General features: G+C 71.6%; 51 protein-coding genes and 1 riboswitch (2 of these 52 only partly in view). Of the genes, 15 read left to right on the top strand and 36 right to left on the bottom strand.

Annotated features, from left to right (window positions below; genetic code table 11):
- Positions 1 to 165 carry the final stretch of a MerR family transcriptional regulator gene (locus ABFJ78_RS27440; RefSeq protein WP_436389487.1) on the top strand. 633 nt of this gene lie to the left of the window's left edge, so the window shows 165 of its 798 coding nt (coding positions 634-798); its start codon lies beyond the left edge, outside the window; the stop codon is at positions 163 to 165.
- On the opposite strand, the gene ABFJ78_RS27435 is transcribed toward ABFJ78_RS27440, so the two are convergent.
- Positions 134 to 1,357 carry an NAD(P)/FAD-dependent oxidoreductase gene (locus ABFJ78_RS27435; RefSeq protein WP_436389486.1) on the bottom strand — a complete coding sequence of 408 codons (1,224 nt, stop codon included), beginning with the start codon at positions 1,355 to 1,357 and terminating at the stop codon, positions 134 to 136. The two genes, ABFJ78_RS27440 and ABFJ78_RS27435, sit on opposite strands and share 32 nt — an antisense overlap.
- Before the next feature lie 206 nt (positions 1,358 to 1,563).
- Here ABFJ78_RS27435 and ABFJ78_RS27430 point away from each other — a divergent pair, with 206 nt between their 5' ends.
- From ABFJ78_RS27430 to ABFJ78_RS27420, 3 genes are all read left to right on the top strand, one after another.
- On the top strand, positions 1,564 to 1,767 hold the full coding sequence (locus tag ABFJ78_RS27430) for a hypothetical protein (protein WP_372670508.1): 204 nt from the start codon (positions 1,564 to 1,566) through the stop codon (positions 1,765 to 1,767).
- A gap of 59 nt (positions 1,768 to 1,826) precedes the next feature.
- The gene (locus tag ABFJ78_RS27425) at positions 1,827 to 3,794 is read left to right on the top strand and encodes an SDR family oxidoreductase (RefSeq protein ID WP_436389485.1); all 1,968 of its coding nucleotides are present in this window, start codon (positions 1,827 to 1,829) and stop codon (positions 3,792 to 3,794) included.
- Positions 3,795 to 4,153: 359 nt separating this feature from the next.
- Positions 4,154 to 5,935, top strand: coding sequence for a hypothetical protein (locus tag ABFJ78_RS27420; protein ID WP_436389484.1), 1,782 nt, complete (start codon positions 4,154 to 4,156; stop codon positions 5,933 to 5,935).
- Here the strand turns inward: ABFJ78_RS27420 and ABFJ78_RS27415 are convergent.
- The gene (locus ABFJ78_RS27415) at positions 5,932 to 7,056 is read right to left on the bottom strand and encodes an FAD-dependent oxidoreductase (protein ID WP_436389483.1); all 1,125 of its coding nucleotides are present in this window, start codon (positions 7,054 to 7,056) and stop codon (positions 5,932 to 5,934) included. The two genes, ABFJ78_RS27420 and ABFJ78_RS27415, sit on opposite strands and share 4 nt — an antisense overlap.
- Positions 7,057 to 7,151: 95 nt before the next feature.
- Entirely contained in the window at positions 7,152 to 8,474 is a 1,323-nt protein-coding gene (locus ABFJ78_RS27410) for a PLP-dependent aminotransferase family protein (protein ID WP_436389482.1), read from the bottom strand.
- A 68-nt stretch (positions 8,475 to 8,542) separates the two neighbouring features.
- On the opposite strand from ABFJ78_RS27410, the gene ABFJ78_RS27405 reads away from it, so the two are divergent.
- Positions 8,543 to 9,199: an O-methyltransferase gene (locus ABFJ78_RS27405; RefSeq protein WP_436389481.1), complete on the top strand. Its 657-nt coding sequence runs from the start codon at positions 8,543 to 8,545 to the stop codon at positions 9,197 to 9,199.
- Position 9,200: 1 nt separating this feature from the next.
- Here ABFJ78_RS27405 and ABFJ78_RS27400 read toward each other — a convergent pair whose 3' ends face one another.
- The 9 genes from ABFJ78_RS27400 to ABFJ78_RS27360 form a co-directional block, all read right to left on the bottom strand.
- A complete protein-coding gene (locus ABFJ78_RS27400; RefSeq protein ID WP_436389704.1) occupies positions 9,201 to 11,108 on the bottom strand; it encodes a transglycosylase domain-containing protein in 1,908 nt (635 codons plus the stop codon).
- A gap of 83 nt (positions 11,109 to 11,191) precedes the next feature.
- Complete coding sequence (locus ABFJ78_RS27395; protein ID WP_436389480.1) at positions 11,192 to 11,911, bottom strand: FadR/GntR family transcriptional regulator; 720 nt, start codon at positions 11,909 to 11,911, stop codon at positions 11,192 to 11,194.
- A gap of 462 nt (positions 11,912 to 12,373) precedes the next feature.
- Entirely contained in the window at positions 12,374 to 13,741 is a 1,368-nt protein-coding gene (locus ABFJ78_RS27390) for an L-serine ammonia-lyase (RefSeq protein ID WP_436389479.1), read from the bottom strand.
- A gap of 14 nt (positions 13,742 to 13,755) precedes the next feature.
- Positions 13,756 to 14,757 (bottom strand): lipoyl synthase, encoded by a 1,002-nt coding sequence (gene lipA, locus ABFJ78_RS27385; protein ID WP_436389478.1) that lies wholly within the window; start codon positions 14,755 to 14,757, stop codon positions 13,756 to 13,758.
- On the bottom strand, positions 14,754 to 16,028 hold the full coding sequence (glyA, locus tag ABFJ78_RS27380; protein ID WP_436389477.1) for a serine hydroxymethyltransferase: 1,275 nt from the start codon (positions 16,026 to 16,028) through the stop codon (positions 14,754 to 14,756). Before glyA ends, lipA begins: the two co-directional genes overlap by 4 nt.
- Entirely contained in the window at positions 16,028 to 16,405 is a 378-nt protein-coding gene (gene gcvH / locus ABFJ78_RS27375; RefSeq protein WP_436389476.1) for a glycine cleavage system protein GcvH, read from the bottom strand. Before gcvH ends, glyA begins: the two co-directional genes overlap by 1 nt.
- A 13-nt stretch (positions 16,406 to 16,418) precedes the next feature.
- Positions 16,419 to 17,510, bottom strand: coding sequence for a glycine cleavage system aminomethyltransferase GcvT (gene gcvT, locus ABFJ78_RS27370; RefSeq protein ID WP_436389475.1), 1,092 nt, complete (start codon positions 17,508 to 17,510; stop codon positions 16,419 to 16,421).
- A 7-nt stretch (positions 17,511 to 17,517) separates the two neighbouring features.
- Positions 17,518 to 20,349 carry an aminomethyl-transferring glycine dehydrogenase gene (gene gcvP, locus ABFJ78_RS27365; RefSeq protein WP_436389703.1) on the bottom strand — a complete coding sequence of 944 codons (2,832 nt, stop codon included), beginning with the start codon at positions 20,347 to 20,349 and terminating at the stop codon, positions 17,518 to 17,520.
- A 136-nt stretch (positions 20,350 to 20,485) separates the two neighbouring features.
- A riboswitch (glycine riboswitch) is annotated at positions 20,486 to 20,579 on the bottom strand.
- Positions 20,580 to 20,726: 147 nt separating this feature from the next.
- Entirely contained in the window at positions 20,727 to 22,019 is a 1,293-nt protein-coding gene (locus tag ABFJ78_RS27360) for a helix-turn-helix domain-containing protein (protein ID WP_436389474.1), read from the bottom strand.
- 71 nt (positions 22,020 to 22,090) lie between these two features.
- Here ABFJ78_RS27360 and ABFJ78_RS27355 point away from each other — a divergent pair, with 71 nt between their 5' ends.
- Positions 22,091 to 22,288, top strand: a complete 198-nt coding sequence (locus tag ABFJ78_RS27355) for a hypothetical protein (RefSeq protein ID WP_372670492.1) — start codon at positions 22,091 to 22,093, stop codon at positions 22,286 to 22,288.
- Here ABFJ78_RS27355 and ABFJ78_RS27350 read toward each other — a convergent pair.
- Genes ABFJ78_RS27350 through ABFJ78_RS27335 form a run of 4 tightly spaced genes read right to left on the bottom strand, consistent with a single transcriptional unit; the run spans position 22,285 to position 26,471 of the window.
- Entirely contained in the window at positions 22,285 to 23,052 is a 768-nt protein-coding gene (locus tag ABFJ78_RS27350) for a 3-oxoacyl-ACP reductase (protein ID WP_436389473.1), read from the bottom strand. The two genes, ABFJ78_RS27355 and ABFJ78_RS27350, sit on opposite strands and share 4 nt — an antisense overlap.
- A complete protein-coding gene (locus ABFJ78_RS27345; RefSeq protein WP_436389472.1) occupies positions 23,052 to 24,419 on the bottom strand; it encodes an aldehyde dehydrogenase family protein in 1,368 nt (455 codons plus the stop codon). The genes ABFJ78_RS27350 and ABFJ78_RS27345 overlap by 1 nt, the downstream gene beginning before the upstream one ends.
- Positions 24,416 to 25,126, bottom strand: a complete 711-nt coding sequence (locus ABFJ78_RS27340; RefSeq protein ID WP_436389471.1) for a gamma-glutamyl-gamma-aminobutyrate hydrolase family protein — start codon at positions 25,124 to 25,126, stop codon at positions 24,416 to 24,418. Before ABFJ78_RS27340 ends, ABFJ78_RS27345 begins: the two co-directional genes overlap by 4 nt.
- A complete protein-coding gene (locus tag ABFJ78_RS27335; RefSeq protein ID WP_436389470.1) occupies positions 25,107 to 26,471 on the bottom strand; it encodes a glutamine synthetase family protein in 1,365 nt (454 codons plus the stop codon). Before ABFJ78_RS27335 ends, ABFJ78_RS27340 begins: the two co-directional genes overlap by 20 nt.
- 211 nt (positions 26,472 to 26,682) lie before the next feature.
- On the opposite strand from ABFJ78_RS27335, the gene ABFJ78_RS27330 reads away from it, so the two are divergent.
- The gene (locus ABFJ78_RS27330) at positions 26,683 to 27,207 is read left to right on the top strand and encodes a general stress protein (protein WP_400883761.1); all 525 of its coding nucleotides are present in this window, start codon (positions 26,683 to 26,685) and stop codon (positions 27,205 to 27,207) included.
- A gap of 395 nt (positions 27,208 to 27,602) precedes the next feature.
- On the opposite strand, the gene ABFJ78_RS27325 is transcribed toward ABFJ78_RS27330, so the two are convergent.
- From ABFJ78_RS27325 to ABFJ78_RS27310, 4 genes are all read right to left on the bottom strand, one after another.
- Positions 27,603 to 28,508 carry an alpha/beta fold hydrolase gene (locus ABFJ78_RS27325; RefSeq protein ID WP_436389702.1) on the bottom strand — a complete coding sequence of 302 codons (906 nt, stop codon included), beginning with the start codon at positions 28,506 to 28,508 and terminating at the stop codon, positions 27,603 to 27,605.
- A 219-nt stretch (positions 28,509 to 28,727) separates the two neighbouring features.
- Positions 28,728 to 29,960: a DUF1700 domain-containing protein gene (locus tag ABFJ78_RS27320; protein WP_436389469.1), complete on the bottom strand. Its 1,233-nt coding sequence runs from the start codon at positions 29,958 to 29,960 to the stop codon at positions 28,728 to 28,730.
- Positions 29,957 to 30,280, bottom strand: coding sequence for a PadR family transcriptional regulator (locus ABFJ78_RS27315; RefSeq protein WP_372670486.1), 324 nt, complete (start codon positions 30,278 to 30,280; stop codon positions 29,957 to 29,959). The genes ABFJ78_RS27320 and ABFJ78_RS27315 overlap by 4 nt, the downstream gene beginning before the upstream one ends.
- Positions 30,281 to 30,368: 88 nt before the next feature.
- Positions 30,369 to 30,815, bottom strand: coding sequence for an Lrp/AsnC family transcriptional regulator (locus tag ABFJ78_RS27310; protein ID WP_436389468.1), 447 nt, complete (start codon positions 30,813 to 30,815; stop codon positions 30,369 to 30,371).
- A 62-nt stretch (positions 30,816 to 30,877) separates the two neighbouring features.
- Between ABFJ78_RS27310 and ABFJ78_RS27305 the strand changes: the two genes are divergently transcribed.
- On the top strand, positions 30,878 to 31,780 hold the full coding sequence (locus tag ABFJ78_RS27305) for an SMP-30/gluconolactonase/LRE family protein (protein WP_436389467.1): 903 nt from the start codon (positions 30,878 to 30,880) through the stop codon (positions 31,778 to 31,780).
- On the opposite strand, the gene ABFJ78_RS27300 is transcribed toward ABFJ78_RS27305, so the two are convergent.
- From ABFJ78_RS27300 to rsmD, 14 genes are all read right to left on the bottom strand, one after another.
- A complete protein-coding gene (locus tag ABFJ78_RS27300) occupies positions 31,755 to 32,942 on the bottom strand; it encodes an MAB_1171c family putative transporter (protein ID WP_436389466.1) in 1,188 nt (395 codons plus the stop codon). The two genes, ABFJ78_RS27305 and ABFJ78_RS27300, sit on opposite strands and share 26 nt — an antisense overlap.
- Positions 32,939 to 33,502: a hypothetical protein gene (locus ABFJ78_RS27295; RefSeq protein WP_436389465.1), complete on the bottom strand. Its 564-nt coding sequence runs from the start codon at positions 33,500 to 33,502 to the stop codon at positions 32,939 to 32,941. Before ABFJ78_RS27295 ends, ABFJ78_RS27300 begins: the two co-directional genes overlap by 4 nt.
- A 560-nt stretch (positions 33,503 to 34,062) precedes the next feature.
- The gene (locus tag ABFJ78_RS27290; protein ID WP_400883778.1) at positions 34,063 to 34,497 is read right to left on the bottom strand and encodes a helix-turn-helix domain-containing protein; all 435 of its coding nucleotides are present in this window, start codon (positions 34,495 to 34,497) and stop codon (positions 34,063 to 34,065) included.
- 58 nt (positions 34,498 to 34,555) lie between these two features.
- A complete protein-coding gene (gene mutM / locus ABFJ78_RS27285; protein ID WP_436389464.1) occupies positions 34,556 to 35,425 on the bottom strand; it encodes a bifunctional DNA-formamidopyrimidine glycosylase/DNA-(apurinic or apyrimidinic site) lyase in 870 nt (289 codons plus the stop codon).
- Between the two features lie 30 nt (positions 35,426 to 35,455).
- Positions 35,456 to 36,811, bottom strand: coding sequence for a chondroitinase-B domain-containing protein (locus ABFJ78_RS27280; protein WP_436389463.1), 1,356 nt, complete (start codon positions 36,809 to 36,811; stop codon positions 35,456 to 35,458).
- Positions 36,812 to 36,901: 90 nt separating this feature from the next.
- Entirely contained in the window at positions 36,902 to 37,660 is a 759-nt protein-coding gene (gene rnc / locus ABFJ78_RS27275; RefSeq protein WP_436389462.1) for a ribonuclease III, read from the bottom strand.
- Between the two features lie 13 nt (positions 37,661 to 37,673).
- Positions 37,674 to 37,856: a 50S ribosomal protein L32 gene (rpmF, locus tag ABFJ78_RS27270; protein WP_003090635.1), complete on the bottom strand. Its 183-nt coding sequence runs from the start codon at positions 37,854 to 37,856 to the stop codon at positions 37,674 to 37,676.
- An 89-nt stretch (positions 37,857 to 37,945) separates the two neighbouring features.
- Positions 37,946 to 38,533 carry a YceD family protein gene (locus tag ABFJ78_RS27265; RefSeq protein WP_436389461.1) on the bottom strand — a complete coding sequence of 196 codons (588 nt, stop codon included), beginning with the start codon at positions 38,531 to 38,533 and terminating at the stop codon, positions 37,946 to 37,948.
- A 512-nt stretch (positions 38,534 to 39,045) separates the two neighbouring features.
- Positions 39,046 to 39,774, bottom strand: a complete 729-nt coding sequence (locus ABFJ78_RS27260; RefSeq protein WP_436389460.1) for a DivIVA domain-containing protein — start codon at positions 39,772 to 39,774, stop codon at positions 39,046 to 39,048.
- A gap of 114 nt (positions 39,775 to 39,888) precedes the next feature.
- Positions 39,889 to 40,689 carry a hypothetical protein gene (locus ABFJ78_RS27255; protein ID WP_436389459.1) on the bottom strand — a complete coding sequence of 267 codons (801 nt, stop codon included), beginning with the start codon at positions 40,687 to 40,689 and terminating at the stop codon, positions 39,889 to 39,891.
- Positions 40,689 to 41,198 (bottom strand): RNA polymerase sigma factor, encoded by a 510-nt coding sequence (locus ABFJ78_RS27250; protein WP_436389458.1) that lies wholly within the window; start codon positions 41,196 to 41,198, stop codon positions 40,689 to 40,691. The genes ABFJ78_RS27255 and ABFJ78_RS27250 overlap by 1 nt, the downstream gene beginning before the upstream one ends.
- A gap of 67 nt (positions 41,199 to 41,265) precedes the next feature.
- A complete protein-coding gene (locus ABFJ78_RS27245; protein ID WP_436389457.1) occupies positions 41,266 to 41,967 on the bottom strand; it encodes a ribonuclease domain-containing protein in 702 nt (233 codons plus the stop codon).
- A 94-nt stretch (positions 41,968 to 42,061) separates the two neighbouring features.
- Positions 42,062 to 42,547, bottom strand: a complete 486-nt coding sequence (coaD, locus tag ABFJ78_RS27240) for a pantetheine-phosphate adenylyltransferase (protein ID WP_436389456.1) — start codon at positions 42,545 to 42,547, stop codon at positions 42,062 to 42,064.
- A gap of 43 nt (positions 42,548 to 42,590) precedes the next feature.
- Entirely contained in the window at positions 42,591 to 43,151 is a 561-nt protein-coding gene (gene rsmD, locus ABFJ78_RS27235) for a 16S rRNA (guanine(966)-N(2))-methyltransferase RsmD (protein WP_436389455.1), read from the bottom strand.
- Positions 43,152 to 43,274: 123 nt separating this feature from the next.
- On the opposite strand from rsmD, the gene ABFJ78_RS27230 reads away from it, so the two are divergent.
- Positions 43,275 to 45,389: a HelD family protein gene (locus ABFJ78_RS27230; RefSeq protein ID WP_436389454.1), complete on the top strand. Its 2,115-nt coding sequence runs from the start codon at positions 43,275 to 43,277 to the stop codon at positions 45,387 to 45,389.
- A 520-nt stretch (positions 45,390 to 45,909) separates the two neighbouring features.
- On the opposite strand, the gene ABFJ78_RS27225 is transcribed toward ABFJ78_RS27230, so the two are convergent.
- On the bottom strand, positions 45,910 to 49,731 hold the full coding sequence (locus ABFJ78_RS27225; protein WP_436389453.1) for an nSTAND1 domain-containing NTPase: 3,822 nt from the start codon (positions 49,729 to 49,731) through the stop codon (positions 45,910 to 45,912).
- 116 nt (positions 49,732 to 49,847) lie between these two features.
- On the bottom strand, positions 49,848 to 50,327 hold the full coding sequence (locus ABFJ78_RS27220; protein ID WP_436389452.1) for an NUDIX hydrolase: 480 nt from the start codon (positions 50,325 to 50,327) through the stop codon (positions 49,848 to 49,850).
- A gap of 78 nt (positions 50,328 to 50,405) precedes the next feature.
- Between ABFJ78_RS27220 and ABFJ78_RS27215 the strand changes: the two genes are divergently transcribed.
- The 6 genes from ABFJ78_RS27215 to ABFJ78_RS27190 form a co-directional block, all read left to right on the top strand.
- The gene (locus ABFJ78_RS27215; protein ID WP_436389451.1) at positions 50,406 to 51,398 is read left to right on the top strand and encodes an LLM class flavin-dependent oxidoreductase; all 993 of its coding nucleotides are present in this window, start codon (positions 50,406 to 50,408) and stop codon (positions 51,396 to 51,398) included.
- Positions 51,399 to 51,772: 374 nt separating this feature from the next.
- Positions 51,773 to 52,567, top strand: coding sequence for an MlaE family ABC transporter permease (locus ABFJ78_RS27210; RefSeq protein WP_436389449.1), 795 nt, complete (start codon positions 51,773 to 51,775; stop codon positions 52,565 to 52,567).
- A 2-nt stretch (positions 52,568 to 52,569) separates the two neighbouring features.
- Positions 52,570 to 53,421, top strand: coding sequence for an MlaE family ABC transporter permease (locus tag ABFJ78_RS27205; RefSeq protein WP_372670467.1), 852 nt, complete (start codon positions 52,570 to 52,572; stop codon positions 53,419 to 53,421).
- Positions 53,418 to 54,695: an MCE family protein gene (locus ABFJ78_RS27200; protein ID WP_436389446.1), complete on the top strand. Its 1,278-nt coding sequence runs from the start codon at positions 53,418 to 53,420 to the stop codon at positions 54,693 to 54,695. The genes ABFJ78_RS27205 and ABFJ78_RS27200 overlap by 4 nt, the downstream gene beginning before the upstream one ends.
- Positions 54,692 to 55,699, top strand: coding sequence for an MCE family protein (locus tag ABFJ78_RS27195; protein ID WP_436389444.1), 1,008 nt, complete (start codon positions 54,692 to 54,694; stop codon positions 55,697 to 55,699). The genes ABFJ78_RS27200 and ABFJ78_RS27195 overlap by 4 nt, the downstream gene beginning before the upstream one ends.
- Positions 55,696 to 55,936, top strand: the beginning of a protein-coding gene (locus ABFJ78_RS27190) for an MCE family protein (RefSeq protein WP_436389441.1). Its footprint extends 752 nt past the window's final position; only the first 241 of its 993 coding nucleotides appear in the window; it begins with the start codon at positions 55,696 to 55,698; its stop codon lies off the right edge, out of view. Before ABFJ78_RS27195 ends, ABFJ78_RS27190 begins: the two co-directional genes overlap by 4 nt.

Genomic DNA, 55,936 nt, shown 5'->3' with positions numbered 1-55,936 from the left:
GCGACCCGGGCGCGCTACGGCGCCGAACTGCCTTCGTACGAACGAGGTTCCGCGATCCCGGCACTGGTGCAGGGCGCGGTCAACGCGTCGTCGCCCGCGTGGCGACGGCTCGACGCGCTGATGCGCGAACGCCTCAGCCGAGCGACGCCAGATCGGCCGTCTTGAGCTGTTCCGCCGTCACCTTCGCGCGGCCGTCGACCAAGGCGCCCAAGGCATCCCCGTCGTCCCACATGTTCACGTTCATCGCCGCCGCGACTTCGCCGTCGCGCAGCCAGAACGCCGTGAACTCGCGGGACGCCAGGTCGCCGCGGACGACCAGCTCGTCCGACGCCGGGTCCGCGAGACCGCGGTACTCGCACCCCAGGTCGTACTGGTCGGTGAAGAAGTACGGCGACCCGAGGAACGGCTCGTTCTCCCCCAGCAGGTTCTGCGCCACGTGCGTCCCCTGGTCCTTCGCGTTCGCCCAGTGCTCGACGCGGATGCGGCGCCCGTAGCGCGGGTGGAAGTGCGCCGCGATGTCGCCCACCGCGTACACGTCCGGGGCCGCCGTGCGCAGGCCCGCGTCCACGCACACCCCGCCGTCGTCGGACAGTTCCAGGCCCGCCGCGTGGGCCAGCTCGACCCGGGGTGCCGCGCCGACCGCGATCAGGACCACGTCCGCCGTGAGCTCCTCGCCGCTGCCGAGCCGGACCCCGCGGACGCCGTCCGGGCCGCCGGTGATCTCCGCGACCTGCTCACCGAGCCGGTAGTGCACGCCCTTCTCCAGGTGCAGGTCGCGGAACACCCCGCCGACCGTCTCGCCGACGACGTTCGCCAGCGGGACCGGTACCGGGTCCACGACCGTCACGTCCGCGTTGTGCGTCCGGGCCGCCGCCGCGGCCTCCGAGCCGATCCAGCCGGCGCCGACGATCACCACGCGCTCCGCTTCGGCGAACGCCGAACGCAGCTTGAGCGAGTCGTCGAGGCTGCGCAGCGTGTACAGCCCCGGCAGGTCGCCGCCCGGGACCGGGAGCGAACGCGGCCGCGAGCCGGTCGCCAGGACCAGGCGGTCGTAGCGGTGCTCGCCGCCCGCGTCGTCCAGCACCAGGCGGGCGCCCAGCTCGATCCGGGTCGCCGTGACGCCGGGGGTGAACCGGATGTCCTTCTCCGCGTAGAACTTCTCTTCGTGCACCCAGTCGGGTTCGTCGCCGTTGCCGAGCAGGACGCCCTTCGACAGCGCCGGCAGCTCGTACGGCCGATGCGGGTCCGACCCCATCAGCAGGACTTCGCCGGAGTAACCGCGTTCGCGCAACGCGGCCGCGGCGGACGCCCCGCCCAGGCCCGCACCGACGATGACGATCTTCCGCGGCTCCGACATCAGTGACCTCCCACGTCGACGAGACGGTGCGGACGGTACTCCCGAACGGGCGTCGCCACGACCGGGGGATACGCCGGAAATCCGCGAAGCGCAAGAGAAAACCCGCGAGTAGGCAGATCGGGTGAACCGGCGTCATAGCGCCTCCGCGCCGCGCTCCCCTCTTCGCACGGAGCACGACCACCAGGAGAAAACGGAGGGCGGCGACCATGAGTCGGGGCGAATGGTCGGTCGGCTGCCGGGATCTGGCCGGCAGGCGCAGGGACGTGACGGTGTTCGTCAGCAACGACAAGGTGGTGCTGGTCGCGCCGCCGGGTGAAGCGGCCGTTCTGGGCCCGCTCGACGTCGGACGGCTGCGCGCCGCCCTGCGTGACGCCGTCGTGGCGACTGCCGACGACCAGCTGGAAACCTGACAACTACCGTTCCTACTTTCCAGTAGGTTAGAGTCGGCTCCCTACCGAAGGGACCGGCCATGACGACCTACTTCGTGACGGGCGCGACGGGCTTCATCGGGAAACGCCTGGTGGCCCGCCTGCTGCGGCGGCCGGAGACGTCCGCCGTGTACGCCTTGGTCCGCGAGACCTCCCGCGAGCGCCTGACCGCCTTGGCCGCGGCCTGGCCCGGCGCGGAGAAGCTGCACCCGGTGGTCGGCGACCTCGCCGAACCGCGGCTCGGCACCGATGCCGCGGAGCTGCCGCACCTCGACCACGTCGTCCACCTCGGCGCGATCTACGACCTGACCGCGGACGAGGAGGCCAACCGGCGCGCCAACGTCGACGGCACCCGGCACCTGCTCGCCTTCGCCGCCGCGGCCGGGGCGGGTCTGGTGCACCACGTGTCCTCGATCGCCGTCGCGGGCGACCACGCCGGGCGGTTCACCGAGGACGACTTCGACCTCGGGCAGCACTTCCCTTCGCCATACCACGCGACGAAGTTCCAGGCCGAGAAGCTCGTCCGCGAGCAGTCGCTGCCGTTCCGCGTCTACCGGCCCTCGGCCGTCGTCGGCGACTCGCGCACCGGCGAGATGGACAAGGTCGACGGCCCGTACTTCTTCCTGCCCGCCATCTCGCGGCTGGCGGCGCTGCCCGCGCGGCTGCCGCTGGCCGCCCCCGACCTCGGCGCGACGAACCTGGTGCCGGTCGACTACGTCGTCGAAGCTCTTGCGTTCCTGATGCACCGGGACGCGCCGTCCGGGGCCACCTACCACCTCGCCGCCGCGCGGCCGCAGTCGCTCAACTCCGTCTACAACGCCTTCGCGCGCGCCGCCGGCGGACCGAGGGTCCGGGCCGAACTGCCCGGTGTGGTGCGGCGCGTGGGCACCCGGCTCGCGCACGCGGCGGCGAACGGCGTCGACCGCGTGCCCGGGGGCCGGGCCACCCGCGCCGCCGTCCTGGACGAGCTCGGCGTCCCCCTGGACGTGCTGCCGCACCTCAGCATGGACGTCGTCTTCGACACCGCACGGACGACGACCGCGTTGTTCGGCAGCGGGATCGAGCTGCCGGAGCTGCGGGACTACGCCGCGCCGCTCTACCGGTACTGGCAGGCCCACCTCGACCCCGACCGCGCCCGGCGCCGGCACGGCCTCGCCGGCCGGACGGTGCTGATCACCGGCGCGTCGTCCGGGATCGGCCGGGCGTCGGCGCTCGCCGTGGCGCGCAAGGGCGCGAAGGTGATCCTCGTGGCGCGACGGGAGTCCGAGCTGGCCGAGGTCCGGGACGAGATCACCGCGGCCGGCGGCGTGGCGGCCGCGTACCCGTGCGACCTCACCGACGGCGACGCCGTCGACGCGCTGGTCAAGGACGTCCTCGGCGAGCACGGCGCGGTCGACATGCTGGTGAACAACGCCGGCCGGTCGATCCGGCGCTCGGTCGCGCTGTCCACCGAACGGTTCCACGACTTCGAGCGCACGATGGCCATCAACTACTTCGGGCCGGTGCGGCTGATCCTCGGGTTCCTGCCGTCGATGGCACGGCGGCGGTTCGGCCACGTCGTCAACGTGACGACCCAGGGCCTGCAGACCGACACCCCGCGCTTTTCGGCGTACCTGGCGTCGAAGGCGGCGCTGGAGGAGTTCGGGCTGACGGCCGGGCGCGAGACGCTGTCGGACGGCATCACGTTCACCTCGGTGCGGATGCCGCTGGTGCGGACGCCGATGATCGCGCCGACCGGCTACCGCGGCATCCCGTCGAGCAGCCCGGAGCGCGCGGCCGCGCTCGTCGTGAAGGCCCTGGAAGAGCGGCCGGAGATCCTGAGCCTGCCCGAGGGCCGGGCCGCCGAGCTGGCGACGCTGACCGCGCCGCGGGTGGCGCGGTTCGCCGCGCACCTCGCGTACTCGGCGATGCGGGAGTCCGCGCCGGAGGCCCGCGGCCTGCCCCGCCGGCCCGCGCCGGCGGCGGTCGCGGCGGCGATCACCCGCCTGATCTGGCGCCGTCGTGCCTGATTGCCGCGAATTCCGCCGAAACCCTGGCTCCGAGGACGACGGTACTTCTACCCTCGCGCGAGTCCCGTACACCGGTACGGGCGTGAACTGGGGAGTTCGAAATGCGCGAAATCAGCACTGGGGACCGATTCGCCGCGGCCGACGAGACGGCCGCGATCGGCACGGCCAGGTGACCAAAGCGCCCCAATGTGGCCTTGGTTGCGTCTGACGCACCCAAGGCGGCCTTCGGTGCGTCTGACGCACCGAAGGCCACATTGGGGCGCTTGAGCCGAGGCCCGGTGGTGCTGTTCATGCCGGGGCCGGGCCCGGCCGCTACCATCGCTTTCCGGGCGTGATCGGGGAGCGGAAGGCGGGCAGGCGTGGACGTGGCGAGTCCTGCGCGCGCCGCCGCGCCGGAACCCGTGTCCGCCAAGGCCGCGCGGCCGCTGCTGCGCTGGGGCCTCCACGCCGGCTGGGTCCTCGTGCTCGCCCTGGCCACCGAACTGCGCGTCGGCCGCTTCGGGTTCCACCCCTCCGACCAGGGCTTCATCCTCGCCCAGGCGTGGCGAGTCCTGCACGGCGAAGTCCCGCACGCCGACATCATCTCCGCGCGTCCGCTCGGGTCGGCCGTGCTGCACGTCGCCGACTTCGCGCTGCCGATGCCGCTGTTCTTCGGGTCCAGCTTCCTGTCGATGATCGAGATCATCGTCGCCACCATCGCGTTCGCCGCGCTCGTCACGCGCCGCCGCGTGCTGGAGTGGGGCCCGGGCATGACGGCGATGGTCGCCGCGGCGTCGCTGATCAACCTCAACGCATTCCCGCTGATGGCCTGGCACACCGTCGACGGCATCGCGCTCACCGCGTGCGGCGCCTGGGCTCTCGACACCGGGCTCGGCAAGAACCACGCGTTCGCCCGCCGCGGTGGGCTCGTGCTGCTCGGCTGCGCGGTGTTCGTCAAGCAGAGCTTCGTGCTCGCCGCGGTGATCGGGGTGGTGTGGCTGCTGCTGCACCCGGCCACCCGGACCGGCAGCCGGCGCGTGCTCCGGTTCGTCCTCGACCTCCTCGCGCTCGGCGCGCCCGGGCTGCTGTACGTCGCGTGGGTCAGCCTCGGCGGCGGGTTCGCCGAGATGGTCGAGCAGCTGACCGGCGGCGTCCCCGCGTACGGCGAACGCCTGCTCGGGCTCTGGCTGGAAGACCCCGAGGCGCTGACCCGGGCGCCCGTGCGGGAACTGGCCTTCTTCGCCGCGATCGCCGTGGTGCTGCTCGCCGTCCGGCTGCCGGGTGACCGGCTCGGCGCGGCCGGGCGGATCGCGTCCTGGGTGCTGGTGCTCGCCGGGGCGGCGGCGATCGTCTGGACGGTCGTCGACGGCCGGTTCACCGGCTCCTCGCGCTGGGCGGACGTCCTGTGGTGGATCGTCGCGGTGAGCGTGCCGGTCAACGCGGCCGTCACGCGCAAGGTGCCCTGGGCGGGGCTGCTCGTGCTCGCCACCGGGTTCATGACCAGCCTGTCGTGGGGCAACGACACGCCGACGCTGCTCACCGGCACCCTCGCCCTGACGGCGTTGCTGCTGCTGAGCCACGTCGTCCCGCCGCGGCCGCGGCTGGCCCGCCGCTGGGTGACCGTGACGGCGGGCCTGACCGCGGTGGCGGTGTGCGGCTGGGTCGTCGTCGTCCGCCACGACCAGGCCGCCTACCTCGACCTCGGCCACGACCGGCTGACCGCCGACCTCGGCGACGTCACCCCGGCGATGGCCGGCATCCGCACCAACCCCTCGACGCACACGTTCGTCCGCCAGATCCGCGACTGCCTGGACCGCTTCCCGGCCGCGAAGACGGCGGTCCTGCCGGACAGCCCGTTCGCCTACCCCGCGTTCGGCCTGCGCAACCCGTTCCCGCTCGAATGGCCGCTGCCGCTGGAGATCGTCGGCGACGCGCCCGAGCGCATGCTCGCGACGGCCGACCGGCTGAACCGCGAAGGCGGTTACCTGGTGCTGTTCGAGACGGACTCGATCCGCCAGCTCGCGACGGGCGGCCCGGTGCCGGAGTCGATCCCGGCCGACACGCCGGTGTTCGACTACCTCGGCCTGGAAAAGGCGATCCAGGCCCGGCTCACGGGCCGCGCCGTCACGTGCGGCAGCTTCGTCGGGAAGTACGCGCCCTAGTCCTGCTCGCCCCGGACCAGTTCGAGCAGGCTCTCCGGGACGTCGTCGCCGAACAGGCTCTCGAGGAGGACGGCGTCGTCCACGGGCGTCGCACTGCGGACGAACATGGCCTCCTCGTACTGCGCGATAGCGGCCTCGACGTCGTCCGGGTGCGCGGCGAGGGCCTGCCCCAGCTCCGCGCCGTCCAGCATGGCCAGATTGGCACCTTCGCCGTTCGGGGGTGCGAGGTGGGCGGCGTCGCCGACGAGGGTCACGCCCGGCACGCGGTCCCAGCGGAGCCCGACCGGCAGCGTGTAGTGCGGGCGCAGCACCGGGTCGGTGTCGCCGTCGGTGATCAGGGCCGTCAGCTCCGGGGCCCAGCCGTCGAACTCTTCCGCGATCCGCGCGGCGGCCGCGGCGGGGTCGGTGAAGTCGATCTCGGCGAACCAGTCCAGCGGCCGGGCGAGCACCACGTAGGCGTGCAGGGTGTCGCCGCTTTCGCGGTGGGCGTTGATGCCGTCGTCCGGCGAGCCGCCGTGCGCGACCATCGACCCGCTCCCGACGGCCGCCGCCGTGGCGGGGTGCCGGGTGTCGGCGTCGAACAGGTAGGTCTCGACGAACGCTTCGCCGGCGTACTCGGGCGTGGCGTCGGTGAGCAGCGGCCGGACCTTCGACCACGCGCCGTCGGCGCCGACCAGCAGGTCCGTGCCGACACTCGTGCCGTCGGCGAAGGTCACTTCGTGGCCGCCGCCGTCGAGCGCGCGGACCCCGGTGACCTTGTGCCCCCACCGGACGGTGCCTTCGGGGAGCGCGTCGAGCAGCATCCGCCGCAGTTCGCCGCGCTGGACCTCGGGCCGGCCGCCGGTGCCGTCGTCGACCTTCTCGAACAGCAGGTTCCCGTCCCGGTCGAGGATCCGCATCGCCTGGCGGCCGTCCAGGACGAGCCCGCGGAACTCGTCCGCCAGGCCGGCGGCTTCGACGGCGAGCTGCCCGTTGTAGTCGTGGATGTCGAGCATCCCGCCCTGCAGCCGCGCCATCGGGGACGCGTCGGCCTCGTAGACGGTGACGGGGACGCCGTGGACGTGCAGGACCCGGGCCAGCGTGAGGCCGCCGAGGCCGGCGCCGACGATCGTGACGGTCATGGGTGCTCCTTCGGTTCGTTGTGCGACAACCGAAGAGTGGCGCGGCGCTCTGGTGCGGCCCGCACACCGCACTGGCACGCCGCTGGCACCCGCTGTCAGTCGGCCAGCAGGTCGTCGGGACTGCCGCCGGCCAGGGTCGCCAGGACGTCGAGCGCGGCTTCCAGGGTCGGCACCGGCGGCGCGGACACCGCGACGCGCACGGCGTTCGGTGCGTGGCCCGGCAGGACCGCGAACGCCGCGGCCGGGAGCAGCGCGATGCCGCGCCGGGCGGCCGCCGCGACGAACGTGTCCGCCCGCCACTGCTCCGGCAGCTCCCACCAGCGGTGGTACGACGCGGCGTCGCCGCGCAGGCCCGGCAGCTTCTCCTGCACCACCAACGCCCGGGCGGCGGCGTCACGACGTTTCGCGGCTTCGACTTCGGCGAGGGTGCCGGTCATGATCCACTGCGTCGCCGCTTCGACGGCGAAGCGCGAGGCAGCCCACGCGCCCGACCGCACCGACGACGCCAGCCGGGGAGTCCACGCCGGCGGCGTCACGAGGAATCCCGCCGTCAGGCCCGGGGCGACGCGCTTGGAGAGGCTGTCGACGAACACCGTCCGCTCCGGCGCGTACGCGGCGAACGGCCGGACGTCGTCGCGCAGGAACGTGTAGATGCCGTCCTCGATCACCGGCAGGTCCAGCCGCCGCACGACGTCCGCCAGTTCTTCGCGGCGGCGCGCGGGCATGGTCGTGCCGAGCGGGTTGTGCAGCGTCGGCTGGACGTACAGCGCGCGGACCGGCTCGGCCGCGGCCAGCGCGGCCGGGACCAGGCCGTGCTCGTCGGTCTCGATCGGCACCAGCTCGACGCCGAGGCGGGCGGCGAGGCCCTTCACCACCGGGTAGGTGAGGGACTCGACCGCGAGCCGCGCGCCCACCGGCACGAACGCGGCGACGGCGGCCGCGATGGCCTGCCGTCCGCTGCCGGTGAAGAGCACGGTCGCCGGGTCCGGCCGCCAGTCGCCGCGGGTGAGCAGCGTGGCGGCGGCCTGCCGGGCGGCCGGCGTGCCCGCGGCGCCGATCGGGTGCAGGGCGGCGGTGAGGACGTCGTCGCGCAGGAGGGGTTGCAGGGCCCGGGCGAGCTTCGCGGATTCTTCGGGCAGGACGGCGAAGTTGAGTTCGAGGTCGACGCGCGCGTCCCCGGGTTCGGCGAGCGCCGGTTCGGGCGGCGGTTTCGCGGCCCGGACGAAGGTGCCGCGGCCGACCTCGCCGACGGCCAGGCCCCGCCGGACGAGCTCGCCGTAGACGCGGGCGGCGGTGGAACCGGCGATCCCGCGCTGCCGCGCGAACCGCCGCTGCGGCGGGAGGCGGTCCCCGGGCCGCAGCCGGCCGGCCTCGATGTCGGCGGCGAGGGCGTCCGCGACGACGCGGTAGTCGTCCATGTCCACCTTCCCGCCTGCGAGCACTCCTGAGCATGATCCCAGCCCGCTAGGTTGGTGGTGGAGGTGCCATGACCGACAAGACCTGGGCCGAAGTCGACGACTACCTCGCTTCGGCGCTGCTCCCCGCCGACCCCGTGCTCGACGCGGCGCTCGCCGACTCCGCGGCCGCCGGGCTGCCGCACATCGCCGTCGCGCCCAACCAGGGGAAGCTGCTGAACCTGCTCGCCCGGCAGGCCGGCGCCCGTTCGATCCTGGAGATCGGCACGCTCGGCGGGTACAGCACGATCTGGCTGGCCCGCGCGCTGCCGGCCGGCGGCAAGCTGGTGACCTGCGAATACGAGCCGCGGCACGCCGAAGTCGCGCGGGCGAACCTGGCGCGCGCGGGCTTCGGCGAGGACGTCGTCGACATCCGCGTCGGCGCCGCGCTCGACACGCTGCCGACGCTGACCGGGCCGTTCGACTTCGTCTTCATCGACGCCGACAAGAGCAACCTCGCGAACTACGTGCGCGCGTCGCTGGAGCTGTCGCGGCCGGGGACGACGATCGTCGTCGACAACGTCGTCCGCCAGGGCGGGGTGGCCGACGCGGAGAGCACCGACCCGAACGTCCTGGGCGCGCGCGAGATGTTCGGCGTCCTCGCCGCCGAGCCGCGGCTGGACGCGACCGCCGTGCAGACCGTGGGCGCCAAGGGGCACGACGGGTTCGTGCTCGCCCTGGTCCGCTGACTCAGCGCGGCGGCCGCACCACCGGCGGCGGGCTCCCGCCGGCCGGCCGGGCCTGTTGCCCGGCCAGGGCCGCCGCCGTGTACGCGCGCCAGACGTCGGCCGGGACGACGTCGCCGATGAGCTTCACGCCGTTGGCGTCCTTCAGCCGGCGTTCGTCGTCGGAGCCGATCCAGACCGCGGTCGCCAGCCGCGGGGTGTAGCCGACGGCCCAGGCGTCCTGGTTGCCCTGGCCACTGCGGTGTTCGGCTTCGCCGGTGCGCAGCGCGGCCCCGCTGCCGTCGGTCAGGACGCCGGTGACGTCCCGGGCGATGCGGCGGCTCTCGGCGCCATCGTCGTCGAACGCGGGCCGCGCGGTGTCGGTGTGCTCCCAGACGACCGCGCCGCTCTCGTCGCGCACCTTGGCCACCAGGTGCGGGGTGGTGCGGCGGCCGTCCGCGGCGAACGTCGCGTAGGCGCCCGCCAGGTCGAGCGGCCGCAGCGGGTACCGGCCGATCGCGATGCCCGGGCCGATGAGGAAGCCGTCCTTCTCCCGCATCGTCGGCGTGCCGTCGACGGTCTCGGGGATGCCGGCCTGCCGCGCGGTCTCGCTCAGCGCGTCCGGCCCGAGCTTCTTCGCCAGCGCGATGAACGTGCCCTGGGCGTGCGCCTGCATCGCGGTGCGCGGCGTGCACTTCGGGCCGCAGATCTCCGGGTACTTGAACTTCTCGCCGAGGAACTCCTGCTCCTCGGGCGCCGGGACCGGCACGTCCGGGCCGTAGCCGCGGCGCAGGGCGGCGGCGAGCGTGAACGGGTAGAACGCTGAGCCCGCGGCGTGCGGGGTGCTCGCATAGTCGCGGACACCCTGGTCGCCGCCCTGGTAGGCGCGGACGGCGCCGGTGTTCGGGTCGACGGACACCAGCGCGCCGCGGAACTCCGCCGGCTCGCCCTTCAGCCGGTCCTGCAACGTCTTCTTCGCGGCGTCCTGCAGGCCGCGGTCCAGCGTCGTCTCGACCGTCATGTTGCCCTGCTGGAGCCGCCCGAGCGGGAAGCCGTCGTCTTCCAGTTCGGCGAGGACCTGCTGCTTGACGTGGAACTGGTCGTAGGTGAGGCGGCCGGCGCGGGTCTCGGACGGCGACTGGATCTCGGCGCCGGGGTAGGCCATCGGTTCGCCCGGCTGCACGTACCCGCGGGCTACGAGCTTGTCGTGCACGTACTGCCAGCGCCGGGCGGCGTGCGCGTCGCCGGACGCGGCCGGGTCGTGCACCGACGGCGACTGGATCATCCCGGCGAGGAACGCCGCTTCGCTCCACGTCATCGAGTCGTCGAGCTTCCTGCCGAAGTAGGCGTTCATCGCCGCGGCGGGCCCGAACGTGCCGCGGCCGAAGGAGATGATGTTGACGTAGCTTTCGAAGATCTGCTCTTTGCTCTGTTCCTGGGTGATCTTCGTGGCCAGCACGAGCTCGGCGAACTTGCGGCCGAGCGTGGCGTCGTCGTCGCCGGTGGACTTCTTGATGTACTGCTGGGTGATCCCGGACCCGCCGCCGACGCCGGTGAGGAACGCGCGGCCGATGCCGGTCGGATCGAAGCCCTGGTTGTCCCAGAAGGTCGGGTCCTCGGTGGCGATGATGGCGTCGCGCAGCTTCGCGGGCACCTGCGCGTAGGGCACGAAGGTGCGGTCACCGTCGGCCGGGACGACCTTGAGCAACTCCGACCCGTCGGAGTAGGTGAGCACGACGGTCTTGTCGAGCCCGGCGAGGACCTCTTGCGGGCTGCGGACGTCGAGCACGAGGTAGGCGACCCAGAAGGCGATCAGCGGACCGCCGACGAGCGTGCCCACGGTCCAGTAGGCGATCCGCCGGAAGCGGCGCCATCGGCGACGGCGCGGGGTGTCCGGCTTTTCCGGGGTTTCGGCTTCGTCCTCGGTCGGCAAGGTCACGAATGGATGACGGCCGAACGGGTGAGGAGGTTCGGTGGAGAACTACCGAGAGTTGTTCGAATCCTGTCAAGACGCGGTCAGGAGAGGAACGCGCGCAGGAGGGACGCCGTGCCTTCGATGTGCTCGGCCATGGCCTGGCGGGCGGCGGGGGCGTCGCCCGCCAGGATCGCGTCGACGATCGCCTCGTGCTGGGCGTTCGAGTGCTCGAGGTTGGGCGGCAGCAGCGGGATGCGGTCGAGCAGCTGGTTGACGCGGGTGCGGGCGTCGGCCATCGCCGTGGTCAGGGAGCCGGACGCCGTGACTTCCGCGATCGCCAGGTGCAGGCGGGAATCCTTGCGGCGGTAGTCGTCGAGGTCCGCGCCGGCGGCTTCGGCGAGGGTGCCGGTGAGGTGGCGGCGGTCGGCCGGGCTCAGCGACCGGGCGGCGGCCATCTCCGCGGCGCCGGTCTCGAGGACGTACCGGAGGCACAGCGCGTCGTCCAGGCCGGCGGCGTCGATCTTGCCGTCGGGGGCGGGCGGCCCGGGGAGGGTGTCGTTCACGAACGTGCCGCCGTAGCGGCCCCGCCGTGACTCGACGTAACCGGCGTCGGAGAGGGCGCGGATGGCTTCGCGGAGCGTGACACGGCTGACCCCGAGGCGTTCGGCGAGCTCGCGTTCCGACGGCAGCCGCTCCCCCGCGCCGACCACGCCGAGGCGGATGGCCTGCAGCAGCCGTTCGACGGTCTCCTCGAAGGCGTTGCCCGCGCGAACCGGCCGGAACAGCGCTTCACCGGCATTCGCCACCGAGGTCGACTCCATCCCGCGAGTTTAGGCCGCCGGGCACCGTCGGAGTGGCCTCGGGCTCGCGCGGCGGTCACACTGTGTTCGCGGTGCGGAAAACCGGTGGAACCGGACGGCCACGGTCGGCGACGATGGGTCCACCGACACCGAACATCGACGCAGGGGGCGATCCGGTGCACTTCCTGATGGCGGAGGACTTGGTCCACGAGCGAGAGGACGAGCTGCGCCACGGCGTCCGCAACCGGCCGCCGGGCCGGGCGGCCCCGAGCCGCAGCCCGGGAACGCGGAAACAGCAGCTGGGCTGGCGCCTGGTGGAGGTCGGCCTACGGCTGGCCGTGGAACCAGACGAAGCTAGCGCCGCTAGGAAAACGCATCTTTCCTAGGGAAAGCTCGCTCCCGGCACCCCGAGACGCATCTTTCCTAGGGAAAGCTCGCCCCCGGCACCCCCGAGACGCATCTTTCTCGGGGAAAGTGCCGGGGTCAGCACTCGATGACGTTCACCGCCAGGCCGCCGCGGGCCGTTTCCTTGTACTTCACGCTCATGTCCGCGCCCGTCTCGCGCATCGTCTTGATCGCCTTGTCCAGCGTCACCACGTGGCTTCCGTCGCCGCGCATCGCCATCCGGGCCGCGTGGATCGCCTTCGACGCTCCCACCGCGTTGCGCTCGATGCACGGGATCTGGACCAGGCCGCCGACCGGGTCGCAGGTGAGCCCGAGGTGGTGCTCGACGCCGATCTCCGCCGCGTTCTCGACCTGGGCCGGCGAGCCGCCGAGGACCTCCGTCAGCCCCGCCGCCGCCATCGCCGACGCCGAACCCACCTCGCCCTGGCAGCCGACTTCCGCGCCCGAGATCGAGCCCGTCTGCTTGAGGATCGAGCCGATCGCGCCCGCCGTGAGCAGGAACGTCACGATCCCGTCGTCGGTCGAGTGCCGGATGAACCGCTGGTAGTAGTGGAGCACCGCCGGGATGATGCCCGCCGCGCCGTTGGTCGGGGCCGTGACCACGCGCCCGCCCGCCGCGTTCTCCTCGTTGACCGCCAACGCGTACAGGCTCACCCAGTCCATCGCGTACAGCGGGTCGTCCGCGCCGTCTTCGGCCAGGAGCTTCTCGTGCAGCGAACGCGCGCGCCGCGGCACCTTCAGCCCGCCCGGCAGGACGCCTTCGTGCGTGCAGCCGTTGCGGACGCACTCCGCCATGACCGCCCAGATGTCCAGCAGCCCGGACCGCACCTCCTCGGCCGTGCGCCAGGACAGCTCGTTCGCCAGCATGATTTCGCTGATCGGCTTCCCGGTGGCCGCGCAATGTCCCAGCAGGTCCGCGCCGGTGCGGAACGGGTACGGCACCGGCGTCGAGTCCTCTACGAACACCGTGTCCGTCTCGTACGACTCGTCGCGGACGAACCCGCCGCCGACCGAGTAATACGTCCGTTCGCGCAGCAGCGAGCCCGACGCGTCGAACGCGCGGAACACCATGCCGTTCGGGTGCGCCGGCAACGACTTGCGCCGGTGCATGGTGAGGTCGGTGTCCTCGTCGAACGCGATTTCGTGCGTGCCGGCCAGCAGCAGCCGCCCGGACTCGCGGATCGCCGCGATGCGCCCGGGCACCGTGTCGGTGTCGATCTCCTCCGGCCGCGAGCCCGACAGCCCGAGCAGGACGGCTTTGTCGCTGCCGTGCCCGAACCCGGTCGCGCCGAGCGAGCCGAACAGCTCGGCTTGGACGCGGGACACCGAGGCGAGGTCGTCGCCGAGTCCGTCCACAAAGGTCAGTGCCGCCCGCATCGGCCCGACGGTGTGGGAGCTCGACGGGCCGATGCCGATGGAAAACAGGTCGAAGACGCTGATCGCCATTGATCCGCCCCTTCCTATCGCGCCAGCAGGGAGCTGGCTTCTTGCGCGGCCGGGCCCTGGTCGGCGAGGTGCCGCAGGTTCTCCGGCAGCTCCTCTCCACGGTAACCCTTGGTCTGGGCGTAGAGCCGTCCCGCGCGGTACGACGACCGCACCAACGGACCCGCCATCACACCCGCGAAGCCCATCGCCTCGGCAGCCTTGGAGTGCTCGACGAACTCCTCCGGCTTCACCCAGCGGTCCACCGGGTGGTGCCGGGGCGAGGGACGCAGGTACTGCGTGATCGTCAAAATCTCACACCCCGCATCGACCAGGTCCCGCATCGCCGGCGCCACCTCGTCGGGCGTCTCACCCATGCCCAGGATCAGGTTGGACTTCGTCACCAAACCCGCCTCACGCGCCGCCGTGATGACTTCCAGCGAACGCGCATACCGGAAACCCGGGCGGATCCGCTTGAAAATCCGCGGCACCGTCTCCACGTTGTGCGCCAACACCTCCGGCCGCGCCCCGAACACCTCGGCCAACTGCGCAGGATCAGCGTTGAAGTCCGGAATCAACAGCTCAACACCCGTACCCGGATTCAACGCGTGAATCTGCCGAACGGTCTCGGCATACAGCCACGCACCACCATCGGAAAGGTCATCACGCGCGACACCGGTGACCGTCGAATACCGCAACCCCATCGCCTGCACCGACTCCGCGACCTTCCGCGGCTCAGCACGGTCCAGCTCAGCAGGCTTACCGGTATCGATCTGACAGAAATCACACCGACGCGTGCACTGATCACCACCGATCAGGAACGTGGCCTCACGGTCCTCCCAGCACTCATAGATATTGGGACAACCGGCCTCTTCACACACCGTGTGCAAACCCTCGCGACGCACGAGACCCTTGAGCTCGGTGAACTCCGGCCCCATCCGCACCCGCGTCTTGATCCACGACGGCTTCTTCTCGATCGGCGTCTCACTGTTGCGGACTTCCAGACGCAACAGCTTCCGACCCTCGGGCAACGCGCTCATCGCGAAAGGTCCGCGTACAGCGGGTGCTTCTTGGCCAGCGTCTCGACGCGGTCACGCAGCTTGGACCGCAGGGCGTCGTCGAAGTCCGGCTTGAGGGCCTCGGCGATGACGTCGGCGACCTCGGTGAAGTCCTCGGCCTGGAAGCCGCGGGTGGCCAGCGCCGGCGTGCCGATCCGCAGGCCCGACGTGATCATCGGCGGCCGCGGGTCGAACGGTACGGCGTTGCGGTTGACCGTGATGCCGACCTCGTGCAGCCGGTCCTCGGCCTGCTGACCGTCCAGAGTGGACTGAACGAGGTCGACGAGCACCAGGTGGACGTCGGTGCCGCCGGTCAGCACGCGCACCCCGGCGTCAGCGCAGTCCGACTGCGACAGCCGCGCGGCCAGGATCCGCGAGCCTTCGAGGGTCCGCTGCTGACGCTCCTTGAACTCGTCGCTGGCGGCGATCTTCAGCGCGACGGCCTTGGCCGCGATGACGTGCTCCAGCGGCCCGCCCTGCTGGCCCGGGAACACCGCCGAGTTGATCTTCTTCGCCAGCTCCTCGCGGGACAGGATGAGGCCGCCGCGCGGGCCGCCGAGGGTCTTGTGCGTGGTCGTGGTGACGATGTCGGCGTGCGGCACCGGCGACGGGTGCAGCCCGGCCGCGACCAGGCCGGCGAAGTGCGCCATGTCGACCATCAGGCGAGCGTCGACAAGGTCCGCGATGCGGCGGAACTCGGCGAAGTCGAGCTGACGCGGGTAGGCGGACCAGCCGGCGATGATCAGCTTCGGCTTGTGTTCGACAGCCAGGCGCTCGATCTCCGCGAGGTCGACGATCCCGGTCTCTTTGTCGACGTGGTAGGCGACGACGTTGTAGAGCTTGCCCGAGAAGTTGATCTTCATCCCGTGCGTCAGGTGGCCGCCGTGGGCCAGGTCGAGGCCGAGGATCGTGTCGCCCGGCTTGAGCACGGCGAACATCGCGGCCGCGTTGGCCTGCGCGCCCGAGTGCGGCTGGACGTTGGCGTGCTCGGCGCCGAAGAGGGCCTTCGCGCGGTCGATGGCGAGCTGCTCGACGACGTCGACGTGCTCGCAGCCGCCGTAATAACGACGTCCGGGGTAGCCCTCGGCGTACTTGTTGGTCAGCACCGAGCCCTGCGCCTCGAGCACGCCCACCGGGGCGAAGTTCTCGGAGGCGATCATCTCCAGGGTCGACTGCTGGCGGGTCAGCTCGTCCGCGACGGCTGCCGCGACCTCGGGGTCGACGTCGGCGAGGTGGGCGTCGAAGGTCGTCATCAGTTCTCCTGGGTGTGCGCGGCGTACGCGGCGGCGTCGAGCAGGTCGGGCACGTCCCCGGTCAGACGCACCTTCAGGAGCCATCCTTCGGTGTACGGGTCGGAGTTGATGACCTCGGGGGTGTCCGATGTGGTGCCGTTCACCTCGACGACCTCGCCGGAGACGGGCGCGTACAGCTCGCTGACCGACTTGGTCGACTCGACCTCGCCGAACACCTCGCCGGCGGTGATCGTCGAGCCCGGGTCGGGCAGCTGGACGAACACGATGTCACCGAGCGACTCGGCGGCGAAGGCGGTGATGCCGACGGTGGCGACGCCGTCCTCGACCTTCAGCCACTCGTGTTCCTTGGTGTACTGCAGGTTCTCGGGGATGCTCACGGTTCAACAGTCCTTACGCGCGGGAGTAGAAGGGCAGGGCGACGACCTCGACGGGCTCGATCCTGCCCCGGATGTCGACGGAGAGCTCGGTGCCGGGCTCGGCGTACGCCCGATCGACGTACGCCATGGCGATCGGGTAACCCAGCGTGGGCGACAGGGCGCCGCTGGTCACCTCGCCGATTTCGGTGCCGTCGGCCAGCAGCCGGTAGCCGTGCCGCGGGGCGCGACGACCGGCGCCTTTGAGCCCGACCCGCACCCGCGGAACGTCCTGCTTGGACCGCTCTTCCAGCGCCGCGCGGCCGACGAAGTCGCCCGGCTTCTCGAACTTGACGACGCGGCCGAGCCCGGCCTCGAACGGGCTCTGCTCGACGGTGAGTTCGTTGCCGTACAACGGCATCCCGGCTTCCAGCCGCAGCGTGTCGCGGCAGGCGAGGCCCGCCGGGACCAGGCCGTGCGGCTCGCCGGCCTCCAGCAGCAGCCGCCACAACGCCGGCGCCTGGTCGGCGTCGACGAACAGCTCGAAGCCGTCCTCGCCGGTGTAGCCGGTGCGGGCGAGCAGGACGTCGTGGCCCTTCACCGAAGCCGGGACGCTGGCGTAGTACTTCAGCGCGTCCAGGTCGGCGTCCGTGACCGAACCCAGGATCACGGCGGCGTTCGGACCCTGGACGGCGATCAGCGCGGTCGTCTCGGACCGGTCGTCCACCTGAGCGTCGAAGCCCGCGACCCGCTCGGCGAGGGCGTCCGCGACGACCTTCGCGTTGCCCGCGTTCGCGACGACCAGGTAGTGCTCGTCGGCCAACCGGTAGACGACGAGGTCGTCCAGCACGCCGCCCTCGGGGTTGCAGATCATCGTGTACCGCGCCCGGCCCGGCTTGACCCCGGTCAGGTTGCCGACCAGCGCGAAGTCCAGGACGTCGGCCGCCTGCTTGCCGGTGACGTGGATTTCGGCCATGTGCGACAGGTCGAACAGCCCGGCCGCCTCGCGGACGGCCTTGTGCTCGGCCAGCTCGCTGGCGTAGCGGACCGGCATCGACCAGCCGGCGAAGTCGGTGAACAGCGCACCGAGTCCCTTGTGGACTCCGTGCAGGGAGGTTTCCTTCGACACGTCGGGATCAGCCTTCGTAAGCGTTGAGGGGCGGGCAGGAGCACACGAGGTTACGGTCGCCGCGGGCGCCGTCGATGCGACGCACCGGCGGCCAGTACTTGTTCTTGCGCGAAACACCCGCCGGGTACACCGCCAGCTCGCGGTCGTAGGCCTTGTCCCACTCGCCGACCAGCGTCTCCGCGGTGTGCGGCGCCCCGCGCAGCGGCGACTCCTCGGCAGTCCACCTGCCGTTGGCCACCTCGTCGATCTCCGCGCGGATGGCGATCATCGCGGCGATGAACCGGTCGATCTCGCCCAGGTCCTCGGACTCGGTCGGCTCGACCATCAGCGTGCCCGCGACCGGGAACGACATCGTCGGCGCGTGGAAGCCGTAGTCGATGAGCCGCTTGGCGACGTCGTCGACCGTCACGCCGGTCTCCTTGGTGATCTGGCGCAGGTCGAGGATGCACTCGTGCGCGACCAGGCCGTCCTGGCCCGTGTAGAGCACCGGGTAGTGCGGCGCGAGCCGCGAAGCGACGTAGTTCGCGGCCAGCACGGCGACCTTCGTGGCCGCGGTCAGGCCCGGCGCGCCCATCATCCGGACGTAGGCCCAGGAGATCGGCAGGATCGACGCCGAGCCGTACGGCGCGCCGCTGATCGGGCCGACGCCGGTTTCCGGGCCGGCCGCGTCGAGCAGCGGGTGGTTCGGGAGGTACGGCGCGAGGTGCGCGCGCACCGCGACCGGGCCGACACCGGGGCCGCCACCGCCGTGCGGGATGCAGAAGGTCTTGTGCAGGTTCAGGTGCGAGACGTCGCCGCCGAACTCGCCCGGCTTGGCCAGCCCGAGCAGGGCGTTGAGGTTCGCGCCGTCGACGTACACCTGGCCGCCGCCGTCGTGGACGATCTTGGCCAGCTCGTCGATGTCGTGCTCGTACACGCCGTGCGTGGACGGGTAGGTGACCATGATCGCGGCCAGCGTGTCGCGGTGACTGTCCACCTTGGACCGCAGGTCGGCGAGGTCGACGTTGCCCTCGTCGGTGCACTTCACGACGACCACCCGCATCCCGGCGAGCACCGCGGACGCGGCGTTGGTGCCGTGCGCGGACGACGGGATCAGGCAGACGTCACGGGCCTCGTCGCCGTTCGCGCGGTGGTAGGCGCGGATCGCGAGCAGGCCGGCCAGCTCGCCCTGGCTGCCCGCGTTCGGCTGCAGCGACACCTTGTCGTAGCCGGTGACCTCGGCCAGCCACTCCGCGAGCTGAGCGACGAGGACGTGGTAGCCCTCGGCGTCTTCGGCCGGGGCGAACGGGTGGATGCCGGCGAACTCACGCCAGCTGATCGGCTCCATCTCGGTGGTGGCGTTGAGCTTCATCGTGCAGGAGCCGAGCGGGATCATGCCGCGGTCGAGGGCGTAGTCCAGGTCGGACAGCCGGCGCAGGTAGCGCAGCATCGCCGTCTCGGAGCGGTGGGTGCCGAAGACCTCGTGGCCCATGAAGCCGCTCTCGCGGGCCAGGCCGTACGGCAGCGCGACGCCGTCGGTGACCTCGGCTTCGACGCCGAACGCCTTGAGCACCTTCGCGCTGATCGCGGGGGTGCTGACCTCGTCGAAGGCGACGCGGACGTGGTCGGCGTCGACGTGGCCGAGGTTGATGCCCTGGGCCCGCGCGGCCGCGTGGACCTCGGCGGCCTGGCCGGGAACGTGCGCGACAACGGTGTCGAAGAAGGACTCGTGCACGACCTCGACGCCGGTCTTGCGGAGAGCGTCGGCGAAGCCCGCGGCGAGACCGTGGACGCGCTGGGCGATCTTCTTCAGGCCGTCCGGACCGTGGTAGACCGCGTACATCGCGGCGAGCACGGCCGGGAGCACCTGCGCGGTGCAGATGTTGGACGTAGCCTTCTCGCGGCGGATGTGCTGCTCACGGGTCTGCAGCGCGAGGCGGTAGGCGGAGTTGCCGTCGGCGTCGACCGAGACGCCGACCAGGCGCCCGGGCAGCGAGCGCTCGAGTCCGGAGCGGACGGACATGTACCCGGCGTGCGGGCCGCCGTAGCCGAGCGGGACGCCGAAGCGCTGCGTCGACCCGGCGGCGACGTCGGCGCCGAACTCGCCGGGCGAGGTGATCAGGGTGAGCGCGAGGAGGTCGGCGGCGACGGTGAACAGCGCGCCCGCGGCCTTCGCCGACTCGGAAATCGCGTGGTAGAAGCCGCGGCCGCGCAGCACACCGGACGCGCCCGGGTACTGGACGACGACGCCGAAGAAGTCCTCCGGCAGGCCGGTGAGCAGGTCGCGGACCTCGACCTCGATGCCCAGCGCCTCGACGCGCGTCCGCACGACGGCGATGGTCTGCGGCAGGCACTCCGCGTCCAGGACGACCTTGTTCGACTTGGACTTCGACGCGCGGCGCATCAGCGTGACGGCCTCGGCGACGGCGGTCGACTCGTCCAGCAGCGACGCGTTCGCGGTGGCCAGGCCCGTCAGGTCGGCAACCATCGTCTGGAAGTTGAGCAGCGCTTCGAGGCGGCCCTGGGAGATTTCCGGCTGGTAGGGCGTGTACGCGGTGTACCAGGCCGGGTTCTCGAGGACGTTGCGGCGGATCACGCCGGGCGTGACGGTGTCGGAGTAGCCGAGGCCGATCATCTGCGTCATCGGCCGGTTGCGCGCGGCGAGGGCGCGCAGCTCCGCGGTGGCGTCCTCTTCGGACGCGGCGGGCGGGAGGGTGAGTTCCTTCGTCGCGCGGATCGCGGTCGGGACGGCGGCGCCGACGAGGGCGTCCAGGCTGCCGTAACCGCACTCGGCCAGCATCTTCGCGCGTTCGGCCTCGGACGGGCCGATGTGGCGGGCGTCGAACTGCGTTGAAGTGATGGGGAGCTCCTCGGGCCTGGGCACACAACGGTGCGCTGGGAACTCCCCCTCTGTCATGGCACCTGAGAGTTTCACCGTGGGAGACACGGCTTTCACCTTGGGTGAGGCGCGGGTGCGCCTGCTTTCCAGAGTGGCCTCGCGCGAAGCGGTAACAGGTACCTGAGAGATTCTGGGGAGTTTGCTCCTTCGGTGCCCCACCGGCTTCGTGGGGGCTCTCCCGCCTCGGCTCTACGGCCCGATCTGCAGTTGTGACGGCCACCGTACCTGCCGGGTTCGAGGTCCGTCTACTTCACCCGGGCAACGCCACAGTGATCCTCGACCGGCCCTCGACGACGTGAATGACTCATTCATGTCGCCAGGTGACATGAATGAGTCATTCACGTCGTTTCGGCGACCCGGCGGACCACCTGACCCGCCAAAACCGGTGGGCGGCGGACCCGGCCCGAGGGCAGGACCAGGCGTTTCAGCGGGCCACCGACCGGCACCGGCGGGTGCCCGGCGCCCAGCAGCACCTGCTCGACGATCTGCTCGGCGAGCCACGCCACCGTGTCGTTGAGCCGGTCCAGCGAGGGGTGGTCGCCGTCGAAGACGTCCTCGTCGGCGAGCGTCACCTCGAAGTACGCGCAACCCGGCGGGACCGAGATCGTCTCCTCGATCGCCCGCGCTCCCTCCATCGGATCGTCGAACCCGGCTTCGAGCAGCGGCTCGCGGTAGATCCGCGCAGCGCGGGCCCGCATGCGGGGGCCGTAGCGGACGACGACCGGGAGGCGGCCGGTCAGGTCCGGCACGGCCAGGCCGTGCAGCAGCATGATCGGCGGCACCGAGTGCACCAGCCGCGGCGCCGGTTCGGCCAGCTCGCGGGCGGTGATCCGGACGCGGTCGGCCATCGCGTCCGGGAGGCCGAAGTAGCGGAAGTCGACGTTGCCGAACCCGAGCCCGTCGGCGACCAGGGAGGCCAGCAGCTCGCCGTAGCCCCAGATCGGCGACAGCACCACGACCGGCGGCGCGGCGACCACCGGCGACGGCGCGGGCGGGCGCGTCCCCTCCTGCTCGGGCACCTGGATCACCAGCCGCGGCGGCTCGTGCCAGTCGTGCACCTCGGCGACCCGCCAGTAGAGCCCGAGCGGGCGCCACAGCTCGCCGAGGATGTCGTGCTCGATGATGCGGCGCACCTCGGCGTCGTCGTGGGGGAAGTCCCGCGGAGGGACGATCCCGACGTAGTGGTGGTAGGTGACGTGGACTTCGTCGCCGCGGGTGGCCGAGCGGATCCGCATCTCCCAGTCGATCGGCGACGCCGCGATCGCGTTGGCCACCTGCGTGCCGGGCGAGGAGTAGACGAGCGCGGTGGCCTGCCGGAGGAACTGCCCGGCCTGGTCGATGCCCTCCCGCAGCGCCTTCGCCGCCTGGGCGACGTGGACCGGCGACGCGAGCGCGTCCGGCAGCACGCCGGCGACGCGCAGCAGCTCGGCCTCCCCCAGCCCGGTGACCTCGGCGAGCTGCGCCCAGTGGTCGAAGACGGTCACCTTCGGCGCGTGCCGGTGTTCGATCCAGCTGCGCAGCGTCGACGTCGGAACGCCGATCCGGCGGGCGGCCTCGTCGAGGGAGAGCCCCCTCGCGCGGATGCCCGTCCGGACCGCTTCCGCCCACTCGTCGGCGCGCCAGTGCGTCACCTCACAAAGCTAACGAAACCCGCTAGCTTTGCGCAGGGACGAATCGCCCACGCGCGCCCGAAGCTGTGAGCATGACCACCACCATCATCGCCCTCACGCTCATCGTCGGCGTGCTGACCTTCGCCGCCGGTGCCTTCCTCGCGTCCGAGATCGCCGTCCGCGTGCTGCGCCGTCGCGAAAAACTCGTCTCCGAAGAGCGCAAGAAGCTCAACGCCGCCTGGAACTACCTGCGGGAGGTCTACGGCGTCAAAAAACCGACCAAGCGTTAGAGCGGGGTGACGTACGCGCCGGAGATGCCGCCGTCGACCAGGAACTGGGACGCCGTGATGAAGCTGGCGTCGTCGCTGGCCAGGAACGCCACCGCCGCCGCGATCTCCTCGGGCTCGGCGAACCGGCCGACCGGCACGTGCACCAGCCGCCGCGCCGCGCGTTCCGGATCCTTCGCGAACAGCTCCTTCAGCAGCGGCGTGTTCACCGGTCCCGGGCACAGCGCGTTGACGCGGATGTTCTCCCGCGCGAACTGCACCCCGAGCTCGCGGCTCATCGCGAGCACGCCGCCCTTGGACGCGGTGTAGGAGATCTGCGACGTCGCCGCGCCCATCACCGCGACGAACGACGCCGTGTTGATGATGGAACCGCGGCCCTGCCGCTGCATGTGCGGCAGGACGGCCTTGCAGCAGTGGTACACCGACGTCAGGTTGACGCGCTGCACCCGCTCCCAGGCGTCGATGCCGGTGGTCAGGATGGAGTCGTCCTCGGGCGGGGAAATCCCGGCGTTGTTGAACGCGACGTCGACCGAGCCGAACTGCTCGACCGTGCTGTGGAACAGGTTCTCGACCTGCTCGGCGTCGGTGACGTCGGTCTGGATGAACGCGCCGCCGATCTCGTCGGCCACCGCCTTGCCCTCGGCCGGGGTCAGGTCCGCGATGACGACCTTCGCGCCTTCGCTCGCCAGGCGGCGGGCCGAGGCGAGCCCGATGCCGCTCGCGCCGCCGGTGATGATCGCGACGCGGCCTTCGAAACGCTGGACCATTACTCCTCCGTGCTGAGAAAGACGTTCTTGGTTTCGGTGAACGCCGCCGCGGCGTCGGGGCCCAGTTCGCGGCCGAGGCCCGACTGCTTGAAGCCGCCGAACGGCGTCCAGTAGCGCACCGAAGAGTGCGAGTTCACCGACAGGTTGCCGGCTTCGACGCCGCGCGCCACGCGGAACGCGCGGCCGGCGTCGCGGGTCCAGATCGACCCGGACAGGCCGTATTCGGTCGCGTTGGCCATCCGGATCGCGTCGGCCTCCTCCGCGAACGGCAGGACGGCGACGACCGGGCCGAACACCTCCTCCGCCACGGCGGGGTGCCGCAGGTCGGGCGGGGTGAGGACGGTCGGCGGGAACCAGTAGCCGGGGCCGGCGGGCGCGTTGCCGCGGAACGCGACGGGCGCGTCGTCCGGCACGTAGGACGCCACCTTTTCCCGGTGCTCGGCCGAGATCAGCGGCCCCATCTCGGTCTTCTCGTCGCCGGGGTCACCGACGACGACGCCGTGCACCGCGGGCTCGAGCAGCTCCATGAAGCGGTCGTACGCGCTGGCCTGCACCAGGATCAGCGATCGTGCGCAGCAGTCCTGGCCGGCGTTGTCGAAGACGCCGTAGGGCGCGGTCGCCGCGGCCTTCTCCAGGTCGGAGTCGGCGAACACGATGTTCGCGTTCTTGCCGCCCAGCTCCAGCGTCACGCGCTTCACCTGCGCCGAGCAGCCGGCCATGATCTGCTTGCCGACCTCGGTGGAGCCGGTGAAGACGACCTTGCGCACGCCCGGGTGGTCGACGAACCGCTGCCCGACCACGGATCCCTTGCCGGGCAGCACCTGGAAGACGTCTTCCGGGATGCCGGCTTCGCGCGCCAGCTCGGCCAGCCGGATCGCGGTCAGCGGAGTCAGTTCGGCGGGTTTGAGGACGACGGTGTTCCCGGCGGCGAGCGCGGGCGCGAAACCCCAGCCGGCGATCGGCATCGGGAAGTTCCACGGCACGATCACGCCGACCACGCCCAGCGGCTCCTGGAAGGTGACGTTGACGCCGCCGGGCACCGGGATCTGCTTCCCGATCAGGCGTTCCGGCGCCGCGGAGTAGTAGTTGAGGACGTCCCGGACGTTGCCCGCCTCCCAGCGGGCGTTGCCGATGGTGTGCCCGGAGTTCTCGACCTCCAGCCGCGCGAGGTTCTCGAGGTCGGCCTCGACGGCGTCGGCGAAGCGGCGCAGCAGCCGCGCGCGGTCGCCGGGGGTGACGTCGCGCCACGCCGGGAACGCCGCCTGCGCGCGGGCGATCGCCGCGTCGGTCTCTTCGGCGCTGGTCAGCGGGACCGTCCGGACCACCTGCTCGGTGGCCGGGTTCCGGACGTCGAAAGTGGTGGTCATGTCCTCTCCTTGCTCGCGTCGACGAGGGCGGCGAACAGCCGGACGTCGTCGCTGTCCTGCTCGGGGTGCCACTGGACGCCCAGGGCGAACTCACCCGGGATTTCAGCGGCCTCGATCGTGCCGTCGGCGGCCCAGCCGACCGGTTCCAGGCCGGCGCCCAGCCGGTCGATGGCCTGGTGGTGGTAGCAGAGCGTTTTGGTCTCCGGCCCCAGGATCGCCGCCGCGCGGCTGCCTTCGGCCAGGGTGACGGTCCCCCGGCCGAACGTCGCCGGCGCGGGCTGGTGCTCGGTGGTTTCCGTCGTTTCCGGCAGGTGCTGGACCAGCGAGCCGCCGAGGGCGACGCTCATCACCTGCAGGCCGCGGCACACGCCGAGCACCGGCTTGCCCACCTTGCGCGCGGCTTCGAACAGGCCGAACTCGAACGCGTCCCGTTCCGGCCGCGTGTAGGTGGCCGGGTGCGGCTCCTGGCCGTAGCGCCCGGGTTCGACGTCGGCGCCGCCGGTGAGCACCAGCCCGTCCACAGTGGACACGAGCCGCTCGTATGCGTCCGACACCGGTGGCAGCAGCACCGGGATGCCGCCGGCCGCGACGACGCAGTCGACGTAGACCCGGTGCAGCAGCACTGCTTCGGTCTCCCAGACTCCGAACTTCGCGGGTTCGAGGTAGCTGGTGAGGCCGATGACCGGCTTAGAGTCGCTCGAAGCCACGGATCAGCTCCCAGTCGGTGACGGCGGCGTTGTAGGCGTCGATCTCGATCTTCGCCGCGTTCAGGTAGTGGTCGACGACGTCGTCACCGAAGGCCTCCCGCGCCAGGGTGCTCTGAGCGAGTGCCGCGGCGGCTTCGGGCAACGTCGTCGGCACGGTGTCGCGGTCGGAGTCGTAGGCGTTGCCGGTGAAGGGTGCTTCCAGCTCCAGCTCGTTCTCGATGCCGTGCAGGCCGGCGGCGATGAGCGCGGCGACGGCGAGGTACGGGTTGACGTCCCCGCCCGGCACGCGGTTTTCGACGCGCAGCGACTCGCCGTGCCCGACGACGCGCAGCGCGCACGTCCGGTTGTCGGTGCCCCAGGCGATCGCGGTCGGCGCGAAGCTGCCGGGCACGAACCGCTTGTAGGAGTTGACGTTCGGCGCGAGGAAGTACGTCAGCTCGTGCAGCCCGGCGAGCTGGCCGGCGAGGAACTGCTCCATCAGCGTCGAGAAGCCGTGCTCGTGGTCCCCGGCCAGGACAGCGCGGCCCTCGGTCGAGCGCAGGCTGATGTGGATGTGACAGGAGTTGCCTTCGCGCTCGTTGTACTTCGCCATGAAGGTGAGGCTCTTGCCCTCCTGCGCGGCGATCTCCTTGGCGCCGTTCTTGTAGACGCTGTGGTTGTCGCAGGTGCTGAGCGCGTCGGTGTAGCGGAAGGCGATCTCCTGCTGCCCGGGGTTGCACTCGCCCTTGGCGGACTCCGGGTAGAGCCCGGCGCCGGCCATGTCGTTGCGGATGCGGCGCAGCAGCGGCTCGAGGCGCGCGGTGCCGAGCATCGAGTAGTCGACGTTGTACTGGTTGGCGGGCTTGAGCCCGTGGTAGCGCTTGTCCCAGGCGGCTTCGTAGGTGTCGTCGAAGACGATGAACTCGAGCTCGGTCCCGACGTAGGCGGCGAGGCCCCGCTCGGCGAGCCGGTCGAGCTGCCGGCGCAGGATCTGCCGCGGCGACATCGGAACGGCCCCGCCTTCGACGCGCTCGACGTCGGCGAGCACCAGCGCGGTGCCCTCGTGCCACGGGATTTCGCGCAGCGTCGCGAGATCGGGACGCAGCACGAAGTCGCCGTAGCCGCTGTCCCAGGAGGAGAGCGCGTAGCCGTCGACGGTGTTCATGTCGACATCCACGGCCAGGAGGTAGTTGCAGGCCTCGGTGGCGTGGCCGACGACCTCGTCCAGGAAGTACTCCGCCGAGCAGCGCTTGCCCTGGAGCCTGCCCTGCATGTCCGTGATCGCGACGAGCACGGTGTCGATCGTGCCCGCGTCCACCCGCGCCCGGAGCTCGTCGAGGGTGAGCATGCCTCGCCTGCGTGCCATCAGCCGCCCCAAAGGTTTGATGCGAATCCTTTGCGGGTTCTTCCTACCCGGTCACGGCGGCGCGGTCAACCGGAACAAAGGTATTTTGTTGATCCATTGGGTCGGCGGCCGGTATGCGCGGTTTGCCCGGCTGAGAAGAGCCTGTGAATTCGCTCCGGCGGGAGGAATTCCGGGTACTCCCACGTTGTACGGGGCAGGAGAGGTGAGATCGATGACCACAGCATTCACGCAGCAGAACACGATCGGACAGCAGCAGGCGCGGCCGCAGCTGCCCACCATGCCCACCGGCTGGCCGATCGGCTCCTACGAGTCCTACGAGCAGGCGCAGCGCGCGGTCGACCACCTCGCGGGCACGGACTTCCCGGTCACCGACGTCACGATCGTGGGCGTGGAGCCGATGCTCGTCGAGCGCGTCGCCGGCAAGATGTCCTGGGGCAAGGTGCTGGGCAGCGCGGCGACCTCCGGCGCGATGTTCGGCCTGTTCCTCGGCCTGGTGCTCAGCCTGCTGAACCCGGGCGCGGGCCTGGTCCCGATCGTGATCGGCCTGGTCGCCGGGCTCGGGTTCAACCTGCTCTTCGGCGCGCTGGGCTACGCGGTGAACCGCAACAAGCGCGGGTTCATCTCGCAGAGCCAGCTGGTCGCCCGCCGTTACGACGTCCTTTCCCAGCCGCGCAACGCCGAGAAGGGCCGCGCGCTGCTGGCGGACCTCGCGGCGCGTAGCGCATTCGGCCACTGACGCCCTGAAGATCGAAGGCCGCCCCGGATACCCTCCGGTGGCGGCCTTCGTCGTGTCCGGGGTTTCGTCGGTGCAGGTCTCGGCCACGTGCGGGCTTTCGCCGCGGCCGGGACCTCGCCACGTCACGTTCGGGTCCTCGCCACGCCCAGGGCCGTCGCCGCATCCGGGCCCTCATCGCATCCCGGCTCTCGCCGCGCCCAGGCCGTCATCGCATCCGGGCCCCGGGGGACCCCCGTTTTCCACGCTACTGGGGAGGTCCGACAGTTCCCGGCGCCCTCGGCGAGCGCGCCCCGGGTTGTCCACAATGCCGAGCCGGCGCCCGAGTCGTCCACACCGCCGACCTCTGCGCCCGGAACCTGTCGGTGCCCGCCGGTAGCGTGGAAAACGGGGGCTGCTCACGTCCCCGAGGAAACCGCCGGCGCGTCGTCGGCCGCCGCCGGGTCCGGCGAACCCGCCGGCCGGCCCGCGCGCAGCAGGTCGCCCCACCGGCCGCGGTCGTAGCTCGCCGGCGGCGCCTGCGCCAGGAACTCGCGCAGGATCTCCAGGAACCGCTTCGGGTCGGACCGGTGCGGGAAGTGGCCCGCGCCCTCGAAGAGCACCAGCCTGCTGCCCGGCATCGCCCGGTGCGCGCGCAGCGCGTGGCCGCTCGGCACGACCCGGTCGTCGGTCCCCCACACCAGCAGCGTCGGGATCCCCTCGGTCAGGTAGCAGCGGTCCAGCATGTTGACCACCTGGCCGCGCCAGTCGACGACCGAACGCAGGGTGCGCAGGAACGCCGAACGCGTGCTCGGCTCGAGCAGCCGGACGTAGCGGGTCAGCACGTAGTCGAGGTCCGGGCCCAGCCCCAGCCCTTCGGACACCCGCAGCAGCTCGGCGAGCCCGCGCAGGGCCGTCAGCGCCGGCCGCGTGCCCAGCAGCGGCAGCACCAGCCCCGCGCCCGGCGCCGCGGCCAGCCGCAGCAGCGGGTGCACGCTCGCCCCGACGCCGCCCGAGCCGACCAGGACGAGCCGTTCGCAGCGTTCCGGGAACTGGTAGGCGAACTGCATCGCCACGCCGCCGCCGAGCGAGTGGCCGACCACGGTCACCCGGTCGACGTCGAGGGTGGTCAGCAGGTCGCGCATGCCGCACGCGTAGGCCGCGACGGAGTAGTCCGCGCGCGGCTTGGCCGAGGCGCCGTGGCCGAGCAGGTCGGGCGCGATCACCGTGTGGTCGGCCGACAGCGAGGCCAGCAGCTCCAGCCACGTCGCCGAGTCGTCGCCGATCCCGTGCAGGAACAGCAGGGCCGGCCCGCGCCCCGCCATCCGGTAGGCGCGCTCGTACCCGTGGACGACCCGTGTGCGCGGGGCGAAGGTGTCCGCCCCGACCTCCGTGAGTGGCACGAACCCAGCTCAGCACGCCCGCGTTCGCGAGACGTTTCGCCCACGTTGGGATCGGGTGAACAGGCCGAAGGCCGCCCCCGGTGTTCCGGAGGCGGCCTTCGTCGCGTCAGGAGCGGCCCCGACCTCCGCTCCTGATGGCTTCTACCTGGTCGGCGTGGTCGTCGGCGAAGACGGCGGCGGCGTAGTGGTGGCGGTCGGCGAAGAAGGCGTCGCCGGCGGGGCCGTCACCTTCGGGATCGCCGCGCTGAACGGCACGCCCGCGTCCTCGCGGCAGGCCGAGCGGTACCCGTTGTACCCGTTGAAGTTGCCCTGGTCGTCGGTCACGCCCTGCTCGACCCGCGGCCGCGGGAACCGGTTGTCCGCGCCGATCTTCTCCTTCGTCCCGCTGGACCGCTCGCAGCCGTAGCGGGTCACGGTGAGCGGCCGGCCCTCCTCGTCGTAGAGGTAGACCTCGGTCAGCGGCTTGCCCTCGGCGTCGAACGCGTAGACGTTCTCGACCTCCCTGCCGCCGTAGGTCAGCTGCTCGTTGCCGTACCGGTCGGACGACTGGTAGTACGACGGCGAGCTCGAGTAGGAGTTCCGGTTCGAGATGAGGTCGACCGCCGCGCCGAAGCCGCCCAGGATGCCGCCGATGACGAACGCCGAGATCGGCACCGCGACCCACAGCAGCCGCCGGTCGCCGCGTAGCCGCGGGCCCGCCCACACCGCCGCGACGCCCGCGAGGAGCAGGAACGGCAGCAGCAGCACGGCGTCGCGCTCGCGCAGCATGAGCAGCAGCCCGAAGGCGACCAGCACGACGGCGCACACGATCCACCACGCCGGCTTCAGGGACGAGAGGTAGCTCAACGCCTTGCCGGAGTCCTCCTGCTCGCGCCCCTTGGCCAGCGTCCGCCGCAGCCACGCCACCTCCGGCAGCGCCAGCACCGGCTCGATCCCGCCTTTCAGCAGCAGGAAGAGACTGATGAGGAACACCGGGAGGAACAGCATCGCGCCCAGCAGCGCGTCCGGGTCGATGCGCACGGCGGCGGCGAACGCGAACAGGGCGAGCGCCACGGCGCTGAGCACCAGGCCCCAGAACGCGATCCGCGGTTTCGCGAGGCTCGGCGCCTTCGCGGTGGCCAGCACCTGCGTCGTCCCCTCGGCCGGCGCCGGGTACCCGCCGGACGCGCGCAGCTCGGCGGCGTAGCTTTCGGGCGTGCCGAGCCGTTCGATCAGGGCCTCGACGCGGGCGCCCTCCCCCAGCTCGGCTTCGAGCTCCGCCAGGTGCGGGCGGACGTCCTCGAGGATTTCTTCGATCTCGCTCGCGGGCAGGTCGGCGAGCGCGGTGCGGACCCGCGCCAGATACACCCGCACGGCGGTCGGCTTCTCGCTCATGCTGCCTCTCCCAAAAGCACGTTCATCGTCGATGCGAAGCTCTGCCAGGTCTTGCCCGACTCCGCGAGGCGGACCCGGCCCGGCTCGTTGAGGCTGTAGTACTTGCGGTGCGGCCCCTCTTCGCTGGGCACCACGTACGAGGTGAGCAGGCCGGCTTTGTAGAGCCTGCGCAACGTCCCGTACACCGACGCGTCCCCCACCTCGTCCAGGCCGGCGCTCCGGAGTCTTCGCAGGACGTCGTACCCGTAGCCGTCTTCCTCGCGGAGCACCGCGAGCACGGCGAGATCGAGCACCCCTTTGAGCAGCTGACTGATCTCCACTGCACCCTCCAGTCTTACGCTTGGAAAGGTACCACGCATTGCACAGTAGTGCGCACGGCGGAGGGCCGAACGGGCGTGCCGGGCGAGATCAGGCGGTGGGATCCACCGGGCGCTCGAAGAAGGATTCGAGGACCACGATCGTCCGCGTACCGGTGACGCCGTCGATCGCGAAGAGCCGGCGCAGCGACGCCTGGAGCTGCTCGGTCGTCGGCGTGCGCACCTTGACCAGCAGCGACGCCGGCCCGGCGATGACGTGCGCCTCCACCACCTCGGGCAGCGCTTCGAGAGCCGCGCGCACCGGCTCGTCCCCCATCCAGGCGTTCGCCTCGACGAGGACGTACGCCGCGACGCCGCGGCCGACCGCGGCGGGATCGACGTCCACGGTGGTCCGGCGGATCACGCCCTGCTCGCGCAGCTTCCGGACGCGCTCGTGCGCGGCACCGGCGGAAAGGCCGACCGCCTTGCCGAGCGCGGCGTACGCCTGCGTCGCGTCCTGCTGGAGTTCGGCGAGCAGCATGCGATCCACGTCGTCCACCACTTGACCATATCAGGTTCGGCAATACATGCTGTTCACAGAATCTCATTAGGGGTGAGCGGATGGATCTGGTCAAGACCGACTTCGAGGTGCTCGACGAGCGCTTCGCGCGCGTCAACGGCGACGAGTGGATGCAGCGCCTGCACACCGGCTGCCGCTGGACCGAGGGGCCGGCGTACTTCCCGGCCGGGCGCTACCTCGTGTTCAGCGACATCCCGAACGACCGGACGCTGCGCTGGGACGAGACGACCGGCGAGGTCGGCGTCTTCCGGCAGCCGTCGCAGTACTCGAACGGGCACACTGTCGACCGCCACGGACGGCTGATCAGCTGCGAGCAGGGCACTCGCCGCGTCACGCGCACCGAGCACGACGGCTCGATCACTGTGCTCGCCTCCGAGTTCGAGGGCAAGCGGTTCAACAGCCCGAACGACGTCGTCGAGCACTCGGACGGGTCGGTCTGGTTCACCGATCCGAGTTACGGCATCGACAGCGACTACGAGGGGTACCGGGCGGAGAGCGAGATCGGCGCGTGCCACGTGTACCGCGTCGACCCGTCGGGCGAGGTGCGGATCGTCGCGGACGACTTCTCGCGGCCGAACGGGCTGGCGTTCTCGGCCGACGAGTCGCTGCTGTACATAGTGGACACCCGGCGGCAGCCGAGCCACATCCGGGTGTTCGGCGTGGGTTCCGGCGGCAAGCTCTCGGGCGGCGAGATCTTCGGGACGTGCGACAGCGGCGTGTTCGACGGCGTCCGGGTGGACAGCGAAGGCCAGGTCTGGGCGGCGGCCCACGACGGACTGCACTGCTTCGCCGCGGACGGCACGCTGATCGGCAAGCTGCGGGTGCCGGAGATCTGCTCCAACTTCACGTTCGGCGGGGCGCGGGGGAACGAGCTGTTCATCACGGCGTCGAGCTCGGTCTACACGCTGCGGGTGACGGTCAACGGCGCGCGCTACCCGCGTTAGCCCGCACCCGGTCCACCACCGCGCCGCGCTGCCAGGCCCGGCTGACGCGGACCAGCCAGGCCGCTTCGGCTTCGACGTCCGCGTCCGCTTCCCTCAGGTCGCCGGGCTCGCCTCGCGCCGCCTCGAAGCGGCGGCCCTCGCGGCCCGCCTCGATCGCGGCGGCCAAGGCCACCGCCTCGACCGTCGGCGCGAGGTCGGCTTCGCGGACTCCCGCGTGGCGGGCCGCCGTCTCCGCTCGGGCCGGGAGCTCCGGGTCGAAGTGGGCCCGGAGCGCCAGGTGGCCGTCGCGGATCTCGATCACCCGGCGGTACAACGCGAATTCGGCGCCGCCCGCCAGCTCGCGGCCCGGGTCGAGCGCGATGCCCGGCACCGCATCGCGCAACGCCGTCCACAGTGGCTCGATGCGGCGGTACGCGCGGTACGCCCGCACCCGGCCGAGCACCGACGACACCGCCGGCGACCACGCGGAGAGCGTCGCGCCGGCGGCGACGAACCCGATCGTCGCGGCGGCGAGCACCGACGAGGGCAGGTCTTCCCGCGCGCCGATCCGCGCGGTCTGGGCGAGCCGGCGGACGTCGTCGACGTCCCAGAACGTCCACGCGAACGCCGCCACCACGCCGACCAGCAGCAGCCACAGCCCGGTGCGCAGTGGGCCGGGCTCGGCGTGCCACGCGCTGCGGGCGAACACCACGATCAGCAGGCCGAGGCTGATCAGGCTGTAGACCAGGAAGACGACTTTGTCCGCCAGGGCGAACGGCAGGCCGTCGGCGGAGAAGACCGTGTCGTCGCCGACGCGTTGCGGCTCGGAGAGCACGAAGCACACCGCGAGCAGCACCATGGTGGCGCCGGTGAACAGCGCGTGCGGGATGAGGCGGGCGCCTTCGCCGCGCCACACGGACTGCGTGAAAGCGACGGCGAACCCGATCGCGCCCAGCTTGAGCTCGTCGCCGGCCAGGCTCAGCACCCACTCGGCGACCGGGCCGGGTCCGGCGAGGGCGGCCATCGCGGGTGTCAGCACGACGATGCCGGCGGCGATGCAGATGCCGAACCCGGCGAGGAACCACATGGTGCGCACCGGCTGGCTGCGGCGCGCCTCGACGAGCTTGTAGCCGAAGCCGGCGAACCCCACCAGGCAGAGGTGGTAGGCGAGGGTCTCGATCACGGCGCCCGGCGGCGGGACCGGCCGCCGAAGAGGGAGTCGAAGCGCCGCACGCCGTCCGGGACGTCGGCCGCGAGCTCCCGCGGCTCTTCGGGCCGCACGGCGCGTTGCGCGAGCAGGCTCGCGACGAGCTCGGCTTCGCGTTCTTCGACCTCGGTGTAGGTGGTGCGGCCGAGCACGCGCCGGACGAGTTCGGGCGAGAGGTTCGGCATGAGCTGCCGCCCGGCGGCGGCGTCGATGGCGACGCCGTCCGCGCCACCGTCGGCGCCGGTGTGGCCGCAGAGCAGGTGGCCGACCTCGTGGAGCAGGATGTGCCGCCGGTGCAGGGCGGTGGTGTTGGTGGGGTAGAGGATGTAGTCGGCGCGTTCGGTGCTCATGAGCAGCCCGCAGGGAGCGCCTTCGGGGGCGCTGACGGGCATGAGCTCGATGGGCCGCCGCCGGTTCGCGGCGAGGCTCGCGACGAAGGCCTCGGCATCGAAGGGTTCGGGCAGGGCAACGGAATCGGCGACTTTCCGAGCCCGCTTCCACAGAGCGCGCCCCGCGCGCCGCGACGGTTGCGCCACGTCAGCCCTCCCTCATGCCGCGCCCCCACGGCCTCGGCCGGTTCAACGCGGAGGGGGCGGCGGGGATACGCGGAGGGGGGAAGATCGCGGGCGCGAGTTTCGGCCGGGGTTGCGGGATGGCTCGCGCGCGGCAGCTAGGGGCAGCGACCGGTTGGCGGCGCTCGCTCGACGGCAAGTCAGCGCCCGGCCCGCGGCCTGAGCCACCAGCCGAGCCAGCGCCGGCCCGACAGCAGAAACCGACGCCCAACCAAGGGCTCGCCGCAGCACCCACCCCGCGACCTGAGCCACCGACCGATCCGGCGCTGGTCCGGCGGCCGGCGCCCGGCTGGTGGCTCGCCGCAACGCCCAGCCCGCGACCTGAGCCACCAGCCGAGCCAGCCCTGGCCCGGCAGCCGGCGCCCGGCTGGTGGCTCGCCCCAGCACCCAGCCCGCGACCTGACCCACCGACCGAGCCAGCCCTGGTCCGGCGGCCGGCGCCCGGCTGCTGGCTCGCAGCCGCGCTCGGCCGGCACCCCACGCGAGCCCCCGGCTGTCGGCCCGGCCCGGCCACTGCCGTCACCTCAGCCCTCCCTCTTCGGTGTGCCGCGGCCTGCCTCCCTCCGGGCTATCGCGTCGATCATGTCGCTGATCGTGTCCAAGCCGTCCGACGACAGCGTCACCGCTCGCAGCGCCAGATCCCGGACCCCCGCGTCTCTCAGCGCACCCAGCAAGGCCAGCTCTTCCGCGATCTTCGTACTCTGCTCGTCGTCGAAGAAGTATGCCGGAGGGACCCCGAAGAACTGGGCCAGCGCCTCCAAATGACGCTTCGTCGGGTTGTCGCGGCGGCCCGTGCGCAGCTGCCACAAGTACGTCGTCGAGAAGCTCTCGCCCGTTGCCTCGCGGCACGCCTTCGCGACCTCTTCGTTGCTGTACGGCTCCCGATCGGGCCTGCGGACCACGTGGAACAGCCGGTCGATCTTGTCGGCCAGCGTCGACTTTCCGGGCTCCTTGACCACGATGCACTCCCTCAGCTGCCAGGCACATTCATCCTAGCTGAAAGCTGAACACCATTTATCAACGCAAGTTTGCGCGCGGTCGCGGCTGGCACCGCGGGCACGAGAACGACGACCGGTTCATGAACGGCTCCCGCCGGATCGCCGTGCCGCAGCGGTGACAGGGCATCCCCTCCTGGCCGTACGCGTCCAGCGAACGGTCGAAGTACCCCGATTGCCCGTTCACGTTCACGTACAGCGCGTCGAACGACGTGCCGCCCGCGCCCAGGGCCGCGTTCATCACGTCCGAGGCCGCGGACAGCAGCTCGCGCCCTTTCGCGAGCGTCAGCTTCTCCGTCGGCCGGGCCCAGTGCAGGCGCGCGCGCCACAACGCCTCGTCCGCGTAGATGTTGCCGATGCCCGACACCAGCGTCTGGTCCAGCAGCGCCCGCTTGACCTCGGTGCGCCGCGACCGCAGCGCGCGCACCGCCGTGTCGAGGTCGAACGCCGGGTCCATCGGGTCGCGCGCGATGTGCGCGATCGTGTCCGGGAGCGGCACGTCGTCGCCGACGTCGTGCACGTCGTCCAGTGCCAGGCCGCCGAACGTCCGCTGGTCGACGAACCGCAGCTCCGGGCCGTCGTCGGCGAAGCGCAGCCGCACCCGCAGGTGCTTCTCGTCCGGCGCGCCCTCGGGCTGGACGAGCATCTGCCCGCTCATCCCGAGGTGCGCCAGCAGCGCCTCCTTGTCGGACAGCTCGAGCCACAGGTACTTGCCGCGGCGCCGCGCCGCCTCGACGCGGCTGCCGATCAGCCGCTTCGTGAAGTCCTCCGCGCCGAGCGCGTGCCGGCGGATGGCGCGCGGGTGCAGGACCTCCGCCTCGCGGATGGTCCGGCCCGCGACGTGCGTCTGCAGGCCCAGCCGGACGACTTCGACCTCGGGGAGTTCGGGCATGCCTTCATTGTGCCCGGGAGGTCTGACAATTTACGGCGCGGAGGGTCCGACGTCGGCCTTCGTCAGCGGGACGCGGGTCGTGCCGGACGTGAAGTACTCGTCCGCGCCGACGTCGTAAGCACCACTACGGGCCTGCAGGTCGAAGTCCTTCGCCGCGGACGGGTACGACCCGACCCCGGCGTCGATCGCCGGGCTGCCGGAAGCCAGCCGGTAGAGCCCGGCGGCGTCCTTGACCAGCTTCGGGTCCACCGAGCGCGACGGGATCCCCGCGGTGCCGCCGAACGTGATGTTGCCTTCGTACTTGACCGTCGATCCGCTCGGCAGCGTCACGAGCGTCCCCGACGTCCCCTTGACGATGTTGTCCGCGACCACGCAGTCCTTCGGCTTGAAGTCGCCGCCGTCGCCGTCGATCACCGAAGAGCTGCCGAGAACCGTGTTGTACGCGACCGTGACGCGGTCCGGGCGGTCGTGCAGCTTGCTCGTCGGCCCGCTGTCGGCTTCGTCACCGGACCCGAACACGATCGCGCGGTCGCCGGAATTCGCCACGTAATTGTCGACGATCTTGTGGTCGTTCCCGTGGAACCGGATTCCCGAGCCGAAGAGCACATTGCCTTCGACGGTGCTGCGGTTGCCGTGGCGCAGCACGATGTAGCCCTTGCTGTCGCGGATCGTGTTGTAGCGCACCACGTTGTCGGACGACTTGACCGAGATCGCCTCACTGTCGCCGTCCGCCTTCTCGAACAGGTTGTTCTCGATCAGGGCGTTGGCCGGGTACGACTGGTGGTCGCTGAGCCCCAGCCGGATCGACTCGCCACCGTTCGAGCCGCTGAACTGGTGGTTGTAGAAGTAGTTGTGGTGCACGTGGACGTGCTGGGCCATCGCGCCGGACGGCCCGAGGATCTGCAGGAACACGCCCTGGGTGGTGCGGTTCTGGAAGACGTTCCGGTCGACGACGGTGTCGTCGCCGCTGACCGTCACCCAGTTGCCGTCGGTCGTGAGCTGGAAGTCGTTGCGGGTCAAGCGGTTGTCCGACGCGCCGGCCGGGACGCTCAGCTTCGCGCTGCCCCGGAACTTGAACCCGCGCAGCACCACGTTCGAGACGCCGCTCGCGAAGGCGAACGTCTTCGAGCCGGTGATCGTGGCCTGGCCGGTGTGCTCCGCGGCGACGGTCACCGGCGCGGCGCTCGTGCCGGACCGCTTGATCGAGAGCGTCGAGCCCGCGGCGTAGGAGCCGTCGGCGAGCACGATCGTGTCGCCGGGGTTCGCCTTGTCCATGGCGGACTGCAGCGCCGAAAGCGACGTGACCCGGATCTGCGCGGCCGAAGCCACCGGTCCGGGCACGACGACGAGCGCCGCCGCGAGCAAGGGGACGAAGAACAGACGCATTCCGCCAAACCTCTCAGTCAGGTACGAGCGCGGCGGATCGCCACACGCTACTGAGCGGTTCGGGAAATCGTCAACGGAGGTTCCCGGTGATCAGGACTCCGCGTCTTCCTTCTTCTCGGCCTTCTCGGCCTCGAGTTCGGCGGACAGCGAGCGCCACGCCGTCTCGGCGGCCTTCTGCTCGGCTTCCTTCTTCGTCGAGCCGGTGCCGTGGCCGAGGGGACGGCCGGCGACGAGCACCGTGGCCGTGAACTCCTTGCGGTGGTCCGGCCCGGTGTCCTCGACCTTGTACTCGGGCACGCCGAGGCCGGCCGACGCGGTCAGCTCCTGCAGGCTCGTCTTCCAGTCGAGCCCGGCACCGCGCAGCGGCGCTTCGGCGAGCAGGCCGTCGAAGAGGTGGTGCACGAGCTTGCGGGCGATCTCGATGCCGTGCTCGAGGTAGACGGCACCGATGACCGCCTCCAGCCCGTCGGCGAGGATGCTCGCCTTGTCCCGGCCGCCGGTGAGCTCTTCGCCCTTGCCGAGCAGCAGGTGCGCCCCGAGCCCGCCCTCGCCGAGCCCGCGGGCGACCCGCGCCAGCGCGTGCATGTTGACGACGCTGGCGCGGAGCTTCGCGAGCTGACCTTCGGGCAGGTCGGGGTGTGTGGTGTAGAGGTGGTCGGTGACGACCAGGCCGAGCACCGCGTCACCGAGGAACTCGAGCCGCTCGTTCGGCGGCAGACCCCCGTTTTCGTACGCGTACGAACGGTGGGTCAGCGACAGCCGGAGCAGCTCGGGGTCGAGTGTGACCCCGAGCGCTTCGAGCAACGGCGCCGGATCGGCGGGTGGTCCCCCGGGCGTCTTGCCCCCCATGTCGGCTACCCGATCAGGCGGGCTCGACGACCTGGCGGCCGTTGTGCTGGCCGCACGACGGGCACGCGACGTGCTGGAGCTTCGGCTGCTTGCAGGCGCGGTTGGAGCAGGGCACCAGCTGCACCGGAGCCGCCTTCCACTGGCTGCGGCGGGAGCGCGTGTTGGATCGCGACATCTTCCGCTTCGGGACGGCCACGAGTAGATCTCCTTAAGACGGTCTGCTCGCGGTCGTGCGAGCGAACTTTCTCACCGGATCGAGCTGGGGCGCTCGTCAGGTTTGCTTCTTCAGCTGGGCCCGGGCTTTTCGCCCGCGTTCTCGTCGAAGCGCTCGACCAGTGCGGCCCACCGAGGGTCTATCTTCTCATGCCCGTGTCCGGGCTCGAGATCGGCCCACTTGACGCCGCACTCCGTGCAGAGCCCGGCGCAGTCTTCGGTGCACAGCGGCGCCAGCGGGAGGGCCAGCACGATCGCGTCGCGCACGATGGGTTCGAGGTCGATCCGGTCGTCGACCAGCCGGGGGATCTCGTCCTCGTCGGTGGTCTCCTCGGTGGCCGAGCCCGGGTAGGCGAACAGCTCCTGGACCTCGACCTCGACCTCTTCGGTGATGGGGTCGAGGCAGCGGGCGCAGGTGCCCTTCGCCGTGGCCTTCGCGGTGCCGCTGACGAGGACGCCTTCGACGACGGACTCGAGGAGCAGGTCGAGTTCCAGCTCGGAGCCGGCTTCGATGGTGATGACATCGGGGACGCCGAGCGGCGTCTCCACCGGCACGCTGCGCTTGAGGGCGCGGCTGAGGCCGGCGTGACGGCCGAGCTCACGGGTGTCGATCACCCAGGGGCTGCGGTCGTCGAGCTGGGGGGTCTTGTTCTCGGACATCCAGTCCAGAGTACGCACTGGTCGCCACCCCTTTTGAGCTGGGACCCCAGGGTCGGACGACGTGAATGAGTCATTCACGTCGTCAGGTGACAGGGGGCTCCGGCAAAGTCGTGGCCGCGCGGCCTGCCCGGCGTCGCGGCGATGTCATGAAAGGGTCGTTCATGTCGTCTGACGAGGTGAACGACCCGTTCATGACGTGCGGGCGACCGGATCGGCCGCGCTGACCTGACTTTGCCGGGATCCTGTCACCAGACGACATGAATGAGTCGTTCATGTCGTCGGTGGGCGCGGTAGGGCACTGACGGGGGGCGGCGAGCCCCTCCGGCTACGCAGCCGATGTGGCGTTGGGGCGAGGCCGCGGAAGCCGGGCGGCCCCCGCCACTCCCAGGGGGGCGTCCCCGGTCCAGTTTACCGGCGCCGCCCGGCGAAAAGCCGGGAAAGGCGCCGCCGCGGGCCGGTTGTCCACAACCGGCCCGGCCTGGGGACAACCCCCGCTCAAGACGAGATTCGCGTCACACCTGGTAGTCGTACAGCGTCGGCCGGCCGCCCGAACTCGGCAGGTTCGCCGGCGAGCGCAGGTGGTTGCGGCCCGAGTCGACCGTTCGCAGCGTCGTCGCCAGGAGCTCCGAGAACTCCGCCAGCTTGCCGTCCACGTACGCGTCGCAGTCCGCGCGCTGGCGGTCGGCCTCCGCGTGGGCTTCGTCCACGATCCTCGCCGACTCCGCGTGGGCCGCCTGGACGACCTCCGTCTGGGCCACCATCCGCGCCTGCTCGGCGCGGCCGTCCTCGATCGCGCGGTCGTACGCGTCGCGGCCGGCCTGGATCATGCGCTCGGACTCCGCCCGGGAGCGGTCCGTGAGGTTCTGGTACTCCGCCTGGCCCGCCGCCACCGTGCGGTCGGCCTGGTCGTGGGCGTCGGCGAGCATCTGCTCGGCGCGGGCGCGCGCGTCGGCCAGGATGCGCTCGGCCTCGTCCGTCGCGTCCGCGATCGCGCGCTCGGCCTCGGCGTTGGCCCCCGCCACCGTCTCCCCCGCCTCCTTGCGGGCGGCGTGGATCAGGTCGTCGCGCTTGTCGAGGACGTCCTGGGCGTCGTCGACCTCCGCGGGGAGCGCGTCGCGGACGTCGTCGAGGAGTTCGAGCACGTCGCCGCGGGGCACCACGCAGCTGGACGTCATCGGGACGCCGCGCGCCTCCTCGACGATGGTGACGAGCTCGTCGAGCGCCTCGAAAACCCGGTACACGGCAACTCCAATCCCCTGTCGCTGGGACCAGTCTGCCCGTTTCCGCGGCCGAACCGGTGAACGCCACCGGCACCGGGCGTGTCCCCGTGGACCGCGCCCGGTGCCGGTGTCCCCCTACTGGGTCGCGAAGCCCGGGTCGGTGACCAACGCGATCAGCTGCCGGTCGTCGAGGCTCGGTCCGCCGCCGGTCCGGAAGCCGGCCGCGTCGGCCGGAAGGCCCAGGTCGGCCGCCGCCATCACGGACAGACCCCCCATGTCGTCGACGTCGGCAGCGGTCCCGTCGGCGCGGTAGTGCACGGCGCCGCGCCCGTCCACCTTCCCGGTCGGGGGTCGGCCCGGCAGCCCTTCGCTGTATTCGGTGATCACGACCGTGCTGCCGTCGGGCCGGGGGATCTTGTCGCACCGCATCGACGCTTCCGGCGGGCACGCCTCCGCCACCGGCCGCGTGTTCCGCGCCACGGTGAGCTTCCCCATGACGCCGAAGTTGAAGCTGTGACCCTTCCCCTCGTGGTCGACGAAGGACACGGTCGTGCCCATCTCGTCGGGGTGCAGCTCGCCGCCCAGGGTGAAGAAGCTGTCGATGACGATCTTGCGCGCCCCCGGGATCACGGTCGGCAGCACTTCCTTCAGGTGCGCCATGTTCCGCTGCTCGAGCGGCGTCTGCGGCTGCTGCGGCGGCTTCACCACGATCACCGGCGGCAGGTACGTCGCCGCCGGGGGCGCGGGCTGCGGTGGCGACGGCCGCAGCGCCACGACCGCCGCGCCGGCGATCCCCAGCGTCACCACCACGGTCGCCACCGTCGCGCGGCGGTTGCGCACCCGCTTCGCCGCCTTCGTCACGACGTCGTCGGGGTCGAACCCCAGGGGCGGCTCGGCGAGCGACACCTCGCGCAGCCGCGTCTCCAAGTCGGTCATCACACGCTCCTCTCGGCGGCCTCGGGCCGCGTCAGAGCCGCGCGCAGGGCTTCGAGCCCGCGCGCGGCCTGGCTCCGGACGGTTCCTTCCGAGCAGCGCAGTGCCTTCGCGACTTCGGCGACCGGGAGGTCGGCGCAGTAGCGGAGCACGACGGCGGCGCGCTGCTTCGGTGGAACCCCGGCGAGGGCGCGGAGCAGGTCACCGGAGATGCCGGCGTCGGCCGCATCGGGCCGCGGCTCCTCGGGGACGACCCCGTCGCGGCGCTCGTTGCGCCGCCACGGCCGTCGCCGCTCGTCGAGCCAGCAGCGGAGCAGGACCTGTCTCGCGTAGTTGTCGACTGGCCCCGTCCGGGCGACCTTCGGCCAGACCCGGTAGAGCTTGATGAGCGCGACCTGGACCAGGTCTTCGGCCAGGTGCCAGTCGCCGCACAGGAGGAACGCCGTCCGCCGCAGCGGCAGCGCCCGTTCCCTGGCGAACTCCCGGAACCCCGCTTCGTCCCCAGCCCGCATCGCGCCTCCCCGTCCGATGTTCCCCCGGTACTCACGGACGGGGAAGCGCGGCGCGTTGCACGCGGACTCAGGAATTCAGGTCGATCCGCTTGAACGTGACGTAGTGGTCGGGCGTGTAGGCCAGTTCGCCCGCCTTGCCGGAGATCACGCGGTCGTTCGTGCCCACGGTGAACAGCTTGTAGTAGCCGGACGCGCAGGCCGGGAGCACGCCTTCGCGGTTCTCGTAGGTCGTGCTGCTGGTCGCGCCGCCGCGGACGTTGTCGACCACCGTGCGAGCCGCCGACGAGAGCTGCGAGTAGCCGATCTTGGTCAGGCCCGACAGGTCGCCGCAGGCGTGGGTCGTGCCGCCGCCGGAGATGTCGATGACCTTGAACGTCGCGTAGTGGTCGCCGGTGTAGAAGTACTCGCCGCCCGAGCCGGTCACGATGCGGCGCGTGCCGCGGTTGCTCGAGCCGGGCGTCGGCACCGTGTACTCGTGGTAGTAGCCCGACGCGCACGACGGGAGGATGCCTTCGCGGTTGTCGAAGACGACGCCGTCGTTCTGCGGGTACGGGAACGGGCCGCCCTTCTGGATCAGGTTGTACGTCGTCGTCGCCTCGGCGGGCAGGGCCGAGAGCGTCGTGTGCGAGAACCCGGAGAGGTTGCCGCACGCGTTCTGCGCGGCGACCGCGGGTGCGTTCGTCACCGCTTCGGCGGCGGTGACCCCCATGGACAACGTGGCCAGGAGCGCGAAGAGAACCGCGACCAGGCGTGATCGGTTGTTGGTCATTTTCGGACCGTAACCCGACCGGATGATCCTCAGAAGACGAGAACGTGAACTCGGGCGGCAGGAGCCGCAAGTCCCGACGAACGTAGGGGGCCGATCAGCGCCCGAGCTTCGGGAACTTCTCCGAGAGGCGCTCGTAGACCACCGCCGGCACGAGGTGCTCGATGTCGCCGCCGAGGGCCGCGACCTCCTTCACCAGCGAGCTGGACACGAACCCGTACGCCGGGTTGTTCGCCATCAGGAGCGTCTCGACGCCGGTCAGCTCGCGGTTCATCTGGGCCATCTGCAGCTCGTAGTCGAAGTCGCTGACCGAGCGCAGGCCCTTGGCGACGGCCGCGATGTCGTTCTCGCGGCAGTAGTCGACCAGCAGGCCCTCCCACGAGTCGACGCGCACGTTCGGCAGCTTCGAGGTGATCTCGCGCAGCATCTCCAGGCGCTCTTCGACCTCGAAGAGACCCTTCTTGCTCTTGTTCACCCCCACCGCGACGACGACCTCGTCGAACAGCACGCTCGCGCGTTCGATGATGTCGAGGTGGCCGTTGGTGGCCGGATCGTAGGAACCGGGACAGACCGCACGCCGCATGGCGCGGACGCTACCGTGCCGAACGGGGTTTCCGCCGTGTGGCTCACGCCACAGGCGAGTATTCGGCCCAGAAGACCGCCGTGTCGCCGTACTTCTTCGCGCGCGTCGGTTCGAAGCCCGGCGGCCAGTCCGGCTCGCCGTCGCGCGCGGCGCGTTCGATCACCACCAGCGCCGACGACCCGAGCCAGCCGCCCGCGGCCAGCGACGCCAGGACCTTGCCCAGCGCGGCCGCGTCGACGGCGTACGGCGGGTCCGCCAGGACCAGGTCGAACGAAGACGGCGCGGGTGCCGCGACGACCGTCTCGACCTGCCCGGCCCGGACCGTGCCGCCGAGGCCCAGCGCCGCGACGTTGCCGCGCAGGACGTCCACCGCGCGCCGGTCGGCCTCCACGAACAGGGCGTCCGACGCGCCGCGGGAGAGCGCTTCGAGGCCGAGCGCGCCGGAGCCGGCGTAGAGGTCGAGGACGTGGGCGCCGTCGACCTCCCCCGCCGTCTCGAGGGCGTTGAACAGGGCTTCCCGCACGCGCTCCGACGTCGGCCGGGTGCCCTTCGGCGGCACCTTCAGCCGCCGCCCGCCCGCCGTCCCGGCCACGATCCTGGTCACGCCTTGATTGTGCGGTGATGACGCGCGGCACTCAGAACCGGGACATCGGTGTGCCCGCCGGAGCCAACGCGTAGAGTCGTTCTTCGCCCTCGGAGGCGATCCAGAGCTGTCAAGGAGCCATGCGTGTCGGAACCTCGGGTCAGACGGGCCGAGATCGCCATCGAACAAGCCCACGTCGATCGCGTGTACACCCGTCTGGACGAACTGCGCACCCAAGCCGAGGCGATGCGCACCAAGGGCTACGAGATCGGCCAGGGCGCGCAGCGCGAGGCGATCTTCGAGCAGGCGTCGATGCTGTTCGAGCGCGACATGATGGTCTACCACGCGAACCAGACGCTCCAGTCGCTCGACGCCGAGTACGAAGGGCTCGTCTTCGGCCGCCTCGACGACCGCGACGGCGAACGCACCTACGTCGGCCGGCTCGGCATCCGCGACGCCGAGTTCGACAACCTCGTCACGGACTGGCGCGCGCCCGCCGCGGCCGCGTTCTACCAGGCCACCGCCGAGGAACCGATGGACGTCGTGCGGCGGCGCGTGATCCGCTGCTCTGGCCAGAACGTCCTCGACGTCGACGACGACGTCCTGATCGCCGACGCCGTCCCCGAGGACATGCGGATCGTCGGCGAAGGCGCGCTGATGGCCGCGCTGGGGCGCTCGCGCGGCGAGAAGATGCGCGACATCGTCGCGACCATCCAGAAGGAGCAGGACGAGGTCATCCGGGCGCCGTGGCGCGGGGTCACCGAGATCACCGGCGGCCCGGGCACCGGCAAGACGGCCGTCGCCCTGCACCGCGCGGCCTACCTGCTGTACCGCTACCGCCGTCAGCTGGGCGGGGCGGGCGTGCTCGTGATCGGGCCGTCGGGCGTGTTCACCAGCTACATCTCGCGAGTGCTCCCCTCGATGGGTGAGACGAACGTCGAACTGCGCGCGCTCGGCGAGGTCCTCGACGGGCTGGAGGCGACCCGGCAGGACGCGGCGCCGCTGGCCGCGATCAAGGGATCGCTGCGGATGCGCAAGATCCTGCTGCGGGCGCTGCGCGACACGCCGCCGGGCGCGCCGGAGGAGATGCGGATCGTCTACCGCGGCGAGGTCCTCAAGCTGACCGCGCGGGAGCTGGAGAAGGTGCGCCGCAAGGCCCACACGCAGGGTGCGCCGCCGAACCGGTCGCGGATCCGGGCGGCGGAGCTGCTGCTCGACGCGCTGGCGGCGAAGGCCGAGGAGTACGCGAAGGCCGACGGGAAGCAGATCGACCGCGCGGAGCTGATCACCGACCTGGGCGAGCGGATCGACTTCCACCGCTTCCTGGTCGTCTGGTGGCCGGTGCTCTACCCGGCGCAGATCCTCAAGTGGCTGGGCGAGGAGAAGCGGCTGGCGTCGGTGGCGAAGGGCGTCCTGAACCGGCAGGAGATCTCGCTGCTGGCGGCGGACCTCGCGGACCGCTCACGGGGCTGGTCGATCGCGGACGTCGCGCTGCTCGACGAGCTGCGCGTGCTGATCGGGCCGCCGCCGAAGCGCAAGCGGCGCCAGATGATCGAGGTCGAGCCGGAACGCTCCGGCGGGGCGCCGACGCGCCCGGAGCACTACGACGAGTACTCGCACGTCGTCGTCGACGAGTCGCAGGACCTCTCGCCGATGCAGTGGCGGATGGTCGGGCGGCGCGGCAAGTACGCGAGCTGGACCGTCGTCGGCGACCCGGTGCAGAGCTCGTGGCCGGACCCGGCGGAGGCGGCTTCCGCGCGCGACCAGGCGTTCGGCGTCAAGACGGCGAGGCGGCGGTTCACGCTGCGCACGAACTACCGGAACTCGGCGGAGATCTTCGACCTCGCGGCCAAGGTCGTGGCCGGGCACGCGGAGTCGGGCGAGCTGCCGGTGGCCGTCCGCAAGACCGGCGTCGAGCCGGAGGTCCGCCCGGTCGAGGCGGCGGGCTTGGCGGCCGCGACGCAGGCGGCGGTGAAGGAGCTGCTGGGCGCGGTCGAGGGCACGGTCGGCGTCATCACGGCGATGGACCGGGTGCCGGAGGTCGCGGGCTGGGTGTCGGGGCAGGCGGACGAGCGGTTGAAGGTCGTCGGCAGTCTCGATTCGAAGGGCTTGGAGTACGACGCGGTGGTTCTTGTCGAGCCGAACGACTTGATCACGGAGTCGACGACGGGGCGGCGGGTGCTGTACGTGGCGCTGACCCGGGCTACGCAGCAGCTGATCGTGCTCGCCTCGAACCCCGACTGGATCCCGGCCGGCTGACCCAACGACATGAAAGGGTCGTTCATGTCGTCAGATGACATGAACGACCCTTTCATGGCTTGTGGTAGGCGGAGACTCGCTCGGGCGGCCAGCTCGGCCTCGTCGGCGCCGGGCTTCGAAAGCGCTTGCGCGCGGAGCCGGGGCAACCCCGGAACCATCCGCCGCGACCCCGGCCGAGCCCCTCGCCGGTCTGGACCCGGCCAACCGCAGCCCCGTGCGCTCGCGAGCCCGAACCCGGCCGACCGGGCCGGGCCACCCGCACGACGTGAAAGGGTCATTCATGTCGTCTGGCGACATGAATGACCCTTTCACGTCGTGCGGCGGGCCGGGCTGACCGGCCCCGGACACGCTGAAGGGCTCCTTCGAGGGGCGGGATGCGGGGTTCCCGTGCCCTTGAAGGAGCCCTTCAGACCCCCGGTGAGTGAACGTCGTGGGACGTCGCCGTCCGAGGGCATGTCTAGTGGACAAACGTTGTTCGGTGTCCGCGCTCCGGCACCGAACAACAACGCCGAACAACTCGTTATGAACAGGGCGGCGAGTAATCGATGCCCGGCAGGCTCGCCGCCCACTCGGCTTCGGTGATGCGGGGCGCCGCGACCGCGCAGATTCTTTCGGCCGCCCGGTCAGGATCGGTCTCCGAGAACCGTACCTTGCCGTCCGCGACCGCGCTCGCCAGCGTGTGGCCGTCCGGGGCGAACTGCACCGCGTAGACCCGGTCCGCTTCCTCGGGCAGCGCCGCGTACGGCTCGGCGCGGGCGACGTCCCACAGCCGGACCGTGCGGTCGTAGCTGCCGGACGCCAGCACCCGGCCGTCGCCGCTGAAGGACACCGCCATGACGATGTCCGTGTGCCCGGCGAGGACCGCCGAAACCCGCGCGGCGGCCGGGTCGGCGACGGACCACAGGCGCACCACGCGGTCGGCGCCCGCGGTCGCCAGCGTGCGGCCGTCGGGGCTGAACGCGACCGAGAAGACCGTGTCGGTGTGCCCTTCGAGCTTGGCCAGCGGCCTCGGGGCCCGGGGCGCCGAGACGTCCCACAGCCGCGCGGTGTGGTCCCAGCCGCCGCTGGCCAGCGTCCGGCCGTCCGGGCTGAAGGCGAGCGTGTGGACGTCGTCGTCGTGGCCCTGGAGCTTCGCGATCTCGACCGGGTGCAGGCGGTCGGCGAGGTCCCAGAGCCGGACGGTGTGGCCGTCGCCCGCCGTGGCGAGGACCTTGCCGTCCGGGCTGAACGCGACCGCGTCGATGTCGTCGTGCGGGCGGGAGAACACCGTCGGCGGCCCGGGGTGGGCCGGGTCGGTGATGTCCCGCAGCGTCATCGTGTGGTCCCAGCTGCCGGTGGCGAGCGTGCGGCCGTCCGGGCTGATCGCGACGCCGCACACCGCGTCGCCGAAGCCGCCGATCGTGGCGACCGTCCGGGGCGCGGCCGGGTCGGCGAGGTCGTGCAGCCGCACCACCTCGTCGTAGCCGCCGGTCGCGAGCACCCCGCGGCCGAAGGCTTCGTGGCACGCCCGCGCGGTATGGGCCGGAACGGCGGGCCCGGGCAGGTCCCAGAGCCGGGCGGACTGGTCGTCGCTGGCCGTGGCGAGCGTGCGCCCGTCGCGGCTGAACGCCACGGACCCGACCGCGCCGATGTGCCCGGGCAGGGACTGCAGTTCACGCGGCTGCCGCGGGTCGGCGACGTCCCACAGCCGGGCGACGCGGTCGAAGCCGGTCGTGGCGAGGGTGTGCCCGCCGGGGCCGAACGCGACCGACCGGACGATCGCCTTGTGCGCGCCGAGCGACGTCAGCTGCGCCGGGGCGGCGGGATCGGTGACGTCCCACAAGCGCGCTGTCTGATCGGCCGAAGCCGTGGCGAGGGTGTGCCCGTCGGGGCTGAAGGCGACGTCGTGCACGACGTCGGTGTGCCCGGTCGCGACGCCGAGCGGGCGCCGCCCGGGGACGTCCCAGAGCCGGGCGGTGTCGTCGGCCGACGCCGAGGCGAGCACCCGGCCGTCCGGGCTGAAGGCGAGGTTGTTGACGTACGACGTGTGCCCGGTCAGCTCCCCCGCCGGCCGCGGGTGGGCGGGGTCGGCGGTGTCGTACAGCCGGAGCGTACCGGCGACGTCGCCGGTGACCAGCAGCGGCGCGACCGGGCTGAAGGCGACCGCGTAGGACTTGCCATCGCGGCGCTCGACGATCATCCCGGGCCCCGGCCGGGCGGGGTCGCTCACGTCCCAGACCCGGGCGGTTCCGTCGAAGCCGGCGGTGGCGACGGTCCGGCCGTCGGCGCTGAAGGCGACGTTGTTGACGTTGCCGGTGTGCCCGGTCAGGACGCCCAGCGGCACCGGGTGGTGCGAGTCGTGGACGTCCCACAGGCGCGCGGAGCCGTCCCAGCTCGCGGTGGCGAGGACACGGCCGTCCGGGCGCAGCGCGACGGTGTTGACCCGGCCGGTGTGCCCGGTGACGCGGGCCGAATACGGCGTCGCGAACACGCCGAGCACGCTGCTGCGGGCTTCGGCGCTCGGGTCGAGGCGGTACGCGGCGAGCGCGAGCTGCGCGGCCAGCGCGGGGTTGGTGGCGCGCATGGCCAGCGCCTGCCCGGCGACCTTCTGCGCGAGCGCGCTGTTGCGCTGGTCGGTGGCCGTGCTCTGGGCGTGCACGGCGTACGCGGTGGCCGCGACGGCGACGACCAGCAGCACGGCGAGCAGCGCGACGAGTTGGCGCAGCCGCCGGGTCCGGCGGCGGTCGCGCTCCTGTTCGGCGTGCTCGACGGCGAGGCTGGCGTCGAGGAACCGCCGTTCCCGCTGGGAAAGCGCGGTGTCCTGGCGCGCGGCCCACTCGCGGGCGATGGCCAGCCGGGTACCGCGGTAAAGCCAGCCGGAGTCCTCGCCGACGGCCTCCCAGGCGTCGGTCGCCTCGGTGAGCTGGCGGTGGACGCGCAGGCCTTCGCGGTCCTCGGTGAGCCACTCGCGCAACCGCGGCCAGCCGCGGATGAGGGCCTCGTGCGTGATCTCGATGCCGGTGTCGTCGAGCGTGACCAGCCGCGCGGCGGCGAGCCCGTCGAGCACGACGGCGGTGTCCTCGTCGTCGGTGTCGAGCTCGCCCCGGCCGATCCGGCGCTTGGTGTCTTCGGTGCCTTCGCCGAGCGCGGTCATCCGGAGGAAGACCTGCCGGGCCAGCCGCTGCTGCCGCGGCGAGAGCCGCGCGAAAGTGCTTTCCGACGTCTGGGCGATGGCCCGCTCGATGCCGCCGGTCGACTCGTACCCGGCCAGGGTGAGCGTGGTGCCACGGCGTCTTCGCCACGTTTCGAGGAGCGCGTGCGAGAGCAGCGGCAGCACGCCGGGCCGGCCGGTCGCGTCGGCGACGAGCCGCGACACGAGCGCGGTCTCGACGCGGTAGCCGGCGTCGACGGCGGGCCGCGAGATCGCCTGCCGGAGCTCCTCGGTGGTCATCGGGCCGACGAGGATCTGCGCGTCCTGCATGGCTTCGGCGAGGTCCGCGTGCCGCGCGCAGTGGGTGTAGAAGTCGGTGCGGATGCCGAGGACGACCCGGGTCCGGCTGCCGGGCTCGGTGGTCGCGGTGACGAGCGCGTCGAGGAAGCGGGCCCGCTCCTGCTCGTCCTGGCAGAGGGTGAAGACCTCTTCGAACTGGTCCACGACGAGCACGGTGTCAAGCGGGGGATGCCCCCACACCCCCGCCGGGGCGCTGCCCCGGAGCCCCGTTGCCCGGTCGGTGTCCTCCAGCTCGGCGAGCTGCCGGGCGGCGAGGCCGAGGTTGCGCGGGTGCGCGGCGAAGTCGTCGAGCAGCGCGCCGGGCGCGAGGCCGAGCGCGGCGGCGAACTTCACCGCGCACTCCTGCAGCGGCCGGGCGCCCGGGGTCAGCAGGACGACCGGGTCCTTCACCGACGGCAGCAGGCCGGCCCGCAGCAGCGACGACTTCCCCGAGCCGGAGGCGCCGAGAACGGCGAGAAAACGTTGTCCCGAAAGCCGGGTGACGAGCTTTTCGACCAGCCGTTCGCGGCCGAAGAACCGGCCCGCGTCGGCGGGGGTGAATGCGGCCAGCCCGACGTACGGCGGCTTTTCCCCGGTTTCCGGCTCGGGCGCGGCGGCCTCGTCCGGACGCGCGTCGTCGGCGACGGCGTGCCAGCGCTCTTCCCATTCAGCGGGCACTCCGCCGCAGGCCCGGACGTAGGCGAGGGTCACCGCCAGGCTGGGGAGTTTCCGCCCGCCGGCGGCCTCCGAAAGCGTCCCGGCCGAATAGTGCGCGCGCCGGCCGAGCTCGCGGTACGTCGGATTCCCGGCGCTTTCCCGCAACCGCCGCAGATCGGCGGCGAATGCGGTCAGCGGGTCGTCCCCGGGATCCAAGGGTCGCTCCGGACGCGGCACCCCGTCCTCCCTTTTCCGCTGGTTCCTCCCAACCGTATCGGGTCCGGCCCGGAGTCAGGGCCGGTTGGCGGAAACCGCCGGGCGGCAGCGTCCGGTCACGCGGTCGCGAGGACCCGCGCGGCGATCTCCGCGTCCAGCGGGCTCATGTCCGCGCCCACGGGCTCGCCGGGCGACCACCACCGGAAGCCGAGCCCCTCTTCGCTGAGGCTGAGCCGGGGCGCGGCGGCCAGGCCGGTCCGGTAGACGGCGAGCAGCTCCCGGCGCGCGGGCCGGGTCAGGGCGAACTCGGCCACCGCCGCGAAGGTCAGCGCCACCCCGCGGATGCCGGTCTCCTCGGCCAGTTCGCGGGCCGCCGCCCGGCGGCAGCTCTCCCCCGCCTCCCGCATGCCGCCGGGCAGCTCCCACTGCTGCCGCCGCCGGTCGAACATCATCAGGACGGCGCCGGCGTGGACGGCCACGACCAGGGAAGCGGGCATCGGAACCGCGGCGGCCAGCCGCGTGAGGTCGCTTTCCGCGACGTGGCGCACGGCCAGCAGGACGTTGCCCGCCCGATCGCGGAGGGGAAGCTCGGCCATGCGTCATCTTCCCCGGTCCGTGAAGGCCGTCACAGCGGGACGGGAAGCAAACGCGGCACCGGGGCGTTGACCCCGGTTGTGAGCTCACTGCCTGACGTGCCGCTGTCCGTGCTCGACCTGTCCCCCGTTTCGGAGGGGAACACCGTCGGCGAGACGCTGCGCAACACCCTGGACCTCGCCCGCCACGCGGAACGGCTGGGCTTCACCCGCTACTGGCTGGCCGAGCACCACAACATGCCCGGCATCGCCAGCTCCGCGACGGCCGTGCTCATCGGGCACGTCGCCGACGCGACCGAGCGGATCCGCGTCGGCTCCGGCGGGATCATGCTGCCCAACCACGCGCCGCTGGTCGTCGCCGAGCAGTTCGGCACCCTGGAGGCGTTCCACCCGGGCCGCATCGACCTCGGCATCGGCCGCGCGCCGGGCACCGACCAGCGGACGGCGCTGGCGCTGCGCGGCCCCGGCGGGCTGTCCGCGGACAACTTCCCGGAGCACCTGCAGGAGCTGATCGGCTACTTCACCCATTCGGAGGCCCGCGGGGTCAACGCGGTGGTCGCCGAGGGCAACCAGCCGCCGGTGTGGCTGCTCGGCTCGAGCGGCTTCAGCGCGCAGCTCGCCGGACGGCTCGGGCTGCCCTTCTCGTTCGCCCACCACTTCGCCGCCGAGAACACCATTCCGGCCGTGCAGCTGTACCGCGAGAACTTCCGGCCGGGCGTGCTCGACGAGCCGTACGTGATGCTCGGCGTGTCGGTCGTCGCGGCCGAGACGGACGAGCGCGCGCAGTTCCTCGCCGGGCCGTCCGGGCTGACGTTCCTGAGCCTCCGCCGCGGCCGCCCGATCGCGCTGCCGACGCCGGAGGAGGCGGCCGAGTACCCGTACACGGAGATGGACCGCGCGTTCCTGGCCGACCGCTTCGGCTCGAGCATCATCGGCTCGCCGGAGACGGTCCACAAGGGACTCGAACAGCTGCTGGCCGACACCGGCGCGAACGAGCTGATGGTCACGACGATGGTCCACGGGCACGCCGACCGGGTCCGGTCCTACGAGCTGCTGGCCGGCCTCAAGTCCTGACAGACGCGCTGAAGGGCACCTTCGTCTCACGAGGCGCGATGAAGGTGCCCTTCGGTGCGTCCGGTGTTACAAAGGTGCCCTTCCGCCTCTTCCGACGGTCGGGTCGGTATTTTCTTTTCCACTTTTGACAACAAGATCCGGTCCGTTTGTCAGCGCCGGACAAGAAATGCGCGGTTACCAGCCCGTGACCGCGTGATCCCGCTCAAGTTCTTGTCTCCCAGCAGGGCCCTCGTTAGCGTACCGACCAGTAGGAAACGGCACGGTGACCCCCGAGACCGTGAATGGCCGACATTTGTTACCCCGTTCGGACCATTTCCCCTTGCTCAGCTCGGGTGTATTCGGCGTGCCGCCGGAACCGCTGGGGAGGCACACGAATGGCCGAACGGACGACGACGACGTCGTTCCCCGGGGCCGCCGCGCTGCGGCAGACCGGGCGGCTCTACGGGCTCGGCCTCGACGTCGTCCGGCTGACGTTCCGCCGCCCGTTCCAGCTGCGTGAGCTGATCCAGCAGTTCTGGTTCATCGCGAGCGTCTCGATCCTGCCGACGGCCCTGGTCTCCATCCCGTTCGGCGCGGTCATCGCGCTGCACATCGGGTCGCTGACCACGCAGATCGGCGCGCAGTCGTTCACCGGCGCGGCCAGCGTGCTCGCCATCATCCAGCAGGCCAGCCCGATCGTCACCGCGCTGCTCATCGCCGGCGCAGGAGGAAGCGCCGTCTGCGCTGATCTTGGCTCCCGCACCATCCGCGAAGAGATCGACGCCATGGAGGTCCTCGGCGTCTCGCCCGTGCAGCGGCTGATCGTGCCGCGGGTGCTCGCCGCGATGGGCGTCGCCGTCTTCCTCAACGGCATGGTCAGCGTCGTCGGCGTGCTCGGCGGTTACTTCTTCAACGTGATCATGCAGCACGGGACGCCCGGCGCGTACCTGGCGAGCTTCTCGGCCCTGGCCCAGCTGCCCGACCTGTGGATCAGCGAGATCAAGGCGGTCATCTTCGGGTTCGTCGCCGGGGTCGTGGCCGCCTACCGCGGGCTGAACCCCAAGGGCGGGCCGAAGGGGGTCGGCGACGCCGTCAACCAGTCCGTCGTCATCACGTTCCTGCTGCTGTTCGTGCTGAACCTGGTGCTCACCACCGTCTACCTGCAACTCGTGCCGCCCAAGGGGAGCTGATCGTGACCACCACGGAACTCCCGAGAACGGCACGCGTCCGCGAGGCCGTCGACCGCCGGTTCGGTTTCCTCGACACCCTCGGCGACCAGATCCTCTTCTTCCTCCGCGCGATCGCCTGGATCCCGCGAGCACTGCACCGCTACCTGCGCGAGATCGTCCGCCTGCTGGCCGAAGTCAGCTTCGGCAGCGGCGCGCTCGCCGTCATCGGCGGCACGATCGGCGTGATGATCGGGATGACCGTCGCCACCGGCACGGTCGTCGGCCTGCAGGGCTACTCCGCGCTCAACCAGGTCGGGACGTCGGCGTTCGCCGGGTTCGTCTCCGCCTACTTCAACACGCGCGAGATCGCGCCGCTGGTGAGCGGCCTCGCCTTGAGCGCCACCGTCGGCTGCGGGTTCACCGCGCAGCTCGGCGCGATGCGGATCTCCGAGGAGATCGACGCCCTGGAAGTCATGGGTATCCCGAGCGTCCCGTATCTGGTGACGACGCGGGTGATCGCCGGCTTCCTCGCCGTCATCCCGCTCTACGCCATCGGGCTGCTGTCGAGCTACCTCGCCTCGCGGCAGATCACCGTCTGGTTCTTCGGCCAGTCCGCGGGCACCTACGACCACTACTTCCTGCTGTTCCTCCCACCCGGCGACGTGCTGTGGTCGTTCGGGAAGGTCCTGGTGTTCAGCGTCGTCGTGGTGCTCGCCCACTGCTACTACGGCTTCCGCGCGAGCGGCGGCCCGGCCGGCGTCGGCGTGGCGGTCGGCCGCGCGGTGCGCACCGCGATCGTCGCGATCAGCGTGCTCGACTTCTTCCTGTCCCTGGCGATCTGGGGTGCGACGACCACCGTGCAGGTGGCCGGATGAGAAGGGAAACCCGCCGCAAGGCCGGGATCCGCACCGCGGGCGTGCTGTTCCTGGTGGTGATGGGCGTGCTCGTGACGCTCTCGATCAAGGTGTACGACAAGGACTTCGTCAGCACGGTCCCGGTGACGCTCAAGGCGAGCCGGATCGGCAACCAGCTGCAGGCGGGTGGCCAGGTCAAGGCCCGTGGTGTGCTCGTCGGGGAGATCCGCGAAGTCCGGGCGACGCCGCAGGGCGCCGAGATAGCGCTTGCCCTGGAGCCGGACAAGGTGGACATGTTGCCCGGCAACGTCTCCGCGCTGCTGGTGCCGAAGACGCTGTTCGGCGAGCGGTACGTCCAGCTGTCCATTCCGGACGGTGTCCGCGCCCCGCACCTGGTCGCCGGCTCCGTGATCGAACAGGACCGTTCGGCGAACGCGATCGAGCTGGAGCGCGTCTTCGACAACCTGCTGCCGCTGCTGAAAGCCGTCCAGCCGCAGAAGCTCGCGACGACGCTGACCGCGGTGTCGACGGCGTTGCAGGGCCGCGGCGAACAGATCGGCGAAACGCTTTCCACCGCCGCGGACTACCTGACGGACTTCAACCCGCAGCTGCCGGCGTTCACCAAGGACGTGCGGGACCTAGCGTCGGTGTCCCGGCTCTACGGCGACATCGCCCCCGACCTCCTGGACGCGCTCACCGACTCCGCCGTCACGCTGAACACCGTGCGGGACAAGGCTCCCGACCTCGCGACGGTCTACCAGGAAGTCTCCAGCTCGTCGGGTGAGGTCCGGGAATTCCTGAACCGCAACAAGAACAACATCATCGCCCTCTCCGCCGACAGCCGTTCGGCGCTGGAGGTCGCGGCGCGCTACTCCCCCAGCTTCCCGTGCACCATCAAGGCGATGGACGCGCTGCGCGAGCCGGTCGACGAGGCGCTGGGGAAGGGCACGAACCAGCCCGGCATGCACGCGCAGGTCACCGTCAGCCAGGCGCGCGGCAAGTACGTGCCCGGCAAGGACGACCCGATGTACCCGGCCGATGGCGGCGGCCCGCGCTGCTACCCCAGCGGCGTCGCCCCGACGACCGGCACCGCCGCGGTCGCGCCCGGCGCGCCGCAGCACCCGCTGGTGACCGGCGCGCGTGACGACCTCGGCGTCGCGAACTCCCCGCAGGAGCGCGAACTGCTCGCCACGATCCTCGCACCGCAGCTCGGCGTGCCCACCGGGCAGGTCGCGGACTGGAGCAGCGTGCTGGTCGGCGCGCTCTACCGCGGCACGGAGGTGACGCTCAAGTGAGGAAGTTCGCCGCCCCGCTCATCAAGAGCCTCGTCTTCATCCTGGTCACCACGGCCGCGACCGTGCTGCTGGCCGTGTCCATCGCCAACACCGGCGTCGGCCGGACCGACCTCTACGGCGCCACGTTCACCGACGCGACGTCGCTGAACGTCGGCGACGACGTCCGGATCTCCGGCGTCCGGGTCGGCCAGGTCGAGGAGCTGGAGATCGCCGACCACAGCCTGGCGCACGTCCGGTTCTCCCTCGACGAGGGCCGGCAGCTCCCGGCCGACGTCGGCGCGGTCATCAAGTACCGCAACATGGTCGGGCAGCGCTACATCGCGCTCGAACGCGGCGCGGGCGGGAAGGGCACCCTGCCGGTCGGCGGCGAGATCCCGCTGGACCGCACGACGCCGGCGCTGGACCTGACCGACCTCTTCAACGGCTTCAAGCCGCTGTTCCAGGCGCTCTCGCCCACCGACGTCAACCAGCTCTCCGGCGAGATCGTCCAGGTGCTGCAGGGCGAAGGCGGCACGGTCGAGGAACTGCTCGCCCACACCGGCTCGCTGACGTCGACGCTGGCGAGCCGCGACCAGCTGATCGGCGACGTGATCACCAACCTCAACCACGTGCTCGGCACGGTGAACAGCAAGGGAACCGCGCTGACGACGTTGATCTCGACACTGCGCGAGCTGGTCTCCGGCCTGGCCGCGGACCGCACCGCGATCGGCGACGCGATCGGCGGTCTCGGCGACCTGTCCACGGCCACCGCGGGCCTGCTCGGCGACGCGCGGACGCCGTTGAAGGACGGCATCGCCGGGCTCGACCGCGTCACGAAGAACCTCGCCGACGAGAAGACCCTGCCCGGCCTCGAACAGACGCTGGGCACGCTGCCGGAGAAGCTGAACGGGCTGGGCCGGATCGCCTCCTACGGCTCGTGGATGAACTTCTACCTCTGCAGCGCCACCCTGCAGACCACGCCTCCGCGCGGAACGCCCGTCACGGCGGAGAGGTGCGGCTCGTGAAGTCCTTCAAGGAACGCAATCCGCTCACCCTCGGCGTCGCCGGGAGCGTCGTCCTCGCCGCGCTGCTGACCGTGACGTTCAACTACGACAACCTGCCGGTCGTCGGCGGCGGCACCACCTACCGCGCCGAGTTCTCGGAAGCGGCCGGGCTGCAGGCCGACGACGAGGTCCGCGTCGCCGGCATCAAGGTCGGCGAAGTGCGCGACGTCGAGCTGGCCGAGGACCACGTGCTCGTCA

The organism is Amycolatopsis sp. MEPSY49 (assembly GCF_051337345.1).
Taxonomy (GTDB): Bacteria; Actinomycetota; Actinomycetes; order Mycobacteriales; family Pseudonocardiaceae; genus Amycolatopsis.
Note: the sequence above shows the minus strand (reverse complement) of the source record. Positions and strands in the feature narration are given on the sequence as shown.

Excerpts from the sequence above, each read along its gene's own strand:
- ABFJ78_RS27435 (WP_436389486.1), bottom strand. The coding sequence starts at position 1,357 with ATGTCGGAGCCGCGGAAGATCGTCATCGTCGGTGCGGGCCTGGGCGGG.
- ABFJ78_RS27430 (WP_372670508.1), top strand. The coding sequence starts at position 1,564 with ATGAGTCGGGGCGAATGGTCGGTCGGCTGCCGGGATCTGGCCGGCAGG.
- ABFJ78_RS27425 (WP_436389485.1), top strand. The coding sequence starts at position 1,827 with ATGACGACCTACTTCGTGACGGGCGCGACGGGCTTCATCGGGAAACGC.
- ABFJ78_RS27415 (WP_436389483.1), bottom strand. The coding sequence starts at position 7,056 with ATGACCGTCACGATCGTCGGCGCCGGCCTCGGCGGCCTCACGCTGGCC.
- ABFJ78_RS27410 (WP_436389482.1), bottom strand. The coding sequence starts at position 8,474 with ATGGACGACTACCGCGTCGTCGCGGACGCCCTCGCCGCCGACATCGAG.
- ABFJ78_RS27405 (WP_436389481.1), top strand. The coding sequence starts at position 8,543 with ATGACCGACAAGACCTGGGCCGAAGTCGACGACTACCTCGCTTCGGCG.
- ABFJ78_RS27395 (WP_436389480.1), bottom strand. The coding sequence starts at position 11,911 with ATGGAGTCGACCTCGGTGGCGAATGCCGGTGAAGCGCTGTTCCGGCCG.
- ABFJ78_RS27390 (WP_436389479.1), bottom strand. The coding sequence starts at position 13,741 with ATGGCGATCAGCGTCTTCGACCTGTTTTCCATCGGCATCGGCCCGTCG.
- lipA (WP_436389478.1), bottom strand. The coding sequence starts at position 14,757 with ATGAGCGCGTTGCCCGAGGGTCGGAAGCTGTTGCGTCTGGAAGTCCGC.
- glyA (WP_436389477.1), bottom strand. The coding sequence starts at position 16,028 with ATGACGACCTTCGACGCCCACCTCGCCGACGTCGACCCCGAGGTCGCG.
- ABFJ78_RS27355 (WP_372670492.1), top strand. The coding sequence starts at position 22,091 with ATGACCACCACCATCATCGCCCTCACGCTCATCGTCGGCGTGCTGACC.
- ABFJ78_RS27350 (WP_436389473.1), bottom strand. The coding sequence starts at position 23,052 with ATGGTCCAGCGTTTCGAAGGCCGCGTCGCGATCATCACCGGCGGCGCG.
- ABFJ78_RS27345 (WP_436389472.1), bottom strand. The coding sequence starts at position 24,419 with ATGACCACCACTTTCGACGTCCGGAACCCGGCCACCGAGCAGGTGGTC.
- ABFJ78_RS27335 (WP_436389470.1), bottom strand. The coding sequence starts at position 26,471 with ATGGCACGCAGGCGAGGCATGCTCACCCTCGACGAGCTCCGGGCGCGG.
- ABFJ78_RS27330 (WP_400883761.1), top strand. The coding sequence starts at position 26,683 with ATGACCACAGCATTCACGCAGCAGAACACGATCGGACAGCAGCAGGCG.
- ABFJ78_RS27325 (WP_436389702.1), bottom strand. The coding sequence starts at position 28,508 with ATGGCGGGGCGCGGGCCGGCCCTGCTGTTCCTGCACGGGATCGGCGAC.
- ABFJ78_RS27320 (WP_436389469.1), bottom strand. The coding sequence starts at position 29,960 with ATGAGCGAGAAGCCGACCGCCGTGCGGGTGTATCTGGCGCGGGTCCGC.
- ABFJ78_RS27305 (WP_436389467.1), top strand. The coding sequence starts at position 30,878 with ATGGATCTGGTCAAGACCGACTTCGAGGTGCTCGACGAGCGCTTCGCG.
- mutM (WP_436389464.1), bottom strand. The coding sequence starts at position 35,425 with ATGCCCGAACTCCCCGAGGTCGAAGTCGTCCGGCTGGGCCTGCAGACG.
- ABFJ78_RS27280 (WP_436389463.1), bottom strand. The coding sequence starts at position 36,811 with ATGCGTCTGTTCTTCGTCCCCTTGCTCGCGGCGGCGCTCGTCGTCGTG.
- rnc (WP_436389462.1), bottom strand. The coding sequence starts at position 37,660 with ATGGGGGGCAAGACGCCCGGGGGACCACCCGCCGATCCGGCGCCGTTG.
- ABFJ78_RS27265 (WP_436389461.1), bottom strand. The coding sequence starts at position 38,533 with ATGTCCGAGAACAAGACCCCCCAGCTCGACGACCGCAGCCCCTGGGTG.
- ABFJ78_RS27255 (WP_436389459.1), bottom strand. The coding sequence starts at position 40,689 with ATGACCGACTTGGAGACGCGGCTGCGCGAGGTGTCGCTCGCCGAGCCG.
- ABFJ78_RS27250 (WP_436389458.1), bottom strand. The coding sequence starts at position 41,198 with ATGCGGGCTGGGGACGAAGCGGGGTTCCGGGAGTTCGCCAGGGAACGG.
- ABFJ78_RS27245 (WP_436389457.1), bottom strand. The coding sequence starts at position 41,967 with ATGACCAACAACCGATCACGCCTGGTCGCGGTTCTCTTCGCGCTCCTG.
- coaD (WP_436389456.1), bottom strand. The coding sequence starts at position 42,547 with ATGCGGCGTGCGGTCTGTCCCGGTTCCTACGATCCGGCCACCAACGGC.
- ABFJ78_RS27220 (WP_436389452.1), bottom strand. The coding sequence starts at position 50,327 with ATGGCCGAGCTTCCCCTCCGCGATCGGGCGGGCAACGTCCTGCTGGCC.
- ABFJ78_RS27210 (WP_436389449.1), top strand. The coding sequence starts at position 51,773 with ATGGCCGAACGGACGACGACGACGTCGTTCCCCGGGGCCGCCGCGCTG.
- ABFJ78_RS27200 (WP_436389446.1), top strand. The coding sequence starts at position 53,418 with ATGAGAAGGGAAACCCGCCGCAAGGCCGGGATCCGCACCGCGGGCGTG.